Here is a 57,671-nt window from a genome sequence, read left to right as displayed (position 1 = left end):
GAGACGGTGCGGGTGGTCTACGACCCCGCCGTCGTCGGCGCGGGCGGCGAGGCCCTGCTGCGCACCTTCTGGGAGAACCACGACTCGACCCGCCTCAACCGGCACGGCAACGACATCGGCACCCAGTACCGCTCGGCGGTGTGGACGACGACGCCCGCGCAGGCGGCCGCGGCCCGCCGGATCCGCGACCTGTTCCAGGGCGAGCTGACCCGCATGGGCCTGGGAACCTGCGTGACGACGATCGGGCCGGCCGACGAGCTGTACGCCGACTTCGGCGGGCCGTTCTACCTGGCGGAGGACTACCACCAGGGCTACCTGCACAAGAACCCGGGCGGCTACTGCAACCACGGCCCCAACGGGGTGACCTGCCCGGTGGGCGTGGCGGACCTGCCCGCCCAGACCGACGTCCTGCCCCCGGAGGCGGCTCCCGGGGCCTGAGGCCGGGGAGGCCGCAATGACCGCCCACGTTCGAGCCCGCGCCCGAGGAGACCCCGATGTCCGGACCGAGGAGGCCCGATGCGGCTCCGAGGAGCGAGCCCGCGCCCGAGCACACCCCCGAGGAGACCCCAATGAGCAAACCCGACGCGACCGCCCCGCAGGCCGGTGGCGGGAAGGACGCCGCTGACGAGGAGAGCGCGCTGCGCTGGCAGGCCGCCGACGAGCTCCTCACCGTGCTGGCGGTGAGCCCGACGGCGTACCGGAACCTGGTCGAGGTGCGCCGCGCGTTCGAGCGCGCCGAGGCGCTGGGCGTGCTCTCCTCCTTCTCCGAGACGTCCGACGACGGGGAGGATTCCGAGGGCGAAGTCGGCGGGGCCGGATTCGCAGAGCCCCGCCCGGACCGGCCGCTCCAGCAGGAGAGCGTCAGCGGCGGGGCCGGGTCCGCCGCCGGGGATGCGCCGGTCGAGGCCCCGTCCGAGGCGCCCGCCGAGGGGCCGCGGGTACCCGAGATGTCGCCTGAGGAGCGCGCCGAGGTCAACGACGTCGTCGACGCCATGGCGACCTCGGCCCTGCCGCTCGCCGCGGAGGTCCTCGAACGCCTCGACGCGGAGAGGATCCGCCCGGAGCTGGTGGGGCTGTCGCGCCCGGGGCTGGATTCGGCCCTGGCCATGCTCGGGGAGGCCCACCGGGAGAGTTCGTGGCGCGAGCTGCCAAACGAGGAGTTCTTCGGGCGTGCCTCGGAACTGTTCTCATCGGTGGAGCCGCTGATCAGGACTCCCCCACTCGCGCCCGAGCGGGGCGAGACGGGGCGCATCGTCGCCGTTCTGCGCCGCATGCCCAAGCAGACCGTCACCCGGGTCACCCGGGTGTGGAATCCGCTCCTGCTGCGGATCATGATCTCCGTCGGCCTGCGCGCGCTGCGCAGGGCGAATTGAAGGCGAATTGAAAAGAGTGACACTCACCGAGATTATTGATCCCCCCTCATTGGAAACGGCGTCTCTCTCATCAGAAGTGGCGCCTCGACGGCCCGGATTCTTCTGGCGGAAAGATTCTCGCCGCGTCGTGTTTCCACGCATGCGCGCACACCGGAATTGGTCGTTGCACAGAGGGCGGTTCCTCGAAAATCAGTCCAGACGTCCGCAGAATCCCGTAGAATGATCTTCCCGGGCGCGCGGAATATCCGACGACGGTCTTATCCGAGGCCGCCGGAATGGCCGGGGGTCGGGGTCGTCCTGGTCGGGCGCGGGGCGGTCTCGGCAGACTCGGTCGGGTGCGGAAGGCCCTCGGCGGAGTCGGTCGGGGTCGGACCGGCTGGTGCTGGAGGTGCTGCTGTGGCTGGTGGGGCGGTATAGTGAACGGGGTGTCATGTTGCACGTTTGCAGTAAGGCGTTTCAACGCCGACCTTTCCGCATGACTTCGTCAGAAGTTGGCGCGCGGAGGGCTCGAAGGGCCGTCGGTGGCGCTTGGCGTGATTCCGCCACTATGTGCTACTCTGGGCCCGGTGCTGGCCGGTCCGGAGGGGTGCTCCCGGGGCCGGTGGCGCTCCGGGCCCTCGAAGTGGCGTCATACCGCCGCTCCCGAGGGCAGGGGTCAGGGAGCACCACGCACCTGTAGGTGCATTGAGACACGATTCCTCCTAAGGAATCTTTTTCGCTCAAAGCAGTCAGGGAGCACCACGCACCTGTAGGTGCATTGAGACCAACCGCCTTTTTGGCGGCAGTCCCCCAGGAGCCGGGTCAGGGAGCACCACGCACCTGTAGGTGCATTGAGACTCACTCCTCCTCGTCGTCGAGGATGTCCTCGTCGTGTCAGGGAGCACCACGCACCTGCAGGTGCATTGAGACCAGCCTGACGCGCTGGGTGAACCCTTGTAGCTAAAGTCAGGGAGCACCACGCACCTGCAGGTGCATTGAGACGCTGGTAAAAGCCTGCAAGGCGAGCTATTTTCGGCGGTCAGGGAGCACCACGCACCTGTAGGCGCATTGAGACGGCATCAATTTGATGGGCTGACCCTTCTTTGGAGTGTCTGGGAACACCATGCACCTGTAGGTGCATTGAGCCTTTCTCTCCGGGAACGGCGGTGCGGAGGCCGGGATGAGTGTGGTGGGGGGTGACGACCTCCCGCGGGGCTTGGACGGGCCGGGCTCCTGGCGGGCTCCCTCTCGGGCGAGTCGAATTCTTCTCGGTCCGTGCGGGGGTGTTGCACATCGGAGAGGAGCGTCCCCACGAACCGATTCCGGGTTTTCCGCGCGATTCCGGGATTTTCCTAGAACGTCGGTTTTCAGCGGATGGGTTCCCATGTGCAGAGGGGCCCGCTCTGCACATGGGAGGATTTCAACAACGTTGAGCACTGAGGCGTTTCCGCATGATTCCGCCGATCCCCCGCCGACCGACCCCGATCGAATGTGCAGCACCACCCGGGTCGCCTCGATACCGCACATCCGAGCCTGGCGGCACCGCCCCAACACCCCGGACCCGACCCCGACATCGCCTCGCCCCCTCGCGCCGTTCCCGGCCAGCCCCGGGATCTTTCCGGTGAGAAAGACTCACTGATACGCATGGGACGTGTGGGACCGCCCCGGGCAGGAGCGTGTCCAAATCTGCCACAAAGGAGCTGCGGGACATCATTGACCGCGAGCTGAAGCCTGGAATATCAACGTTCTTCTTCCAGCAGCCCGGCTGTCCCGGTCAGCTCGGCCGGACCGACCGGCCAATCGGCCAACCGGCCCGGCCGCCCCTCACACACCCCGCGCACTCTCCCCCGCGCTCCCCTCACTCCCCTCACGCCCCCAGGGCCAGGCGCGCAGCCACGCCCACCATGACGCAGCCGACGACCGCGTCCACCGCCCGCCACGTCCTCGGGTTCGACAGCGGCCCCGACAGCGCCCGAGCCCCGAGCCCCAGCCCCGTGAACCACACGATGGAGGTCGCGCACGCGCCCGCCGCCGCCCACCAGCGGGTCGGGCCGAAGTTGTTCGTCACCGTGCCGAGCATGAGCACGGTGTCGAGGTAGACGTGCGGGTTGAGCCAGGTCAGCCCCAGCGTCGTGGCCGCCACCGAGGCGGCCGGGCGCGCCGTCGCCTCCCCCAGCGCCCCGGGCCGCAGCGCCGAGCGGAACGAGGACAGGGCGAAGGCGAACAGGTAGGCCACTCCGCCCCAGCGCAGCGCCTCCAGCGCCCAGGGGGCCGCGCCGGCCAGCACGCCGATCGAGCCGGTGCCGGTGGCGATGAGGATCAGGTCGCTCAGCGCGCAGATGGCGATGACGAGCCCGATGTGCTCGCGCCGCACGCCCTGGCGCAGCACCCAGGCGTTCTGGGGGCCGATGGCGACGATGAATCCGAACCCTGTGCCGAAGCCGGTCAGGGCGGAGGCCGGGCCCGCCAGGGCGGTTGCGAACGCTGTTGTCATCACGATCGCGAGCCTAGGGTCGCCCCGGTGTGAAGCCCAGCGCATTATTCTTCAATATGTGAAGCAGCCCTTCATGCACCCCGACCAACTCGCCACCCTGGAGGCCATCGCCGAGACCGGCACCTTCGAGGCCGCCGCCGCGCGCCTGGGCATCTCGCCCTCCGCGGCGAGCCAGCGCATCCGCGCCCTGGAGTCGGCGCTCGGACGGATCCTCGTGCAGCGCACGACGCCCTGCGCCATGACCGACGACGGCGCCGTCGTCCTGCGCTACGCCCGGGCGCAGGCCCTCCTGGCCCGGGAGATGGCCGCCGAACTCGCCCCGGCGTCCGGGGCGGCGCCCGCCGCAGGCGCGGGCGGGGCCGGCGCCGTCGAGCTGACCGTGGCGGTCAACGTCGACTCCCTGGACACCTGGTTCACGGGGGTCCTGCGCCGGGCCGCCGGCTGGCCCTGCCGGCTGCGCCTGTACGCGGTCGACGAGACCCGCACCGAGGAGCTGCTGCGCTCGGGCCGGGTCATGGCCGCGATCTCCGCGGCCCCCACCCGGGTGGCCGGCTGCCGGGTGGAGCGGCTGGGCGCGATGACCTACGCGCCCGTCGTCGCCGCCTCGCTCCTCACCGGCCCGGGGACGGGCTCGGTCGCCGAGCTGCCGATGCTGCGATTCGACGCCGACGACGACCTGCAGGACCTCGCCCTGCGCGCGGCGGGGCTGCCCGTCCCGCCGCCCCGGGCGCACGTGCCGACGACGTCGGGCTTCCTGGCGGCGATCGAGGCGGGCCTGGGCTGGGGCGTGTTCCCCCAGGACCGCCTGGCGGGCCACCCGGACCTGGTGCCCGTGCCCGGCCTGGCGACGGTGGAGCGCGAGCTGTTCTGGCACCGCTGGTCGATCGCATCGGCGAGCCTGGACCGGCTCACCGATGCGGTGCGCGAGAGCTTCGGGTCGGGCCGTCAGCCCTCCCGCGGCTCCCGCACGTCCCGCGCCTCCCGCGACTCGGCCTGATCCACGATGTAGACGGCGGTGCTCAAAGTGAGGTCGGGGCGCGCCGCGCGGACGGCCCGGATCCTCTCCAGCTTGCCCAGGGGCCGGTCGGCGCGGGCGTCGACGACCTCGTGGAGCCAGCGCGTGGACTGCTCCTCGTCGGCGAACCCGGCCTGGCGCAGCGCCGCCCGGGGGTCGCGGCGGCCACGGCCGGCACTGCGGGCGAGTCGGGCCCAGAAGGATGTCCTCATGATCTTCTCCGGTTCTCTCGGTGGGACGGGGCGGGGTTCAGCGGCGCGGGGCGCGCAGGACGTGCAGGCGCCAGCGCGTTCCCAGCCAGGGGATGACCGTGTACACGGCGGGGACGCCCGCGGCGATCACCGCGAGGGCGGTGAGCCACCGGGGCGGGTCGGTCAGGGCGCAGACCAGGGCGACGACGGCGAGGACCGCCAGGCACGCCGCCGCCCAGCGCCCGAGACGCCCCGCCTGGGCCGCGAGCGCCTCGGCCTCGGCGCCCGGGTCGGTGTGGATCGGCCGGGTGCCGGGGGCGGCCTTGAAGATCTGCATGTTCGCCACGCCGAGGACCCGGTGCCAGCCGGCCGCCTCGAAGAGCGCGAGGTAGTCCTCGTCGGCCCGGTCGGTGTAGTCGACGGCGAAGACCGCCTGCTCGGGCTCGGCGGGCTCGAAGAGCCACAGGCCCGGCGCGCTGATGCCGCTCAGGCGCTGGCCGCGGGCGGCCATGCCGGCGAAGAGCTCCAGGTCCTTCTCGGGGGACACGGCCATTCCGTGCCCCATGCGTCGGGTGGTCATGATTCCTCCAGGATTTCTTCGGACAGGGCTATGAGTCGGCGTCGGCGTTCGATATTGCGCCGCAGGGAGGCGGTTCCGGCCTCGGTGCGGCGATAGGGGCGGCGGGGCCCGGCGTCGTCGACCTCCTCGATGAGGCCGACGGCGAGGAGCTTCCTGAGGGTCGTGTACAAGGTGGCGGGCCCCATGGCGAGGTCGGGGCCGCCGCGCTCGTCGAGGAGGGCCATGACGGCGTAGCCGTGCCTGGGGCGGCCCAGGGCGGCGAGGACCTGGACGGCCGGGTCGGGCAGGTCCCCGGTGGCGTATCCGGAGGCGCGGCTCATGGCGCCTCTCCCCTGTCTGTTGTATCCATACTGGATATATTAATGAATGACATACGGCTCCGCAAGGGGCGGTGGCGGATCCGCGACGGCGATGTGCCAGGATCGGACCCATGAGCGACTACGGGCAGCGGTCGGAGGACCGGAATCAGGGGTACGGGCGCGGCGATCGCGCGGGCCGGGGCGGCGGGCCCCGCCGGTACGACGGCGCCAGCCGGGAGGATCGCGGCGACCGCGGCTACCGGGAAGGCCGGGGCGACCGGGGCTACCGCGACCGCGACTACCGCGATCGGGGCGACCGCGGCTACCGGGACGACCGGGGCCACCGGGGCGGCGGGCCGCGCGGGCACGACGACCGGGGCTATCGCGGCGACCGCGATCGTGACTACCGGGGCCGGGGCGAGCGCGACTACCGCGGTGGATCGGGATCCGACCGCCGCGGCGGGCCCCGCGGGTACGACACCCGCGACGACCGTGGCGATCACCGCGGCGGTCCCCGCCGGTACGACGACTACCGGGACCGGTCCCACGACGGTCGCGGCCGCGACGACTACCGCGGGGAGCGCCGCCGCTACAACGACGAGCCGCGCGACGGTCTGCTGGCCGACCTCGTCGACCACCTCCACGCCCTGGACGGTCGCTCCTACGCCGCCTACAAGGCGATCGTCGGCCGCTATGCCGCGCCCGAGGGGTGGGTCCTGCACGTCGACCGCGTCCAGCCCGACCCCTACGCCCCGCCCACCCGCATCCACGTGGACGTGCCCGCCGACCTGCCGGGCCTGGAGGTCCTGGCCGAGCGCGCCCTGCTGGAGACGGCGGACCGGCGCCTGGCCGTCGGCGACTTCCTCACCCGCGAGCTGCGCGCGGGCTTCGGGGGCACGGCCCTGTCCATCGCCGCCCCGGGCCAGGAGATCCTCGAGCGCTCCTCGGTCCTGCTCGTCCCCGCCGACGCGCCCGACGGCGGCTACGACGACGACCCGGCCGAGGCCGGCGGCCCGGGCGGCGCCCGCGCCGGCGAGATCGGCGACCCGGGCGAGGCCGACGACCCGGGCGAGGCAGGCGTCGCGCCCGCGGGCACGGCCGCCGGCGACCCCGACGCCCCGGGGAGCCTTGACGCCGACGCCCCGGGGGCCGGCGGCGCCGTCGGCCCGCTCCCCGCATCGGCGTCGGACTGGACCATTGAGATCCGCGCCCGCATGGCCCTGCCCGCCCGGGGCCGGTCCATCCAGGGGCACGAGGCCTCCCGCATCATCAGCCGGGACCTGACCCGCGAGATGGCCGCCGCCCTCGACCTGACCGGCGAGCGGGCCGAGCGCCTCGTGGCGCACGTGGCCGCACTGGAGGACCACCGGGCGCTGAGCGAGATCGTGCGCGAGCGGGGCTGGGTCTCCTTCCTGGCCGACGGCTCCCTGCTCCCCCGCCGCTCGGGCGTCTCCGACGAGCCCATGCGCGCCGGCGCCGTGGCGCTGCGGGCCCCCGACTCCCTGGCCGCCACCGTCGAGCTGCCGCACGCGGGGCGGGTGCGCGGCACCGTCGTGGGACCGGGCGTGACCCTCGTCGTGGGCGGCGGCTACCACGGCAAGTCGACGCTGCTCAACGCGATCGAGCGGGGCGTCTACCCGCACGTGCCCGGCGACGGGCGCGAGCTGGTCGCCACCGCCCCCGACGCCGTCAAGGTGCGCGCGGCCGACGGCCGGGCGGTGACCGGCGTCGAGCTGACGCCCTTCATCGCGCACCTGCCCGGAGGCCGGGACACGGGCGCCTTCGCCACGCAGAACGCCTCGGGCTCGACCTCCCAGGCGGCTTCGCTCATGGAGTCGATCGAGGCGGGGGCGAGCGCGATCCTGCTCGACGAGGACACCTCGGCGACCAACCTGCTCATCCGCGACGCCCGCATGCGGACCCTCGTGGCCGCCGAGCGCGAGCCGATCACGCCGCTGGTGGACCGGGTGGGCGCGCTGGCCGCGGACCTGGGGGTGTCCACGGTGCTGGTCATGGGCGGGTCGGGCGACTACCTCGACGTGGCCGACCGCGTCCTGCTCATGGACTCCTACGTCCTGCACGACGCCACCGAGTCCGCCCGCGCCGTGGCCGCCGCCCAGCCCCGCGAGGCCACGGCGCTGGCGGGCTTCGGCGAGCCGACGTCGCGCGTGCCGCTGCCCGCGCCGGCGCGCACCCGGCGCGGGCCGGTGCGCACGCGCGCGCACGGGACGACGGGGCTGACCCTGGACCGCGAGGACGTCGACGTCTCCGACGTGGCCGGGATCGTGGACCCCGGCCAGGCCGAGGCGATCGCCTGGGCGCTGCGGGCGCTGCTGGAGCAGCGCTTCGACGGGGAGTCGACGCTGCGCACCTGCCTGACCGACCTGGAGGCGCTGCTCGACGACGAGGGGCTGGACGCGCTGCAGGACGTCGGCGCCCGCCCCGCCTTCCTGGTCCGGCCGCGGATGGTCGACGTCGCGGCGGCGGTCAACCGGTACCGGAGGCTGGAGCTGGCCTGACGCCGCGGCCGGCCGGGGCGCCGCCGGGCGGATCGGTCCGGCCCGCGGCGGCGGGGCGGACCACCGTCCACACGACGAAGCCGGCCGTGGACTCCTGTCCGGCCCGCAGCGGCGGCGGGGCGGGCCGGCAGTGGCGGCGGGCCGGCTTCGCCGTCGGCCCGCCCGATCCGCCGCGGCTCAGCGCAGGGCGGCCAGGGCCCCGTCCTGGGCGACGAGGGCCTCGACCAGGGCGGTGGCCTCGCCGTCGTGGAAGGCGGCGGGGGCGAAGACGCCGCCCGAGAAGTCGGTGGCCAGGTGCAGGTTGACCTGGGGACCGACGACGCCGGTGGTGAAGTTGACGAGGATGGCGCGCAGGTGCTCGATCGGGCGGTGGCCGGCGGAGTAGGAGTAGCCGACGAGGCCGACGGCCCTGTTCGCCAGCACCGAGGGCGCGATGAAGTCGATGGCGTTCTTCAGGGCGCCGGGCACGGAGTGGTTGTACTCGGGGGTGACGAAGATGAAGGCGTCGAAGCCGGCGAGGGCCTTGTTCCAGGCGACGGCGGCCGGGTCCTTGGCGGGGGCCATCATCGGGGGGACCTCCTCGGCGAAGACCGGCAGGTCGAAGTCGGCCAGCTCGAGGACCCGGGCGTCGACGCCGTCGACCTCGTTGGCCTTCTCGGCGATCCACCGGGCGACGGCGGAGCCGGCGCGGCCGGGGCGGACGGAGCCGGTGATAACGGCGATGGTGGTCATGGGCGCTCCTCGCAAGAGATAAGTTTATCGGTGAACCACCCTAGGCCTAAAGACCCATGCACACCAGTGACCGTACCATGACTTGCGGCACCCGCCCCGATTCCGCCGCCCTCCCGCCGCTCCCCGCCCGCCCTCGGCGTCGTGCGCGCCCGGGAAGCCGCGACGACGGGCGGCGACGGCCTGCGGGACGCGGGAAATGGCGCTCCGGGAGGATCGTTCCGCCCCGCGCCTGGTGACCGCCTCGACGAAACCGCGGAATCATGCGGAAGTCACTGAGCGCATCCGCGGTGCCGCCCCGAACGATCCTCCCAGAGCGCCAGAATTGGAGCCGAAGGGGCGTTGCGACCGGCTCGCAGCCCCGAACCGGCGCCCGGCGGGCGGGCGTCAGTCGGCGAGGAAGAAGCGGGCCGAGGGGTCGTCAGTCTCCTCGCGGTAGGCGTAGCCCAGGCGGTCCATGTGCTCGGTCAGCGTCGAGTCGTCCGGGCCGCCGACCTCGAAGGCGGTGAGGATCCGCCCGTAGTCGGCGCCGTCGGTGCGGTAGTGGAAGAGCGTGATGTTCCAGCGCGTCCCCAGGATCTCCAGGAACCGCATGAGGGCCCCGGGCGACTCGGGGAACTCGAAGGAGAACAGCCGCTCCGTCAGCCCCGCGGGCGCCCGCCCGCCGACCATGGAGCGCACGTGCACCTTGGCGAGCTCGTCGTCGGTCAGGTCGATGACGCCGTAGCCGGCCGCCTCCAGGTCAGCGACGATCTCGGCGCGCTCCCGGCGCCCGCGCGTGAGCCGGACGCCCACGAAGATGCGCGCCGGCGCGCCGGACGGCCCCGCGGCGGCCAGCCGGTAGTTGAACTCGGTGACCGACCGCCCGCCGAGCACCGAGGCGAAGCGCAGGAACTCTCCCTGGACCTCGGGGATCGTCACCCCCAGGATCGCCTCGCGCTGCTCGCCGAGCTCGCTGCGCTCGCAGATGTAGCGCAGCTGGTGGAAATTGAGGTTCGCGCCGCTCAGCACGCAGGCGAGCCGCTCCCCGACGATTTTGTGCTCGGCCGCATAGATCTTCAGGCCCGCCAGCGCCAGCGCGCCGGAGGGCTCGGGCACGGCGCGCACGTCCTCGAAGATGTCGCGCACGGCGGCGGAGACCTGGTCGGAGGAGACGGTGACGACGTCGTCGAGCAGCGCCGAGCACAGGCGGAAGGTCTCCCGCCCCACGCGGCGCACGGCCACGCCCTCGGCGAAGAGCCCCACGCGCTCCAGGGTGACGGGCCCCCCGGCGGCCAGCGCCGCGCTCAGGCAGGCGGACTCCTCGTGCTCGACGCCGATGACCCGCACCTGCGGCATGAGGGCCTTGACGAGGACGGCGATGCCCGCGGCGAGCCCCCCGCCGCCCACGGGGACGAAGAGACGGTCGAGCTCGGCGTCCTGCTGGACGATCTCCAGGCCGATGGTGCCCTGGCCGGCGATGACGCGCGGGTCGTCGAAGGGGGCGATGAAGGTGCGGCCCTCGGTCTGGGCGATGCGCTGGGCCTCGGCCTTGGCGGCGTCGAAATTGTCCCCGAGGAGCAGGACCCGCCCGCCCAGGTCGCGCACGGCGTCGACCTTGATGCGCGGGGTGACGGTGGGCATGACGATGGTGGCGTCGACGCCCAGCAGCGTGGCGGAGCGGGCGACGCCCTGGGCGTGGTTGCCGGCGGAGGCGGTGATGACGCCGCGGGCGCGCTCGGCCTCGCCCAGGGCGCGCATGGCGTTGTAGGCGCCGCGGATCTTGAAGGAGTGGACCGTCTGGAGGTCCTCGCGCTTGACGGCGACGGCGCAGCCCAGGCGCGCCGACAGCGTCCGCATGGGCTGGAGCGGGGTGTGCTCGGCGGCCTCGTAGACGGGGGCGCGCAGGATCTCGCGCAGGTAGCGGGCCGAGTCCCAGGGGGTCTCGGCGGGGGTCTCGGCGGGGACGTCGGCGGTCCGGGCGACGGGGTCGTTCACGGCGCTCAGGGTAGTCGGGCGCCGCGGGGCGCCGGGGAATGACGCGGAGCCAACCGGGCGGGGCCGTGCGGACCGGCGTCCGGTCCGCCCCGGCCGGGCGCCGTCGTCGCGCCGTCGTCAGCCGAGCCGATCGACCAGCCAGTCGGCCATGGCGGTGACGACCTGCGGGTCGACGTGGTTGGGGGTGTTGTAGTCGAGCGGGCCGCTGGTCCCGCTCACGGGCATGAACAGGTGGTTGAGTCCGTCGAACAGCCGGTAGTCGGCCTGCTTGCCGTCCAGGACGGGGCGCCAGGCCGGGTAGTCCTTGTCCGGGTAGACCTGGGCGTCGGCGCCGCCCTGCAGCACCAGCACGGGCACGCCGATGGCCGCCACGTCATCGGGCAGGCGCGCGTGCATCTGGTTGAGGCTCACGATGTAACTCGCGGGCATGCCCAGGATCGGCTCGCCGTTGGGGTCGGTCAGGGCCTTGGCGGCGGCGAGGGCGGCGCTCTGGGTCGCCCGGGCGGAGGCCTTCTCGTCGTCGCCCGCGTCGGAGGACTGGATCTGCGCATCGGCCTGGTCGGTCATGATGTCGAACAGGTCGCGCGGGCTGCCCGCCAGGCTGATGCCCGCCGCCACCTCCGGGTGGCGCGCCAGGATCGTGGGCAGGAGCATGCCTCCCAGGCTGTGCCCGGCGACGACCACCGAGTACCCCGCGGCCTCGCTGCTCGGCAGCATCCGCAGGGCCGCGTCGAGGTCGTCGAGCACCTCGGACTCCAGGGTCCAGGCCCCGGCGTCGGCGCCGGGATCCTGGTTGTAGCGCTTGTTGTAGCGCAGCGAGCTGATGCCGGCCTGCGCCAGCCCGTCGGCGATGTCGCGCATGGGCTTGTTGGCGCCGACGGTCTCGTCCATGTCGTTGGGGCCGGATCCGGACACGAGCACGACGACGATCCGCCGATCCTGCACGTCCGGCTCGGGCGTCACGAGGGTGCCGTTGAGCTGGTGCGGGCCGACGGCGACCGGGTGGTCGACGCTGTGCGGGCCGGTGGGCTCGGGCGCCGTCGTGGCCCCGGGCGTCCCCGTGGCCCCGGACGTCCCCGTGGCCCCGGACGTCGCCGTGGCCCCGGACGTCGCCGTGGCGGCGGCGATGTCGTCGGCGCTGGCGTCGCGCAGGTAGAGGCCGCCGACCTTGCGGTCCGAGGAGAAGCTGAACTGCACGGCCACGCTGCCGCCGGCGTGCCGGGCGACCACGGTGGTGACGCCGTAGCCCTGGGCGCTGTTGACCGAGGCGCCCGTAATCGATTCGAAGGCGCCCTTGGCGTCCACGGTCGTGTGCCAGGTCTCGGCGAGCTTCTCCTCGGACAGGGAGGAGCGCATGGTGTCGTCGAAGGCGCCGACCACCGCCGCGAAATCTCCCTGCTCCATGTCGTTGACCAGGGCGGTGCCCTGCTCCTTGAGCTCCTCGGTCGAGGCCGTCACCCAGTCCCCCGTGCCGCCGGCCCCGGGGGACGGGGCGCCGCACCCCGCCAGCAGCAGGCACAGCGCTCCCGCGCACGCCACGATCTTCCTGATCCCCATCGTTGGGCTCCCTCCGTGTCCCGGGGCGGCGTCGCGGCACGATCCGCTCCGACCGATCGCCGGTCCTCCGCCGTCGTTCGTATCGCTGCCAGCAGCATAATCATGCGGACGCGGCACGGGGCGAGCCGGCCCCGCCGTTCTCCGCGGAGTTCTCCGCGAGCGCGCAGGTTTCCAGTCGAACGCGCGCCTCCCGCCTGCGCGTTCGACTGGAAACCTGCGCGCTCGCGAAAGTCGGGGTCAGCCCGGCGGGGCGGAGGGCGGTCAGTAGCGGGGGAGCCTGTCCAGGTCGCGCACGGCGCCCAGGTCGGCGCTGGTGGCGAGCATGGCGTAGGCGCGCAGCGCCGCGCTCACCTTGCGCGGGCGCTGAACGTGCGGGGACCAGGCGGCCTGCCCGCGCGCCTCCTCCTCGGCGCGGCGCCGGGCGATCTCGGCGTCGTCGACCATGAGCTCGATGCGCCGGGCGGGAATGTCGATCTCGATGCGGTCGCCGTCGCGCACCAGGCCGATGAGCCCGCCCGCCGCCGCCTCGGGCGAGACGTGCCCGATGCTCAGCCCCGAGGTGCCCCCCGAGAAGCGCCCGTCGGTCAGCAGCGCGCACTCCTTGCCCAGGTGCATGGACTTGATGTACGTGGTCGGGTAGAGCATCTCCTGCATGCCCGGGCCGCCGCGCGGGCCCTCGTGATTGATGACGACGACGTCACCGGATTTCACCCGCCTGCCCAGGATCCCGGCCACGGCGTCCTCCTGGGACTCGAAGACGACCGCGGGCCCGGCGAAGGCCAGGATGGAGGCGTCCACCCCGGCGGTCTTGACGATGCAGCCCTTCTCCGCGATGTTGCCGAACAGGACCGCCAGGCCGCCGTCGGCGGAGTAGGCGTGGGCGACGTCGCGGATGCAGCCGGATGCGCGGTCGGTGTCCAGGCAGTCCCAGCGCGACGCCTGGGAGAACATGACGGTGGTGCGCACCCCGGCGGGGGCGGCGAGGTAGCGGGTGCGCACGGCCCGGGAGACGCCGGAGCCGGGCGCGCCGTCGGGGCCGGGGCGGGCGATGTCGTGGGCGGCCAGGGTCCGGTCCAGGGTGGAGCGCAGGACGTTGCCCACGGACGTGTCGATGAGGCCGGCGCGGTCGAGCTCGCCGAGGATGCCCATGATCCCGCCGGCCCGATGGACGTCCTCCACGTGGTGCACGGCGGTCGACGGCGCCACCTTGCACAGGTGCGGGACCCGGCGCGAGAGGCGGTCGATGTCCGCCATGTGGAAGTCGACCCCGCCCTCCTGGGCCGCGGCCAGCAGGTGCAGAACCGTGTTGGTGGACCCGCCCATGGCGATGTCCAGGCTCATGGCGTTGGCGAAGGCCGCCTTGGTGGCGATGGAGCGCGGCAGGACGGAGGCGTCGTCGTCCTCGTAGTAGGCCCGGGTGATCTCGACGATCTGGCGGCCCGCCTCCTTGAACAGCTCGCCGCGGTCGGCGTGGGTGGCCAGCAGGGTGCCGTTCATGGGCAGCGCCAGCCCGAGCGCCTCGGTGAGGCAGTTCATGGAGTTGGCGGTGAACATGCCCGAGCACGAGCCGCAGGTGGGGCAGGCCAGGCGCTCGATGGCGCTGATGGTCTCGTCGGCCACCGTGGGGTCGGCGGCGTCCATCATGGCGTCGATGAGATCGAGCTTGCGGGTGGCGCCGTCGGCCGTGACCAGCTTGCCCGACTCCATGGGCCCGCCGGAGATGAAGATCGTGGGGATGTTCAGGCGCAGGGAGGCCATGAGCATGCCGGGGGTGATCTTGTCGCAATTGGAGATGCACACCAGGGCGTCGGCGCAGTGGGCGGAGACCATGTACTCCACGGAGTCGGCGATGAGGTCGCGGCTGGGCAGGGAGTAGAGCATGCCGTCGTGGCCCATGGCGATGCCGTCGTCGACGGCGATGGTGTTGAACTCCTTGGCGATGCCCCCGGCGGCCTCGATCTGCCCGGCCACGAGGCGCCCCACGTCGCGCAGGCCCACGTGCCCGGGCACGAACTGGGTGAAGGAATTGGCGATGGCGATGATCGGCTTGCCGAAGTCGGAGTCCTTGACGCCCGTGGCGCGCCACAGGGCCCGGGCGCCGGCCATATTGCGGCCGGAGGTGGATGTGGCGCTGCGGTAGACGGGCATGGGGGCTCCTCGGACGGACCAGGTGATGGGTGCCAGATTAGTGGTCACCCTGTCATCTCAGCGGATGCGACCGGCCAGTGGACCGGCGCTTTATCCCGGGATGGCGCCGGTCCGACGGCGGCGGCGCGGTCGGGGGCCGGGGCGGCGGCGCCCGGGGCGGGGCGGTGAATTAGCGCACGTCGCGCTTCCGCTCCCGCGTCCGGGGCCGCCGGCCGGACCGTCAGAGGCGCTCGCCCCGGGCCGCTCAGGCGCGGCAGGCGGCGCCGGCGCGGGCGCGGGGGTCGAGCCGGTCGTGGCCCATGTCCTCGGACTCCCCCGGCTCGGTGATCTCCAGCTCGGCCCCGGTCAGCAGCGCCGCCCGCAGCGAGTCGAGGTGGATCGGGTCGCCGCCCGGGCGCCGGCCGGTAGACTCGCCGGCGACTCCCGGCGCCCACGACCAAGGAGGTCCCCGTGAACCGCTCCGCCCCCAGCGCCGTCGAGATCGCCCGCGCGGTCCGGCGGGGCCGGATGAGCGCCCGGCGGTCCGTGGAGGACGCGCTGGCGCGCATCGCCGCCATCGACCCGGACCTCAACGCATTCACCGTCGTGCGCCGGCGGGCCGCACTGCGCGAGGCCGAGCAGATCGACCGGGCGGGAGCGGCCCTCGCCGGACCCCTGGCCGGCGTGCCCGTGGCCGTCAAGGAGGAGTACGACGTCGCCGGCGAGGTGACGACCCTGGGCGGCAGGGGCAACACCGCCCCGGCGGACGCCGACTGCGCCGTCGTGCAGCGGCTGCGCGCCGCCGGGGCCGTCATAGTCGGACGCACGAACATGTCCGAGTTCGGCCAGTTCCCCGCGACGCAGTCCGCCCTGCACGGCGCGTGCCTCAACCCCTGGGACCCCTCGCGCTCCCCGGGCGGCTCGTCCGGCGGCTCCGCCGTCGCCGTGGCCACGGGCATGGTCCCCGTCGCCATGGGGTCCGACGGCGGAGGATCCCTGCGCATCCCGGCCTCCGCCTGCGGCGTCGTCGGGCTCAAGCCCGCGCGCGGCCGGGTGAGCTCCGCGCCGCTGGACGAGCACTGGCTGGGCCTGGCCGGATTCGGGGCGATCACCCGCAGCGCGCGGGATATGGCGCTGGTCATGGACGTCATCAGCGGGAACACGGCGGGCGACAAGTGGCGGACGGCCCCGCCGACGCGGCCCTTCGCCGAGTCGGCGGAGGGCGGGACGGGCGCCCTGCGCGTACTCGCGGCGAGCAATCCCGTCATGCCCGGCGCCGGGGTGGCCGCCCCGGTCGGCGCCGCGATGCGGGACTTCGTCCAGCGCCTGCGCGCCCTGGGCCACGACGTGCGCGGGGCGCGGGTCGCCTGGCCGACGCCCACCGCCGCCTTCCTCGCCCTGTACTTCGCGGGCGTCCACCGGGAGGCCGCGCAGGTCGCCCACCCGGAGCGGCTCGAGCCGCGCACGCGCGCGTCCGTGCGCATCGGCGCCGCCCTGCCCGCGCCCGTCGTGCGCGCCGCCCGGCGGCGCGCGCAGCGGATCCGCGCAGGCGTCGAGGCGGCCTTCCGGAGCGCGGATCTGCTCCTGCTGCCGACCATGATCGACGTTCCCGGCGGGGCCCACGACCTGCGCGGGAAGGGGTGGACGGCGGCGATGCTCGCCTCGACGCCGGTCGTGTCCAACACGGCGATCTTCAACGTCTCCGGGCACCCGGCCATGTCCGTCCACGCCGGCTTCTCACCCGAGGGGCTGCCGATCGGCGCCCAGCTGGTGGCGCGCACGGGCCGCGAGGACCTGCTCCTGACCGTGGCCGGCCAGCTCGAGGACGACGGCGGGCTGTGCCCGCCCTGGCCGGGGCGCTGAGCGTGAGCGCCCTCGTCGCCGCACTGGCGCTCGCGGGCGCGGGCGTCCTCGCGCTCAAGCGCACCCGCCGCGCCTGACCCGCCGGGCCCATCACCGCTCGTTGGCCGCCGTCGGCACCGCCCGCCGGCCGCCGCCACCCACCAGCCGCCGTCGGACCCGGCCGCCGCACCGCCCGGTGACGTGAGTCATGCCATTCGGGCCGGCGTCGCCCGGCCCCCCCGCATTGGTTAGGCTGACCTTACTCTCTTTCCCATTCCCGTATCCCGAAACGAGGCTCCCCCATGAGTCACCGCCACCCACTCGCCGCGCTCGCGACCGCCGCGATCGCCGTCGGAGGCGTCCTGCTGCCCCCCGCCGCGATCGCCGCCGACCAGCCGCCCCTGGAGTGCGCCAGCCCGGGGTTCCAGTGCGGCGGCCCGGGCCGCTTCGGCACCCTCGTGGCCTCCTACACGCCCGACCAGCCCGCCCCCGAGGCGGTCTGGGGCGACCCGCGGGTCGACCTTCTGGATTCCCCGGCCGACGTCGTGGACGTGGAGCCGGGCAGCACGGTCACCAGGAACTACCGGATCACGATCCCCTCGCAGGCCTCCCCGGGCTCGCCGCACCGGGCCTCACTGCTCATTGAGAACACCGACGGCGTGTTCGCCAGTTCCGCGGACATGCGCCTGCGCATCACCGACGCCGCGGGGACCGAGCTGCCCGACGGGACGTGCGCCCCCGAGGAGCAGAAGCTGAACCCGGGCGAGCAGATGGTCGTCACCTGCACGATCCCCGAGGGCGGTGCGCTGCTCACGGCCTTCCGCCGGGGGGACTTCGGCGGGGAGAACCTGGCCGCCTGGAGGCTCGACTCCCAGGCCCAGCCCGACCCGCAGGCCCCGGGGGCGCCCGACGTCGCACCCGTGATCACCGTCGACGGCCAGGCCGTGACCGGGACGGTGGACGGCGACGGGACCTGGACGGCCGACGTCGTCGTCACCCGCCAGGCCCCCGACTCCAATGGCGCGCAGGCCGCCTACGCCCCGGACGTCGCCGTGGACGGCGCGCCGGTGACGGCGCAGCCCTTCCGCGTCACCACCAAGGTCGCCGCCAAGCCGACTCCCACGCCCACCGCGCCCGCCGAGCCGACGGCCACGGCGAGTGCGACGCCCGCGCCCGCCGAGCCGACCCCCACGGCGAGTGCGACGCCCGCGCCCGCCGATCCGGCCGCGCCCACGGCGTCCGCCGCCGTTTCGGATCCCGGCCGGAAGGGGCCCGGGGCCGGGGGCTCGCGCCTGGCCGGCACCGGGGCGCAGACCGTCGGCGTCCTCGTCGCCGCGCTGGCGCTCGCGGGCGCGGGCGTCCTCGCGCTCAAGCGCACCCGCCGCGCCTGACCCGCCGCGGCGAGCCCCGCGGACACACCAACCCTCATGAATTCCGGGTGGCCCCGCACACGAGTGCGGGGCCACCCGGGACGCTCCTGTACTGTGGCCGCGCCACCGCGCGCCCGATCTCACATGACGCCGAGGATCTCCGTGACGAAGACGAGGGTGTCGCCGCCCTTGATGCCCGCCTGCGGCACGCCCCGCTCGCCGTAGCCGAGCTCGGAGGGGATGGACAGTAGGACGCGGCTGCCCACGCGCTGGCCGACGAGGCCGTCGTCCCAGCCGCGGATGACCGCTCCCACGCCGATCTGGAAGTCCAGCGGCCGGCCGCGGTCGTAGGAGTTGTCGAAGACGCGCCCGTTCCAGCACTGGCCGAGGTAGTGGCAGACGATGTGGTCGCCGGCCTCGACGACCGGGCCGTCGCCGGCGTCGAGAACCTGGACCTGCAGCCCCTCGGGGGCCCCGCCCTCGGGGAAGGCGAGCACGGGCTTGGCGCCCTTGGCGCCCTCGACGGTGGGCATATGCATGTTGATCATGGGGGCGAGCCTATCGGCTGCGCCCGGAGGCGCCGAACCCGCGCGCCGGGCCGTGGCGCCGACGCGGTCGAGCCGGGCTCCGGACGCCCCGGCCCCGCGTCAGCCCTGGCGCAGCCGACCATCCCGCCCCACAGGGGACGACGCGGCGAGGACGGCCCGCCGCCGGTTGCGCGTTCTCAAGCGCGAACGCGGTCGTGTTCCGCACAACGGGAGATGCAAGCCATCAGCTGGGCTGGCACCGGACGGGTTTGGCGTGGGGGCGGACAGGCCAGCGGGCACCGCTGCGCACGGGATCATCGCCCCACTCGCCACGCCTGTCCCATTCGCCCTGTCCGTCTCACTGCGAGCGGAGGTGATCCAGCAGCGTGCGGTCCGGCACCTCAAAAAGGTGGCTGGCGCGCATCTTTCACCCTCCGTCCCGCACCCCCGTCCCGAAGTGGCGCAATGAACCTTTTTCGCCGAAAGGATCCCGGGGTGGGCCGGGAGCGGTGCGATGGTGCGGGAGGGCGGGTGTGTGGCGGGTGCGGGTACGCGGTGTGGGGGTGGGGAGGGCGGGCCCGGATGTGCAGTATCGGGCGGGCGGGGGCGGTGTTGCACATTCGACCGGGGCCGGCTGGCGGCGGATTGGCGGAATCATGCGGAAACGCCCTGGCGCTCAACGCCGTTGAGATCCTCCCATGTGCAGAGCGGGCCGCTCTGCACATGGGAACTCGTCCGCTAAAAACCGACATTCTAGAAGAACCCCGGAATCATGCGGAAAACTCGGAGTCGACCCGCGGGGGCGACCCTCTCCAATGTGCAACACCCCCGCACGGGCCGGGAAGAACTCCTCGAGGCAGGCCCCGCTCCCGTCAGATGAAGCAGTACCCCCGCAACCGGCCCGGGAAGAACCCGACCCGCCCGGCAGCGGCCCTCCGCCAGAACCCCGCCGGGAGCCCGAGCCCCGCGGGAGACCGCCCCCAGCCTTCGACTCCGGGGCGCCCGGCTGACCTTCCGCATCCGGCCTGACCCCGGTCATCGGGCACCTCGGGACGGACGGGCGCCGGCCCGTCATCATCGTGACCGATCCCCCGCACGGGAATGGACGTGTCACACTCGTCACCTGCCATTTGCAGTCACCGCCCTACCCCCGGCCCCGGGCAGGGGCGGGGTCGGAGCGAATGAGAGGAGTCCCCATGCCCACAACCCGCACGATCACCGTTGATCCCGCGGTCGGCACCTGCCACATCTCACTCTCCGACCGGCCTGTGGCGAGCACGGAGGAGTTCTCCGACGACGTCCTCGTGGATCTTGACGAGTTCGGGGTCGTCATCGGGATCGAGGTCTTCGATCTCGACGCCGAACTGCCGCTGACCGACCTGTGCCGACGGCTGCACATCCACAAGGATGATGAACCGCACCTCGCCAGACTCCTGCCGACGCTGCGGTACTCGCTGCGGTTCACACTGGCCTCGTCCCCCGATCCGACGATCCGGGCCCGCACGGCGACGGTGGACCGCTCGCCCTCGTCCCAGGCGGCCTGAGGAACGTTGAGCCGGGCCCCGGCTGCTCCGGCCCCGAGTCGGCTCGTGACCGACCCCCCGTCCCGCAGACGGGGCGGATATCGATCAGTATTACACTCGTCACATGGAAACCATTGACGGCGTGCCCGTCACGGACGAGATGATCCAGGCTTGGGCCGATGAGGCGGAGCGCGGATACGACGTCGAGGTGCTGCGGGCGCATGGTCGCCGCCCCACGGGGGACGACGCGGCGAGGATCGTCCCGGTCCGCATGGATGAGGACCTCGTCGCGGCGGTGGATCGGCGCGCCGTCAGGGACGGCACCAGTCGGTCGGAGATCATCCGCTCGGCCGTCCGCGCCTTCGTCGCGTGAAGGTCCACCGCTCGGCGCTCAAGCACGGCGTGAGCACCGAGGACGCCCTTCACGCCGTCGAGCACCGGATCTACGAGAGTCAGCCAGACGACGACATGCCGGCCAAGCAATTCCTCATGGGATTCGACCGCTGTGGGCGGCTCCTGGAGGTCGTCGTCCTCACCTTCGACAGCGGCAACCGACTGGTCATCCACGCCATGAAGGCGCGCCGCCACCTCCTCGACCTGATCGACTGACGTATCACTCGACGGCGAGGACGGCCCGCCGCCGGTTGCGCGTTCTCGAGCGCGAACGCGGTCGGGGAACGCGCAACGGGAGATGCGCGCCGGGCCGGGCGCCGACGTGATCGAGCCGGGCTCCGGACGCTCCGGCCCCGCGCTAGGCGCGGCGGACCGCCCCGTCCCGCGGGCGGCGGAGCGGGGCGGTGGCGGGCCGGTTGACGGCGGTGACGCGGGCGACTCCGCGTTCGTCGCCGGCTCGGGCGCGCCGGCGCGTCCGGCGACGGCCGACGGCGCGTCGGCCGCGGCCCGGACGGCGGCGCGTCAGTTGTCGCGCAGGATGGCCAGGATGCGCAGGAACTCGACGTAGAGCCACACGATGGTCACGACCAGGCCGAAGGCGCCCGCCCAGGCGTACTTGGTGGGCAGGCCGCGCTCGACGCCGCGCTGGATGGCCTCGAAGTCCATGGCGAGGCTGAAGGAGGCCATGGCCACGGCCAGCGCGCCGATGATCAGGCCCAGCGGGATGCCCATGATCTCCACGCCGCGCAGGCCCCAGGGGTCGTCGACCACGCCGGTGACCATGAGCAGGAAGTTGACGACGCTGAACAGCAGGTAGCCGCCCATGGCCACCACCAGGATGCGCGCGGCCCTGCCCGTCACGCGGAAGCCGGCGAACTTGTAGGCGCACAGCATGACGGTGAAGGTGGCCAGGGTCGCCAGGACCGCCTGGACCACGATGCCGGGGTAGAGGAGCTCCATGACGCCGGAGATCGCCCCGAGCATGGCGCCCTCGAACAGGGCGTAGAGCATGATGAGCACGGGGCTGGGCTCCCTCTTGAAGGAGTTGACCAGGCCCAGGACCAGGGCGCCGATGGCGCCGCCGATCATGACCGGGTAGCCCAGGGCCATGGTGTCCGGGTTGGACACGAGGTTCCAGGACAGGGCCCCGACGACCAGGATCATGGCGAAGATGCCGGCGGTGCGGATGATGACGTCGTCGTAGGTCATCCGCCCGCGATCGACGTTGGTGGCGCTGGGGGCGCCGTACTGGGCCTCGAGCTGGGACAGCTGCTGGGGCGAGACGCTCTGGGGGCCGGCCTGGCCGTAGGCGGGCGGGGCCTGGCCGTAAGACGACTGGCCGTAGGCGGCGGGGGCCTGGCCGTAACCGGGCTGCTGCCCGCCCGTGCGCCCGTGGCCGGGCTGGTAGCCGGGCATGGTGGGGTAGCCGTTGGGCGTCACCGTCTGGGCCGGGGCCGCGGGGCCGCGGCCGTTGAAGGCGGCGCTGCGGGAGAAGAACGGATTACTCATCTGTGAACATGTCCTCTCGATCTCGGGGACGGGTGCGCTCCGGCGCTGCCCGGGGCGCGCTGCGGTATCACCGCAAAGCCTGCCACATGCAACAGGCCGGCACTTCCCCGCATTCCCGCCGGCGGCCCCGCTCGCCGCATCTCCTCCCCGAGGAGGAAGCGCCTCCGCCTGGGGGTCCGCCGGGCCCGGCCGCAGGTTTCATCTTCGGGGCCGATGGGCTCCGCCGCCCGCCTCCCTAACCTGAGTCCATCACGCAGCGCCGGCCCTCATCGGCCGCAGTCGCCACCACCACCCAGGAATGAGCTGAACCCCGATGATCGAAGCATCCGGTCTCACCAAGCGCTACGGCGCCAAGACCGCCGTCGACCGCATCTCCTTCACCATCGAGCCGGGCACCGTCACCGGCTTCCTCGGCCCCAACGGCGCCGGCAAGTCCACCACCATGCGCCTGATCATGGGCCTGGACAAGCCCACCGAGGGCAGCGTCAAGATCAACGGCCGCTCCTACCAGGACCTGGCCGCCCCCCTGTGCGAGGTCGGCGCCCTCCTGGACGCCAAGGGCCTGCACGGCTCGCGCACCGCCCGGGCGCACCTGACCCAGCTCGCCGTCTCCAACGGCATCCCCACCCGCCGCGTCGACGAGGTCCTCGACATCACCGGCCTGACGCCCGTGGCCAAGAAGCGCGTCAAGGGCTTCAGCCTGGGCATGGGGCAGCGCCTGGGCATCGCCGCCGCCCTGCTGGGCGACCCGAAGACCCTCATCTTCGACGAGCCCGTCAACGGCCTGGACCCCGAGGGCGTCAAGTGGGTCCGCGAGACCTGCCGGCGCCTGGCCCGCGAGGGCCGCACCGTCTTCATCTCCTCCCACCTCATGAGCGAGATGGCCCAGACCGCCGACCACCTCATTGTCATCGGACGCGGCCGCATCCTCACCTCCGGCCCCGTCGACGAGGTCATCGCCTCCGTCACCTCCGACGTCGTGCGCGTCACCAGCCCCGCCGCCGCCTCCCTGGCCCAGGCCCTCCAGGGCGCCGGCATCGCCGTCGACCTCAAGGACGCCACCACCCTGACGACGACGGAGGCCCCCGCCGCCCGCATCGGCGAGATCGCGGCCGCGAACGGCGTCGTCCTGCACGAGCTGACCACCATCCGCGCCAGCCTCGAGGACGCCTACCTCCAGCTGACCGGCCACGAGGTCGAGTACACCACCGGGCCGGGCGGCCGCCCCGCCCCCGTCCCGGCCCGGCAGAGCGCCTGAGCCGCCGCCGCAGGCCCGCTGCAACCAGTCGTCACAGAGATGTCATAGAGAAGAGCACGTCATGAACGCCGCAACCGCCGTCGCCGCCCCCGCCGTCCAGCACGCCCCGTCCACGGAGTCATCCGTGGAATCCTCCCGCGCCGCGGCCCGCTCCGTCACCGCCTCCGCCCGTCAGACCCTCGTCCGCGCCGTCCGCTCCGAGTGGATCAAGCTGCGCACCCTGCGCTCGACCTGGGTGACCGCCGTCATCACCCTGGTCATGACCACCGGGATCGGCGCCCTGGCGACCGTCATCACGTCCAAGCCCGAGTACTTCGGCTCGGGCAGCTGGAAGATGGCGATCCTCGGCGCCCCCTTCGGACAGATCGTCGTCGCGGTCCTCGGGGCGCTGGTCATCACCGGCGAGTACTCCTCCGGGCAGATCCGCTCCTCCCTGGCCGCCGTGCCCCGCCGCTCGCGCCTGTTCTGGGCCAAGGCGATGGTCATGACCGTGTGGTCCTTCGCCCTGGGGGCGCTCTCCATCCTGCTGATCTGGGCCCTGTCCACTCCTCTCATCGGCGAGCGCGCCGCATCCCTGACCAACCACAAGTTCCTCGGCTACGTGTGGGGCACCGGCCTGGCCTACGCCGGCATCGGCCTCATGGCCCTGGGCCTGGGCTTCCTCCTGCGCTCGACCGCCGGCGCCATCACCGTCGTGTCCAGCCTCCTGTTCATCCTCAACCTCCCGCTGAGCATCGCCTCCAACTTCTGGAGCTGGGCGGGCAAGGCCCTCTACCTCACCCCGTCCGTGACCGTCTCCGCCGTCATCGACCCCTTCAGCGTGCAGTCCAGCTGGGCCGAGGGCTCCACCGCCCCGTGGATCGGCCATTCCGCCGCCGTCGCCGTCTTCGCCGCCTGGGTCCTGGTCCCGCTGCTCGCAGGCTGGCTCGCATTCACCAGCCGCGACGCCTGAGCCCGCGGGTCGGCCGGAACAACAGGCAGGGACACGGCCGGCCCGCTGCCCGCCGACGGCGCCCCGAGCACACCGCCCGGGGCGTCGTCGGCCCCTCCGATCCCGCCGCCCCGCCCCGCCTCACCCCCGATCAAGGAGCGGAATTATGAGCATCCCGCCCACTGCGTCACGCCTCCTGCGCTGGCAGGACCGGCACCCGGTGCTGACCGACAGCGCGGTGGCGCTCCTCCTGCTCGTCATCGTCTGCGTCACGGGCTTCTCGCAGACGTCGCCCTTCCCGCTGCGGTTCTGGGCCCCGGCCTCGCTGGCCGCCATGGTGCCGGCCACCGCGGGCCTGTGCCTGCGGCGCCGCCGCCCGATGATCGCCTGGGCCGCCGTCGTCATCTCCCCGGCCCTGGAGATGCTCGGGGCCTCGCTCCTGTCCGACCTCGAGACCCCCGCCCTCCCCCAGCTGCTCGACCTCTACATGATCTTCGGAGCGCCGCTGTGCCTGGTCGCCGTGGCCATGCGCCACCGCGCCCGCTGGGCCTTCGCCGCCGCATTCGTCTCCGCGGCGCCCACCGTCCTGGCCGAGCACCGGGTCGGGTACACCTTCTACGAGTACCTGGTGTTCGAGTACATCGTTCTCACCCTCTTCAGCGTCATCGGGGTCCTGGTCGGGCTCCTGCTCAAGGTGCAGAAGGCCCAGCTCCAGGAGTTCGAGACGCGCTCGACCCGCCTGGCCCTGGCCCGCGAGCAGTCGGCCATGCTGGCGGCCGCCAACGAGCGCAGCCGGATCGCCCGCGAGATGCACGACGTCGTCGCCCACTCCCTGGCCGTCATGATCACCATGTCCGACGGCGCCGCCGCGGCCATCGACCGCAACCCGCAGATGGCCAAGGAGGCCCTCAAGGTCCTCGCGGAGACCGGGCGCACCGCCCTGGCCGACACGCGGCGCCTGGTCGGGGTGCTGCGCGACGACCCGGGCGCCAGCTCGGACCCCTCGCTGCGGGCGGCCGGCCCGGACCGGGCGGCGGGCGGGGGGGCCGGTGGGCCCGCCGAGGGCCCGGACGGGATCGCCGGCGGCCCGGACGGGGAATCGGACGGGCCGGCCGGGGGGTCCGGTCATCCCGGCCATCCGGGCGGGCCCGCCGCCCCGCCGACGGCGCCCGCGCGAGCGCCGCTGCCGCGCCGTCGTCGGCCCCGATCCGCGGGCTCGCCCGGCACGGGCGGGTCGATCCCGGTGGTGCGGGACCTGCCGGTGCCCGAATTCGCCCCCCCGGGCACGGTGGCCCCGGCCGAGCCCAGCGAGCAGATCGCCGACCTGCGCCGTCGCGCCACCGACGCCGCCGCGGACCGCAGCACCGGTCAGATCCCCACGGCGCCCGCCCCCGAGCAGGCCGACCTGGCGGTGCTCGTCACCCGGTTCCAGAGCGCGGGCGTGCCGGTGAAGTACTCCTGGATCGGCCGCGAGCTGCCCGACGACAAGGGGCTCCAACTCACCCTGTTCCGCATCGCCCAGGAGGCGATGACCAATATCCTGCGCTACGCGCCCACGACGAAGAGGGTCGAGGTCACCGTCTCCCGGCACGCGGGCACCGCCGTGCTCACCGTGGACAACGACGCCGCGCCCGGCTCCAGGCCCATGCACGGCTCGGGCAAGGGGCTGATCGGCATGCGCGAGCGCGCCGCCGTCTATGGTGGGACCGTGGACGCCGGGCCGACGTCCACCGGATGGCGCGTGCGCGCCGTGCTGCGCTGGGACGAGGACGACGACGAAGGGACATCCCCATGGCAGATGCCGCTGTGAGCCGGGGCAGGACGACCACCGGGGGCGGGGCGGCGCCCGGACCCGTGACGGTGGTCCTGGCCGACGACCAGGCCCTCATGCGCATGGGGTTCCGCATGGTGCTCGACGCCGAGGAGGGCATCGAGGTGGTCGGGGAGGCCTCCGACGGCGCCTCGGCGCTGGCCCAGGCGCGGGCGCTGCAGCCCGACGTCATCCTCATGGACGTGCGCATGCCCGGCATGAACGGGATCGAGGCGACCGCCGCGATCACGGCGCAGTGCCCCGGCACCAAGATCCTCATCCTGACCACCTTCGACCTCGACGAGTACGCCTTCGCGGGCCTGCGCGCCGGGGCCAGCGGCTTCCTGCTCAAGGACACGCGCCCGGCGGAGCTGGCCGAGGCGATCCGCACGGTCGCCGGGGGCGAGGCGGTGGTCTCCCCGCGCATCACGCGGCGGATGCTGGAGATGTTCGCCTCGCACCTGCCCGAGGGCGGCGCGGGGCAGGCGCAGGAGGACCCGCGGATCGCCTCGCTGACGCCGCGCGAGCGCGAGATCCTCATCCTCATGGCCCAGGGCATGTCGAACGCGGAGATCGCCGCCGACCTGGTCGTGTCCTCCACGACGGTCAAGACGCACGTGGGCAATGTGCTGACCAAGCTCAATGTGCGCGATCGCGTCCAGGCCGTCGTCGTCGCCTACGAGACCGGGCTCATGGCCTGATCAGCGGGGTCAGGCGGGGTCAGGCGGAGTGGAGGCGCTGCTGGGCGGCCTCGAAGCCGAGTTCGACCACCGCCTCGACGGCGTCGGCCGCCTGCTCCAGGGTCACCCCCAGCTCCCCGCGCTCGCGCGCCGGGAAGTCGGACAGCACGAAGTCGGCCGGATCCTGCCTGCCCGGCGGGCGCCCGATGCCCACGCGCAGCCGCGCGTAGTCCCTCGTGCCCAGGGCCCGGCCGATGGAGCGCAGGCCGTTGTGCCCGCCCTCGCCCCCGCCGCGCTTGAGGCGCAGCGCGTGCGCGGGCAGGTCGAGGTCGTCGTGGATGACGAGCAGGCGCGCCGTCGGATCGACCCGGTAGAAGCCGACCAGGGCCTTGACCGGCCCGCCGGACAGGTTCATGTAGGACGCGGGCTCGGCCAGGATGACGCGCGGCCCCGGCGCGCCCCCGGGCATGACGCCCAGGCGCGCCTCGGCGAGGCGCGCGCGCGTCCTGTGCCCGCCCAGGCGGGCCCCGGCGCGCCCGGCCAGGACGTCGATCACCATGCGCCCGACGTTGTGCCGGTTGCGGGCGTAGCGGGGCTCGGGGTTCCCCAGCCCGACAATGAGCCAGGGGTCGCTCACGCCGGGCCCCTTCGCGAACGCCCCGGGGGCGGGGTCGCCGGGCTCACTCCGCCTCGGCGGCGGCCGGGGCCTCGGCGGCGGCGGCCTCGTCCTCGGGGGCCTCGGCCACGGCGGCCTCGGCGGCCACATTGACGACGTCGGTCTCGGCGTCGGTCACGGCCTCGACGCCGGAGGGCAGGGACAGGTCGGCCACGTGGATGGCGGTGCCGGCCCCGACGCCGGTGATGTCGACCTCGATGGCCTCGGGGATCGCCGTCACGGAGGCGGAGACGAGCAGGTGGGCGAGCTCGATCATGTGGATGGTGCCGGGCTCGGGCTCGCCGACGACGGTGACGGGGATCTCGACCTCGACGCGCTCGTTGCGGTTGACCAGGAGGAAGTCGACGTGCTGGACGCCCGGGCGGATCGGGTGGCGCTGGACCTCCTTGGTCAGCACGAGCAGGGTCTCGCCCTCGATGTCGAGCTCGATGAGGGCGTTCTCGTTGGAGCGCAGGGCGAGGCGGGTGGCGTGCTCGTCCAGGACGACGTGGCGGGGCTCCGAGCCGTGGCCGTAGACGACGGCGGGGACGAGCCCGTCGCGGCGGGCCTGGCGGGAGGCCCCCTTGCCGAGGCGGGTGCGGTTGGTGCCCTTGAGCGTGGTGGCCTTGTTCGCCATGAGGATCTCCTTGTCTTGGGCGGGGCGCGGACCCCGCGGGTGGTGGTCCGGCGCGCCGACGCGCGGCGCCGCGGGCACCACCACGTCGATCACGGATGCGCGCCGGGCGCGCGTCCCTCGCCGGGGCAACGCGGCCACTGTACGCGAGGCGCCCGGGTCCGACGAGGCCGGCTCCGGTGACGCCGCCCACCTCAAGCCGTTCGGAGCGATCCCGACGGCGGGTCCGGGCGATTCCCCGGCCGGACCGGCCGGCCCCGGCGGATTCAGGCGATCCCTCCGCGACTACGGCCGATTCCGCGGGAGGGGCGGGAGGAGGTCGAGGACGGCGCGGACCCGGTCGATGGGCAGCTGGCCGGGCGCCGACGGCGCGCCACCCGCGGTGGCGAAGGTCAGGGCCGACCCGAACACCGCCCCGCTCAGCCGGCTCACCGCGCCGAGCGGCCCCATGGACATGGTCGCCACCGCGACGTCCAGCTCCTCGCCCGCCCGCGCCGTCACGCCCAGCAGCCGCGCCACGTCCCGGGGGCCGCTCGGCATGACGGCGAGCTTGGCGACGTCCGCCCCCGCGTCCGCCATGGCGCGCAGCCGCGCGAGCATGGCCTCGTCGGCGGGCGTGGCGCGCAAGTCGTGGTGGGAGACGACGACGTCGAGGCCCGCCCCGTGGGCCCGGGCCACCAGCCCGGCCGCGCCCCCGCGCGCCTGCTCGACGTCGAGCGCGGCCGGCCGCCGGGCCGCCTCGAGACCGGCGAGGTCCTCGATGAGGCGGCGGAGCAGGTCGCAGTAGGCGTCGTCGTCGAGCCCCGCTCCCCCGCCCTCGGCGGCGGTGCGCACGGTCAGGAGCACCGGCGCGCCGCCCGCCGCGTCCACGACGCCGGCCGCGAGCCCGACCGCATCCCCGAGCGGGTCGGGGCCGGCGAGCAGGTCGGCCCGCAGCTCGACGACGTCGGCCCCGGCGGCGGCGGCGGCGCGCGCGTGCGCCAGGCAGGTCGCGGCGTCGGCCCCCGTGGTGGCGACGGCGACGGCGACGCGCCCGTCGGCCGGCAGCAGCCGGCTCACCGCGGCCCGCCCGCCGGGCCCCCGACCGGCCGCACCAGGGACAGGGCGATGCCGTCGAGGATGTCGTGCAGGCTCGTGACGGTGCAAGTGAGCCGGTGCCCGCGCGCCGCGGTGGCCTCCACCACCCGGGCGATGACCTCGGACCACACGAGGGCGCCGGCGGCGATGACGTCGCGGCGCCCGGGCCGCAAATACCCCCACGACTCCCGCTCGGCGGCCGTGGAGTGCACGATCGCCTCGCAGGAGGCCAGGGCCGTCCCGACGTCGAGGCGGGCGCCGTCGATCGCCTCCGGCTCGAAGGACTCCAGGCCCAGGGCGTGGGCGGTGACGGTGGTGATCGTGCCGGCCAGCCCCACCAGCTCGCGGGTCGCCCCCAGGTCGACGACGGCGCCAGCGCGGTCCAGCAGGGCGCGCACGTGATCGCGGGCGGCGGCCTCGGCGGCCGGGGTGACGCCGTCGGCCAGGTAGCGCTCGGTCACGCGCACGGACCCGGTGTTCATGGAGTAGGCGGTGGCGGGGGCGTCGACGCCCAGGACGAGCTCGGTGGAGCCGCCCCCCAGATCCGTCACGAGGCGCCGCGTCCCGCCGGCGCCGGGACGGATATCGGCCTCGGGCCCGGCGGCATCGCCGAGTCCGGTGGGGCCGACGGCGCCGGTCTCGGGCCCGGCGGCGGCGGCCTCGGGCCCGGCGGCGGCGTGTCCGGCGTCGGCGCCGGGGAACGCCCCTCCGCCGTCGGCCCCCAGCAGCGAACCGGCGAAGGACAGCCGCGCCTCCTCCTGGCCGGAGACGACCTCCGGCTCGACGCCGAGCAACTCGCGCACGCCCTCGACGAAGACGGCGCGGTTGGAGGCGTCCCGGGTGGCCGAGGTGGCCACGAAGCGCACGGACTGCGCCCCGAGCTCGCGGCACCGGTCCGCGTAGTCCCCGACGACGGCCAGGGTGCGCTCCAGCGCCGCCTCGTCGAGCCGGCCCGTGCGGTCCACGCCCTGCCCCAGGCGCACGATCTCATTGAGGCGCACCAGCGGGACCAGGCGCACGGCGCCGCCGGAGGACGCCCGGGCGTCGGCGATGAGCAGACGGATCGTATTGGTGCCGCAGTCGATGGCGGCCACGCGTGTCATACCGGGATCCTCTCACACGGGATCCTCGCCGCGGCGCGCGAACCCGCGCCGCGGCGGCCGCCGGGGTCGCGGCCGCCCCTGCCCGGGACGCCGGCGCCCGCACGGCTCAGCAGGAGCAGCGCCGGTCGTCCCACAGGCCGCGCTCCCTGAGCGCCGCCAGGGTGAGGTCGCCGATCGGGTTGACGCCCGGACCGGCCGCGAGCGCGTGGCCGAGCAGGGCGTGCAGGCACTTGACGCGCGCGGGCATGCCGCCGGCGGAGACTCCGTCGATCTCCTGCGGCGCGCCGAGCTCGGCGCGCCGGGCGAGGTAGTCCTCGTGGGCGCGCGCGTAGGCGGCGGCGAGGGCGGGGTCCGCGCGCAGCCGGGCGTTGAAGTCCTCCATGAGGTGCTCGGCCTCCAGGGTGGAGCAGCCCCTCACGGCGGCCGGGTGGGTGAGGTAGTAGGTGGTCGGGAAGGGCGAGCCGTCGGGCAGGCGGGGGGCGGTGCGCACCACCGTGGGCCGCCCGCACGCGCAGCGGGCGGCGATGGCGACGACGCCGCGCGGTTCGCGGCCGAGCTGGGCGCGCAGGGCCTCCAGGTCCTCGGCGCGAACGCCGGCCTCGGGCGCCGCCGCCGTCACGGCGCGCCCCCGGCCTCTTGCACCGACTCCTGGAGGGTCTCGTACCAGGGCCGGGCCCGGGCGCCGTCGGCCTTGGCGCGGGCGTGCTCGGCCTCGTCCTCGAACTGCTCGGCGCCGACGACGACGTAGGTGGTCTCCCCCGGCATGACGTAGGACAGGCGCTCGCGGGCCTGGGAGCGCACGTAGTCGTCGTCCTGCCACTGGGCGAGCTCGGCCTCCAGGGTGGCGGAGGTGGCGCGGGCCCGGTCCAGCTCCTTGACGATGGCGTCGTACTGGGCCTGCTGGGACAGGTAGCCGCGCAGGGACGGGAAGGTGACGACGAACGCCCCCAGGAGGACGACGGCGAGGATGAGGACCCGGGCGGGGACCGCGACGCCCTCGGGGCCGCCCACCCGCAGCACCGTCTGCTGGTAGGCGGCGGCCGACTCCGGGTCGGAGGGGGATGCGGGGCCCGGGGCGGTCGCGGCGGGCTCCTTCGTCGTGTTCGTCGTCGTTCGTTCGCCGCTGCGCGGGCGCACGGCGGTGCGGGCGGCGGCCCGCCCGCCGGTGCGCGACCCGGGGCGGGTGCCCGGTCGGGCTGGGGAGGGGCGGCGCGGCGTCATGCAGGCGATGATGGCCCAAGGACCTGGGAGGCGGCTCCATGCCTCGCTGCCGCGTTGCTCACCCGCCCGCTGTCGCCGAGACCGGCGGATATGACATGCGATTCGATGCGCTGCGGGGCGCCCGCCGCGCGCGGAGGCCGGCCCGCCACCATCGCGGGTGGCGGGCCGGCTTCGCTGAGGGCGCCGAGGACTCGGTCGCCGTCGTCGGCGCTCACCGGTCGGCCCGGGCCGTCGCGGACGACGGCGACCGGGCCGACCGGGGCGGGTCCGCGTTTCGCGGGCCCGGGCGGGCTCAGCCCTTGAAGCGCGGGAAGGCGGCGCGGCCGGCGTAGACGGCGTCCTCGCCCAGGGCGTCCTCGATGCGCAGCAGCTGGTTGTACTTGTTGATGCGCTCGCCGCGGGCCGGGGCGCCGGTCTTGATCTGGCCGGAGTTGGTGGCCACGGCCAGGTCGGCGATGGTGACGTCCTCGGTCTCGCCGGAGCGGTGGGAGGTCATGGTCTTGTAGCCGGCGCGGTGCGCCATCTCGACGGCCTCGAGGGTCTCGGTGAGCGAGCCGATCTGGTTGACCTTGACCAGCAGGGCGTTGGCGGCGCCCATCGCGATGCCCTTGGCCAGGCGCTCGGGGTTGGTGACGAAGAAGTCGTCGCCGACGATCTGGACCTTGTCGCCGATCTCCTCGGTCAGGGCCTTCCAGTGGTCCCACTCGTCCTCGCTCAGCGGGTCCTCGATGGACACGATCGGGAAGTCCTTGATGAGCTGCTCGTAGTACTTGACCATGTAGTCGTTGTCGCGGGCCTCGCCCTCGAACTTGTAGGTCTTGGTGTCGGCGTCGAAGAACTCGCTGGAGGCGACGTCCATGGCCAGGCCGACGTCCTCGCCGGGCTTGTAGCCGGCCTTCTCGATGGCCTCGACGATGAGCTCGAGGGCCTCGCGGTTGGAGTCGAGGTTGGGGGCGAAGCCGCCCTCGTCGCCCAGGCCGGTGGACAGGCCGCGCTCCTTGACGACCGCCTTGAGCGAGTGGTAGACCTCGGCGCCCATGCGCAGGGCCTCGCGGAAGCTCTTGGCGCCGATGGGGGCGATCATGAACTCCTGGATGTCCACGTTGGAGTCCGCGTGGGAGCCGCCGTTCATGATGTTCATCATGGGCACGGGCAGGACGTGGGCGTTGGGGCCGCCGATGTACTGGTACAGGTCGAGTCCGGCGGACTCGGCGGAGGCCTGGGCGGCGGCCAGCGAGACGCCGAGGATGGCGTTGGCGCCGAGCTTGCCCTTGTTGGGGGTGCCGTCGAGGCCGATCATGAGGCGGTCGAGGCCGCGCTGGTCGGAGGCGTCGAAGCCGATGACCTCGGGGGCGATAATGTCGTTGACGTTGGCGACGGCCTTCTCGACGCCCTTGCCGCCGTAACGGGACTTGTCCCCGTCGCGCAGCTCGACCGCCTCGAAGGCGCCGGTGGAGGCGCCGGAGGGGACGGCGGCGCGGGCGGAGGAGCCGTCTTCCAGCAGGATCTCGACCTCGAGGGTGGGGTTGCCGCGGGAGTCGAGGATCTCGCGGGCGTGAACGTTCTCGATGAGGGCCACTTTGGGTGCTCCTTGCTGATCTCGTGATGAGGACGGTCACAAGACTACCGGCCGACGGCGTCGGGCACGAGGATATGAGTCCCGGGCATTCCGGTGTTCACGCCCGGCGTGACGGCGCCGCCCTCCCGCCGCCGCCCGTCGTCGGCGGCCGCGACCGGCGCGCCGCGCACGACGCGGCCGCCCGCCGCCGCCCGTCGTCGTGGGCACGACGGCGCGCCCGCGGAGATCAGCCCGCGCCGAGGGCGGCGGTGCGGTCCTGGATCACCCAGGGGCCCGGCTCCTCGTAGCGCGGGGAGTGGGTGAGGGTGAGGCCGGCATCGATGGCGGCCAGGTCGGCGGCGAGGCCGACCCGCGCCTGCTCGCCGAGGCTCTGGAGCCCGCCCACGATCCCGTAGCTGCGCGCGATCAGGATGGCGTCGTCCGAGTAGGTCTCGGCCTGCACGCCCGAATTGCGCAGGATCGTCTTGGCCTGCTCATCGGAGACGGTCACGCCGTACTTCTCCCCCACCTCGATGTACATGGGAGCCAGGGCGAGCATCTGGAGGAGATCGGCCGGGTTCTCCCGGGTGACGGCGAGCTCCTCCGTCACGGCGGCGAACCTGGTCTCCGAGACGTCGAGCGTGTGGGTGGTCCCGTCGAGTCCGGTGTAGTGGCCGAACACGGCCCGCCCCGGGTGGGCCGAGCAGCCCGTCAGGGCCAGGCCCGCGACGAGGACGGCGCAGGCGGCGAGGAGGCGCGCACGGCGCGGAGGACGTGGGGTCACGACGGGCTCCTTGGGACGACTCGCGGTTTGCGGCCATGCTAGCCCTCCGCCCGCCCGCGCACGACCGCCGCCAGCACCCGGGAGGCCCCGGCCGCCTCACCGTCGTCGCACCCGCCCGGCCGTTCACGGCGCCGCTTCGAGCGGATGCATCGAATCGCAAGCGGTTTCCGCCGGTCTCGCATGTCGTTTCCGCCGGTTCCGGCGAAAGGGGGAGGGGTCAGCGGCGACGGCGGTAGGCGGTGGCCTCCGTCTCGTAGGCGGGATCGCCCTCGACGACGGCGCGCAGGAGCACCTCGGCCCAGCGCAGCAGCGCCTCGCCCTCCACCGGCCCGGCGCCCATGCGGGCGGCCCCGGGCGCGGGCACCACGATCGTGCGGGTCGCCGGCTTGAGCGTGGTCCCCGGGTACAGGCGCGTCAGGCGCAGGCGCCCCGACTCGGCCAGCTCCACCGGGGCAAGGCGCACCGACTTGCCCTGGGCGACGATCTCGCGCACCCCCAGGCGGGCCGCCAGCGCCCGCAGCCGCGCCAGGGCCGCCAGGCGCCGGACCGGCTCGGGCACGGCCCCGTAGCGGTCGGCGAGCTCGTCGAGCACGTCGTCGACGTCGGCATCCGAGCGCGCGGCGGCGAACTTCGTGTAGGCCTCCAGGCGCAGGCGCTCGTGGGGCACGTACTCCTCGGGGATGGTGGCGTCCACGGGCAGTTCGATGCGCAGGTCCTCGTCGATCTCCGCCCCGGCCCCGCCGTCCCCGCCCCCGTCCCCGACCTTGAGGGCCCTCTTGTAGGCGGTCACGGCCTCGGCGACCATGCGCACGTACAGATCGAAGCCGACCCCGGCGATGTGCCCGGACTGCTCCCCGCCCAGCAGGTTGCCGGCGCCGCGGATCTCCAGGTCCTTCATGGCCACCTGCATGCCCGCCCCCAGGTCGGTGTTGGCGGCAATGGTGCGCAGCCGCTCCAGGGCGGTCTCGGTCAGGGGCCTGTCGGCGGGGTGGAGGAAGTAGGCGTAGGCGCGCTCGCGCCCGCGGCCCACGCGCCCGCGCAGCTGGTGGAGCTGGCTCAGCCCCATGCGGTCGGCCCGGTCGACGATGAGGGTGTTGGCGTCCGTCACGTCCAGGCCGGTCTCGACGATCGTGGTGCACACCAGCACGTCGATCTCCCTGCGCCAGAAGTCGTCGATGACCCTCTCCAGGCGGGACTCGCCCATCTGCCCGTGGGCGACGGCGACCCTCGCCTCGGGCACCGTCTCGGCCAGGCGGGAGGCGACGGCGTCGATGTCCTCCACCCGGTTGTGGACGTAGAACACCTGGCCCTCGCGCAGCAGCTCGCGCCGGACGGCGGCGCGGACCTGCCCCTCCTCGTAGGCGCCCACGTAGGTGAGGATGGGGTGGCGGTCCTCGGGCGGGGTGGCCAGGGTGGACATCTCGCGCAGGCCGGTCACCGCCATCTCCAGGGTGCGCGGGATGGGGGTGGCCGACATGGCCAGGACGTCGACGTCGGTGCGCAGGGCCTTGAGGGTCTCCTTGTGCTCCACCCCGAAGCGCTGCTCCTCGTCGATGATGACCAGCCCCAGGTCCTTGAAGCGCACCCGCCCGGTGATCAGGCGGTGCGTGCCGATGACCACGTCGACGCTCCCGTCGGCCAGGCCCGCCAGGACCTCGGCGGAGGCAGCGGCGTCCTGGAAGCGGGAGAGCTGGGCCACCCGCACGGGGAAGCCGGCGTAGCGCTCGGTGAAGGTCTCGGTGTGCTGGCTCACGAGCAGGGTGGTGGGCGCGAGGACGGCGACCTGCTTGCCGTCGGCCACGGCCTTGAAGGCGGCGCGCACGGCGATCTCGGTCTTGCCGTAGCCGACGTCGCCGCAGATGAGCCGGTCCATGGGCCGGGGCTTCTCCATGTCCGCCTTGACCTCGTCGATGGTGGCCAGCTGGTCGGGGGTCTCGGTGTAGGGGAAGGACTCCTCCAGCTCGGACTGCCAGGGGGTGTCGGGGCCGAAGGCGTGCCCGGTGGCGGCGGCGCGGGCGGCGTAGAGGCGCACGAGCTCCCCGGCGATCTCCCGCACGGCCCGCCGGGCCCGGGACTTGGTCCTGGCCCAGTCCGCCCCGCCCATCCGGTTCAGGGCGGGGGCGTCGCCGCCGACGTACTTGGACACCTGGTCCAGGGCGTCGGTGGGCACCAGGAGCCGATCGCCGGGCTGGCCGCGCCTGGAGGGGGCGTACTCGATGACGACGTACTCGCGACTGGCGGCGCTGCGCCCGCCGCCGACCTTCCGGCGCAGGAGCTCGACGAAGCGCCCCACGCCGTGCTGGGCGTGGACGACGAGGTCGCCGGGGCGCAGCGAGAGCGGGTCGACGCTGCGGCGGGCGCGGCGGGCGGGCAGGGCCTTGCGCTCGCGGGGGCCGGCGCCGGCGCGCCCGGTCAGGTCGGACTCGGCGATGAGGGCCAGGCGCAGCCCCTCGGCGACGAAGCCGTGGCCGGTCCCGGCCCGGGTGACGCGCACGACGCCGTCGCCCGGGCCGCGCCCGGAGCCGGCGGCGCCGTCGGCGTCGGCGGAGTCGGTGTCCCCGGCGGCGTCGGCGGGAGCGGTCCAGTCGGCATCGCGGCCCAGGTCGGCGGGCTCGTCCAGGTGGGTGACGATGCGGGCGGGCACGCCGCCGTCGGACAGCAGGGAGGCCATGCGCCGCGCGGGGCCGGGCCCGTCGGTGGCGACGACGACGCTCCAGCCCCCGCGGGCCAGGGCCCCCAGGTCGGCGACGGCCTCGTCGAGCCGACCGGCGTAGCCGCGCGGGTCCCGCAGGGGCAGCTCGAGCGCGTCCGGACCGGCCTTGAGGGAGGTGAGGGACCACCAGCCGCGGTTCGTGGACAGGGCCAGGGCGCGGGCCTGCCCCAGGGGGGCGAAGGCGGCGGCGGACAGGTCCACGGGGGCCCGGCCCCCGGAGGCGGCCGAGGTCCAGGCGGCGGCGAGGAACTCGGCGGTCGTGGCCACGAGGTCCTCGGCGCGCCGGCGCAGGCGCTCGGGCTCCAGGGCCACGACGAGGCGATCGCCGACCAGGTCGAGCAGCGGCACCATGCGCCCGGCCAGGACGGGGGCGAGGGACTCCATGCCCTCCACCGCGATGCCGTCGGCGATCTTGTCCAGCATGTCGGCGGCGCCGGGGATGGAGTCGGTCAGGGCCCGGGCCCGGGCGCGCACGGCGTCGGTGAGCAGCAGCTCGCGGCAGGCGGTGGCGGTGACGGCGCCGACCTCCTCGATGGTGCGCTGGTCGGCGACGGCGAAGGAGGAGACGGACTCGATCTCGTCGCCGAAGAAGTCCACGCGCACCGGGCGGGCCAGGGTGGGCGGGAAGACGTCGAGGATGCCGCCGCGCACGGCGAACTCGCCGCGGTTCTCCACCATGTCGACCCTCGTGTAGGCGGCGTCGGCCAGGCGGGCGGTGGTGGCCTCGAGCCCGACGTCGAGCCCGGCGTCGAGGCGGATGGGCTCGAGCTCGCCCAGGCCCTCGATGACGGGGGCGAGCAGGGCCCGCACGGGGGTGATGAGAATGCGGATGGGGCCGCGGGAGGGGTCGGCGGGGCGCCCGGGACCGGCGTCGCCGTCCTCGGGGTGGGCCAGACGCCGCATGACCGCCAGGCGCGCGGCCACCGTGTCGGCGCGCGGGGAGAGCCGCTCGTGCGGGAGGGTCTCCCAGGCCGGGAAGACGGCGATGTCGGTGCCGGGCGCGTAGCAGGTCAGGGCGGCGGACAGGGCCTCGGCCTCGCGGGTGGTGGCGGTGACGACGAGGAGCGGGGTGCCGCCGGCCGCCCCGGCGCCGGGGGCGGTGGCTGCGGGGGTCGGGTCGGTCCGGTCCGCGGCGGCCGGGGTCTCCCGGCCCGCGGCGTCCCGGTCCGGGGCGGGCCGGGCCGGGGTCTCCCGGGCCGCGGCGCCGACGGCGCGGGCGACGCCCTCCTCCCCGTAGGCCATGGCCGCCAGGACGGCGGGCCGGGCCCCGGCGGCGACGACGGCGCTGCGGTCGGTGCGCCGGCGGCGGCCGGCGTCGGCGACGAGGCCGGCGATGACGGGGTCGGTGAGCAGCGGGGGCAGGAGGGCGGTCAGGCGCACGCTGCGGAGTGTAGAGCCTCGCCGCGCCGGCCCCGCCGGGCCGGTGCCGGCCGGCCTCCCGCGCGCCCGGCGACGGCGTCGGGACCGGCCCCCGCGCGCCCGACGCGGGCGCCCGCCCCTCGCGCGCCCCGATAACGGCGGTCGCGCCGGCCGCGGCGGGTCCTCCCGCCACGACCGGCACGACCGCCGGCGATCCGCGTCGCCTCTTAGGACCCCGTCCGCTCAGGCCCGGGTGCTACGACGACGGCGCAGCATCAGCGCGCCTCCGCCCAGGAGGGCGCCGCCGGCCACCAGCAGCGGCACCAGGACGCTCGCGCCCGTCGAGGCCAGCGAGGAGTTGCCGGGCTTGGGGCTCGGGCTGGACGGCGCCGGGTTGGGGTTGGACGCCGCCGGGCTCGGCGACGACGTCGTCGGGCTGGGCACCGCCGGGTTGGGGTTCGGGTTGGGGTTGGGGTTCGGGTTGGGGTTGGGGTTCGGGTTCGGCTCCGGGTTCGGCGGCACCGGCGTGAGCGTCGCCGTATTGGTCAGCGTGACCGCGGTGGCCTTCTGGTTCTCGACGGTGAAGGTGTCGGTCTTCTCCTTATCCTGCTCCCCGCCGACGGTGAAGACCGGCTCGCCCCAGGTGTATCCCTCCGCCGCCGGGGAGGCGCTGGCCGGGTCCTCGCTCAGCGTGATCGTGGTCCCCGCGGGGAAGGTCCCCGGATAGGCGACCGCCTTGCCGAGCTCGACCTTCATGGTCGTGGAACCGGTCTTGTTGTCCGGGTTCAGCGTCCCCGGCGCCTGCCACCCCGTGTAGGTGCTGGCCTTCTCGGGCAGGACGTAGTTGACCGTGACATCGAAGGCCGTTCCCGTGGGGACCTTGTTGGCCGCGTCGCCGTCGGCCTGCTTGAGGACGTCGAACCCGCCGAAGCCGGCGGCCATCTCGACGGAGACGTTGAAGGTCGACGTGTAGGTCTGGCTGTTGCTGGCCTCCTCGCCATTGGGGATGGAGACCTTGTTCTCGTAGCTGAAGCCCCGCTCGGGCGTGCCCGTCTCGAAGGCGGACTGGTAGTAGATGCGGTAGTTGGCGCCCGGCTTGAAGGGGCCGGTGACCGAGATCGTGGCGGTGTTGCCCTCGATCGCGGGCGTGATGGTGAACTTGCTGTCGTTGAGGCCCCCGTTGCCATCGGCCAGGGTGACGCCCTTGTCGGGGAAGTCCCCGTTGGCCTGACCCCAGTACTGCAGCTGCCAGCTCGCCGGGTCCGTGACGAACGTCGAGCCCGTGCCGAGGGTGTCGGTGAAGACGATGGTGCTGTTCGTCTGGCCGTCCACCGTCACGCCCTCGAGCTGCTTGGCGATGTAGTCCGCCCCGAAGTCGATCTCCCAGTAGATGTTCCTGGAGTTCTCGCCGATGACCGACCCGACCTTGCTCATGTGCCACTCGACGGGGTCGTGGGGCCGGATGCCGCCGGTCCCGGGCAGGTCCACGTCGACGGCGTTGCCGTTGACGGTCATCTGCGTCGTCTCAGAGGTGGTCTGGCCGATGACCAGCAGCAGCGCGCTGGTGGTCCCCTTGAAGCTGGTGAAGCCGGCGGCCTTGAGCTCGTCGATCTTGTCGTTGAAGGTGCAGGTCGCCGTCGTCTTATCCAGGGTGCACGTGCCGACCTCGGTGACCTGGCCGTTGTAGGTGACCGCCATCGACGCGGTCTGGGGCTCCACGAGGTTGGTGAAGTAGTCGCCCAGGCCGATGCTGAAGCTGTCCCCCGACGTGGGGTTCGCGCCGGTGGCGTCCCATGTGAAGGACAGCTTGGCGATGTCCTTGACCTTGACGGGGCCCTCGAGGTCCGCGCCGGTCTTGTCGGACTTGGTCAGGGTGAGGTCGGTGACCTTGATGCCCGCATTGACGTCGGCGCGCGCCGGGGCGCTCAGACCCGGCAGGACGAGGGCGAGCGAGGCGAGGGCGGTCAGGAGCGCGAGCAGAACGACATCCACCCGCCTTCGCGTCCTCATTCCGGCGATCCGCCCGACGGGCGGCGTGAATTCACGCATCAGCACTCCTAGGGAAGAGAGTATGAGCTCCGTGATCGGTGTTAGACGGAGACTTGGGACAGTGCGCCCGCGCGCAGCCCGTTCAGGGCATCGGGGGCCCAACCAGGGTAGAGGCCCGTCGATAGAAAATTGTGACCGATAGACGATCGCGACCTAATCGTGATCTGGCTGTGACAATTCGAGTGACCGACCTCCCACGAATGGGGCGGCCGCCCCCGTATCGGGGAGCGGCCGCCCCACTTGCCGCGGTTCGGCGCGTCAGGCGGCGGACCGCGATCCCGGTTCCCGTGTCACGACGGCGTCACGCCCCTCACGCCTCGAACAGGCGGGCGACGCTTCCGTCGTCGAAAACCGCCTTGATCGCGCGCGCCAGGAGCGGGGCGATGGGCAGAACCGTCAGGCGCTCGAAGCGCTTGGCCGCCGGGATCGGCAGGGTGTCGGTGACGACGATCTCCTTGGCCCCGCAGGTCGACAGGCGCTCGACCGCCGGACCGGTGAGCACGCCGTGCGTGGCGGCCACGATGACCTCCTTGGCCCCGGCGGTCATCACCACCCGGACGGCCTTGGCGATGGTCCCGCCCGTGTCGATCATGTCGTCGACCAGAATGCAGGAGCGGTCCTTGACGTCGCCGACGACGCGGTTGGCCACCGACTCGTTGGGGCGGGTGACGTCCCGGGTCTTGTGGACGAAGGCCAGCGGCGTGCCCCCCAGGGCGTTGGCCCAGCGCTCGGCCACGCGAATACGGCCGGCGTCCGGGGAGACGACGGCCGCGCGGGAGGCGTCGATGCGCCCGCGGATGTAGTCCACCAGCACCGGCTGGGCCCACAGGTGGTCCCAGGGCCCGTCGAAGAAGCCCTGCTCCTGGCTGGAGTGCAGGTCCACGCTCATGAGCCGGTCCGCGCCGGCCGTCTTGTACAGGTCGGCCACCAGCCGGGCGCTGATCGGCTCGCGCCCCAGGTGCTTCTTGTCCTGGCGGGCGTAGGGGAAGAAGGGGGCGACCACGCTGATCCGCTTGGCCGAGGCGCGCTTGAGGGCGTCGACCATGATGAGCTGCTCCATGACCCAGTCGTTGACCCGGTCCCCGTGGGACTGGACGACGAAGACGTCGCAGCCGCGCACCGACTCGTTGAAACGGACATAGGTCTCGCCGTTGGAGAAGTCGTAGGCCGTGGAGGACAGCACCTCGGTGCCGAGCTCGCGGGCGACGGCGGCGGCCAGCGCCGGGTGCGCGCGCCCGGAGACGATGACCAGCCGCTTCTCCCCGCTGGTGATGATGCCCGTCATGAACTCGTTCCCCTCTCAAGGGCCCTGGGGCCCCGGTTGGTGCGCGCGGCCCGGACGGTCACGCCTCGGTGCTATTCCGCTCTCAGACCCCGCGGGCCGGAGCGTCGCCGTCGAGCAGGCTGAAGGGCGCCACGCGGGCGCCCGCCGGGATGTCGACGTCGGTCAGGATGGAGTAGGCGCCCACGCGCGTGCCCTCGCCCACCCGGGTGCGCCCGCGCAGCAGTGCCCCCGGCTCGAGCTCCACGTCGCGGGCCAGCTCGACGGTCACGTCGACCCAGGTGGAGGACGGGTCGGTCACGCTGACGCCCTCGACCATCCACCGCCTCAGGACGCGGCGGTTGAGCTCGGCGCCGAGAGCGGCGAGCTGGACCCGGTCGTTGCAGCCCTCGACGAGCCAGTGGTCGGAGACGACCAGCGCGGAGGCGGACAGCCCCTGACTGTGAGCGCGGGCGACGACGTCAGTGAGATAGATCTCACCCTGGTCGTTGTCCGTGCCCAGGGTTGCCAGGGCGTCGCGCAGGTGCGCGGCGTCGAAGACGTAGACGCCGGCGTTGATCTCGCGCACCGCCCGCTGCTCGGGCGTGGCGTCGCGGTGCTCGACGACCCCGGCGACCGCGAGCGCGTCCGGCCCGCCCGCGCGGATGACGCGGCCGTAGCCGGTGGGGTCGTCCAGCTCGGCGGTGAGCAGGGTGACGGCGTCGCCCCTCTCGCGGTGCTGGGCGACGAGCGCCTCCAGGGTGGCCGTGTCCAGCAGGGGCACGTCCCCGCTGGTGACGACGACGGGGCCGGTCAGCTCGGCGGGCAGGGCGGCCAGGGCGCAGGCCACGGCGCGGCCGGTCCCGGGGATCTCGTCCTGGTCGGCGGGCACGGCGTCGGGGGCGACCTGGGCCAGGTGGGCGACGACGGCGGCGCGCTCGTGGCGGACCACGACGACCAGGTGCTCGGGGCGCAGGCCCCGCGCGGCCGTCACCGCGTGGTCCAGGAGGCTGCGCCCGCCGATGCGGTGGAGCACCTTCGGGGTGGTCGAACGCATCCGGGTTCCCTTGCCTGCGGCCATGACGATGACGGCGGCGGGGGTCGTGGAAGCCACAAGTCCTCTTCTCGCTGATGCTCACGGTGCGCGGACCCGGGGCCCGCGGCCTCATCCTATGTCCCCGGTGCGCGCCGAACGCGGTAGGCGGGGCGAGCGCCGTGTCACGAAGCGGTCGCGGCGGCCGTCGGGCGCGGCGTCGGCCGGTCCGCTCCGCCCCCAGGGTTCGAACCCGGGCCTCAAGGCTCCAAAGGCCTGCGTGCTGCCACTACACCAGGGCGGAACGCCGCGGCCGGGCCTCACCGGCCCCGCGGCTGCGGGCCAGTGTCTCACACGGCCCGTCCATCCACGGGAACCCGGCCGGCCCGCCCGCGCCCTCCTGCGGGCCCGTGCGGCGCGGCATGATTGTGCCCATGGCGAGCAAGGCGAGCAAGCGGACCCGGATGAGCGCGAGTGAACGGCGCGAGCAGCTCATCGACGTCGCCCGGCGCCTGTTCGCCGAGAAGGGCTTCGAGGGCACCTCCATCGAGGAGATCGCCAGCCGGGCCAAGGTCTCCAAGCCGGTGGTCTACGAGCACTTCGGCGGCAAGGAGGGGCTCTACGCCGTCATCGTCGATCGCGAGCTCACCGCCATCTCCTCGACCATCACCGCCTCGCTGCGCTCCTCGGGCTCCCCGTCGATCATCCTCGAGCGCGCCGCCCTGGCGCTGCTGACCTACATCGAGGACTCCCCCGACGGCTTCCGCCTGCTGTCCTCATCCACCGACCGGGCCGCGCGCACCTACTCGACGCTCCTGGCGGACGTGGCCATCCAGGTCTCGGGCATTCTCGCCTCCCAGTTCTCCGACCACGGGATCGATCCGCGCACCGCCCCGCTGTACGCCCAGATGCTCGTGGGGATCGTCTCCTCGCCGGCGTGGTGGTGGCTGGAGAATCGGGCCATGAGCAAGGAGGAGGCCGCCGCCCACATGGTCAACCTCGCCTGGAACGGCCTGCGGGCCATGGAGCCCAAGCCCGAGCTGCGCGACGGCGGGCCGGACCGGTAGCGGGGGCCGCCCGGGATTCCCCGACCCTGCCCCACAAGGCCGCCTGGGCCGTCCCGGTAGCGGGGGCCGCCCCTTTTCACCCACCGCTACGCCCTTTCCCCGTACAGTGAGCCTTTCTCGGTGGAGAAGCTCCGGGGTGGGACCGGCGCCGCCTCGCCCCGGACGCCGGGACGCGCACTTCGCCCTCGAGAACGACGGTCGGACCACCGTGGTCCAACCGCACGCAAGTGGTCCAAGGAGAACACCGCCATGCGCCCACTGAATAACCTCCGCGGCGACTCACCCCGAGGGGCCACTGGCGGCGCTGTTTGTCCAAATCTGTTGCAAAGGCCCGAATCCCGCTGGGACGCCGGAGGAGAATCGTTGATATTCCGCGCTTCTGCTCGCCGTCGATCCCGGCCCGGAGCGCCTTTGCAACAGATCTGGACACGCCCCCGCCCCGGACCGCCCCAGGAGCCCCACCCGCACCACACCGCGCCCGCCCATCCGCACCATCATGACGATCCCGACCCACGAGCCCGCCGCTCCCGGCGAGAAAGGCTCGGTGAAGGATGAAAAGAGCGTAGTGGACGCCGTCACGGGGGGGGCGGACCGGCGCCGTCAGGCCTCCTCCAGGGCCTGGGCGGCCTCCAGCCAGGCGGTCTCGAGCTCCTCGTGCTCGGCCCGGGCGGCCACGAGGTCGCGCCCGAGCCGGGCCAGCTCGCCCGCGCGCGAGGGGTCCGCCGAGACCGCCTCCAGACGGGCGTGCAGGGCCTCGACGGCCGCGGCCGCCCGGTCCATGCGCCGCTCGATCCGGGCGAGCTCCTTGGCGGCCCGTCGACGGCGGGCCGCGGGGGCGTCCCCCTCGCCCTTCCCGGAGCGCGCCCCGTCCGGGGCGGCGGGGGCCGCGGCGGCCTCGCGCCGCATGGCCAGGTACTGCTCGACGCCGCCGGGCAGGTCGCGCAGCGACCCGTCGCCGGGCAGGGCCACCTGGTGGTCCGTGACCCGCTCGAGCAGGTAGCGGTCGTGGGAGACGACGACGAGGGTGCCGGGGAAGGAGTCGAGGATGTCCTCGACGGCGGCCAGGGTGTCGGTGTCCAGGTCGTTGGTGGGCTCGTCCAGGAGCAGCACATTGGGCTCGGTCATGAGCAGGCGCAGCAGCTGGAGGCGGCGCCTCTCCCCGCCGCTGATCTCGCCCACCCGGGTCCAGGCGCGCCGGCGGGTGAAGCCCAGGCGCTCGACGAGCTGGGCGGCGGTCAGGTCCTTGCCGCCGACGCGCACGTGTTCTCCGACCATGGCGACGGCCTCGACGACGCGCTTGTCCGCCAGGGCGTCGAGCTCGTGGGTGGACTGGGACAGGGCGGCGACCCGGACGGTCGCACCCCGCACGACGCGCCCCTCGTCGGGTTCCTGGACGCCCTCGAGCAGGCGCAGCAGGGTGGTCTTGCCGGCCCCGTTGACGCCGACGACGCCGACGCGCTCGCCGGGGGCCAGCCGCCAGGTCACCCGGCGCAGCACATCCCGCTCCCCCGCGCCGCCGGCCTCGGGGTAGCGCACCGTGACGCCCTCCAGGTCGAGGACCTTCTTGCCCAGGCGCGCCGTCGCCATGGCCGTGAGTCGGACGGCGTCGCGCGGGGGCGGGACGTCGGCGATGAGGGCCTCGGCGGCCTCGATGCGGAAGCGGGGCTTGGAGGTGCGCGCGGGCGCCCCGCGGCGCAGCCAGGCCAGCTCCTTGCGCAGGAGGTTCTCGCGCTTGGCGGCGGCGACGGCGGCCTGGCGGGCCCGTTCGGCGCGGGCCAGCACGTAGGCGGCGTAACCGCCGTCGTAGGTCTCGATGCGTCCGGGCGTCTGCGCCCGCCCGCCGCCCGGGTCGACGCCGGGGACGACCTCCCACACATTGGTGCAGATGGCGTCGAGGAACCAGCGGTCGTGGGTGACGACGACCAGCGCCCCGGCGGAGCGCCGGGAGGCGAAGCGGGCGTTCAGATGCCGGGCGAGCCAGTCCACGCCCTCGACGTCGAGGTGGTTGGTGGGCTCGTCGAGCAGGAGGACGTCGGCCGGGGAGGTCAGGACGGCGGCCAGGGCCACCCGGCGGCGCTGGCCGCCCGACAGCGCGGCGACATCGGCCCCCGGGTCGATATCGGCCAGGAGCCCGGCGTGGATGTCGCGCACCGCGGGGTCGGAGGCCCACTCGTGCTCGGGGGCCCCGCCGTGGACGGCGCGGCGCACGGTGGTGGCGCCGGGCAGGTCGTCGGCCTGGCGCAGCATCGCCACCCGGGTGCCGCCGGCGCGGGTGACGCGGCCGCCGTCGACCTCGCGCGCGCCGGCCAGGGCCGCCAGCAGCGTGGACTTGCCCGCCCCGTTGGGCCCCAGGACGCCCACGCGCAGCCCGTCCTCGATGCCCAGGGTCACGTCGTCGAGCAGGAGGCGCGGGCCCACCGCGATGCGGATGGACTCCAGCCCGATGCGGTGCGCCATCAGCCCACCGCCCTGGCCCCGGCGACGGGGGCGTCGGCGCGCACGGTCCCGGAGACCAGGCCGGAGGCCGTCAGGGTCCGGCACACGCGCATGGCGGTGGCGGCCTCCGGCACGAGCGCGGCCACGGTGGGCCCCGAGCCGGAGACGATGGCGCGCAGCGCCCCGGCCCGCTCCGCCAGGGCGATGACCTCGGCGAGGGCGGGGCGCAGGTCGACGGCGGCGGCCTGCAGGTCGTTGTGCAGGGCGGGCGCCAGTGCGCCGGGGTCGCCCGTGCGCAGGGCGGTCGTGAGCGCGTCGGGGACCTCGCGGGTGACGGGCGCGCGCCCGGCGGCGGCCGCCAGCTCGTCGAAGCGGGCGAAGACCACGGGGGTGGACAGGCCCTCGTGGGCCAGCGCGAAGACCCACTGGTAGGTGCCCCGCGTCATGAGTGGGCTGAGGTCGTCCCCCCGGCCGTGCCCGACGGCGGTGGCGCCCAGCAGCGGGAAGGGCACGTCCGCCCCGAGCCGGGCGGCCAGGCCGGTCAGCTCTGCGAGGTTCAGGCCGGTCCCCCACAACTGGTTGCAGGCGACGAGGGCGGCCGCGGCGTCGGCCGACCCGCCGGCCATGCCGCCGGCGACGGGAACGCGCTTGCGCAGGAGGAGGTCGACGCCCTCGCGCACGCCGGTGGTCCGCGCCAGCAGGAGGGCGGCCCGGACCGCCAGGTTGCGCTCGTCGACGGGCAGGCCCGGCGGGCCGCCCTCGATGGTGAGGGTGACCCGCCCGCGGGCGGCGACGGCCTGGCGGCGGGCGGTGACGGTCTCGATGAGGCGGACCGCCTGGAAAACGGTGGTCAGCGGGTGGTAGCCGTCCGCCCCCCGGGCCCCGCAGGACAGGAAGAGGTTGACCTTGCCGGGCGCCTCGACCCGCACCGAGGTGGCCGACCCGGAGCGCGAGGGCGGCGTCGGGCCGCTGGGGACGGCGCGCAGGTGGCTCACGGGGTCTCCTCGGGCGTGCTCTCGGCGGGGCGGGGGAACAGGCGCTCGGCGAGGCGGGCGAAGGCGGCGACGTCGAGCGCCTCGCCGCGCAGGCCCGGGTCGATGCCGGCGGCGCGGATCGCGGCCTCGGCGGCCCCGGGGCCCGCCGTCAGGGGGGCCAGGGCCCGGCGCAGGGTCTTGCGCCGCTGGGCGAAGGCGGCGTCGACGACGGCGAAGACCTCCTGGCGGGCGGCCGCGGTGGCGGGCGGGTCGCGCCGGACGAGTTCGACGAGGGCCGAGTCGACGTTGGGCGCGGGCCAGAAGACGGTCCGCCCGATGGTGATCGTGCGCCTGGCCGAGGCGTACCAGGCGGCCTTGACGCTGGGGACGCCGTAGGCCCTGGTCCCGGGGGCCGCGGCGAGGCGGTCGGCGACCTCGGCCTGCACCATGACGGTGGCCGAGCGCAGGGCGGGCAGGGCGGCGAGCAGAGTGAGCAGGACCGGGACGGCCACGTTGTAGGGCAGGTTCGCCACGAGGCGGGTCGGGCAGGGGCCGGCGCCCAGGGCGTGCGGCCCGTCGATGGTCAGGGCGTCGGCGGTCACGACGCGCAGGCGGGCGGCGGCGTCCGGCAGGCGGGCGGCGGCGGTGACGGGCAGGGCGCGCGCGAGCCGCGGGTCGATCTCCACGGCGGTGACGCGGGCCCCGGCCTCCAGGAGCGCCAGGGTGAGCGAGCCCAGGCCCGGGCCGATCTCGAGGACCTCCTCGCCCGGCCGCACCCCGGCGCGGCGGACGATGCGGCGCACCGTGCCGGCGTCGTGGACGAAGTTCTGCCCCCGGGCCTTGGCGGGGCGGATGCCCAGGGCCCGGACGAGTCCGCGCACGTCCGTCGGGCCGAGCAGGCCGCGGGCGGGGGCGTCGCGCCGCCCGCCGTGGACGGCGGAGGTCTCAGACATAACAACAGCGTAGCGGGCAGAGCGCATGCCACGGGCAGTCCCGCCCGCATCGAGGGGCGTCGGTGGCGAGGAGCATGATCGCTGGTCTGATTTCAAGGACGTGCGGCCTCACCGGCTCGAACCGTATCGGGCATGAGAAGACGCGGCCCCCGCCGTCGGCCGGCCCGGACGGACCGGCGCGGCAAGGACCGCCGCGTACTCCGGCGGTGGGCCGCCCCGTCGGAGCGGGGCCGCCGCAACGGGCGGATCATGGCGGTGGCGGACGGGCCGCGGCGCTCGCCTTGCGACCCGGACCGGCCGATCAGCCGGCCGCACCCGCCGATCAGTACCAGCCGGTCGCCTCCGAGTGCGCCCAGGCGGAGCAGGGCGAGCCGTAGCGGCCGGAGATGTAGCCGAGGCCCCAGACGATCTGGGTGGTGGGGTTGGTGCGCCAGTCCGCACCGACCGAGCCCATCTTCGACCCGGGCAGGGACTGGGGGATGCCGTAGGCGCCGGAGGAGGCGTTCTCGGCCTGATAGTTCCAGCTGGACTCGCGGTTCCACAGGCTGACCAGGCAGGAGAACTGGTCGTCCCCCCAGCCGTAGGAGCCCATCATGGACCTGGCGACGGCCTGGGCGGAGGCGGCGTCGGTTCCGGCGGCGGCGGTCTCCGCCGCGGGGGCCGACGACGCGGCGGCGGCGGGCGCGGCCGACGCCGTCGCGTCACCGGTGCCCACGAGCACAACCTCATCGACCCGCTGGGTGACCACCACGCTGGAGACGGCCTCGCGGGAGACCTCCTGGCCGTCGCGCATGGTCACCTGATAGGTGACGCGGGAGACCCCGTCGACGCCGGCGGTCTTGACCTGGGTCTGCCCCTGCGGCAGCGAGTCGGTCTCCTCCTGGGTGGAGGTGTGCGCATCGGTCACGTCCTCGGTGACCGTGGTCATCGAGGACTGATCGCCCTCGACCGGCAGCTCCGGCGATTCGTCGGCCGCCGGGGCGGAGTCGTCGACGTCCGGAGCGGAGTTGTCGGCGAGGTCCTGAAGACGCGCCTGGCTCTCGGTCATCGGCCGGGCATCCGGGCCCGTGGCCTGGACCGCCGCGTAGGCGCCGCCGGATACGGCCAGCGCCAGGGCGGCCGCGACACCGCCCGCGCGGTACATCGTCGGCGAGATGACGCTGCGCGGCGCCTTCTCCGCCCGCCGGCGCCCACGTGCAGGGCTGGCGGAGGAAGTCAAGCCCTTCTGAACGAGCGCCCCGAGCCCGACCGCCGTCGTGCGCAGGGAACTGCTTTGAGAGTGTCGACCCACTGATCCTGTCCTCACGGTAGTAGTGTTCACTGACGCTAGCGGACCATCGGCGTCTGTGCAATACGTGCAGTCACACAAGCACGGAAAAGCCGCCGAATACCGCTCCGGCACGACGGAAGACCCTACCACATCCCATAGACTGTGTTATTGCTCACAGCTAAGAGCGAACACATCCGCTCCTCGTCGACGCCGCGCAGCCGCGCCAGGAAGCGCACGGTGACCCCCATGAGGTAGGAGGCGTTGGGGCGCCCCCGCCAGGGCCTGGGCGGGAGGTAGGGGGCGTCGGTCTCCACCAGCAGCAGCTCGGCGGGCAGGGACGCCACCGCCCGGCGCAGCTCCTCGTTCGCGGGGTAGGTCACCGGTCCCGCCACCGAGGCGTACCAGCCGTGCTCGGCGCACGCGGCCGCCAGCCCGGCCCCGCCGGAGAAGCAGTGGAAGACGGTCCGCTCCGGGGCGCCGTCGGCCTCCAGGACGGCCACGCAGTCCTCGTGGGCGTCCCGGTCGTGGATCTGCAGCGGCAGCCCCAGCTCCTTGGCCAGCGCGATGTGCGCCCGGAAGGCCTCCCTCTGGACGGCCCGGCCGCGCTCGCCAGCGCGGAAGTAGTCCAGGCCGGTCTCCCCGACGGCGACCACGAGGCCCCGGTGGGCGCGCACCAGGCCCTCCAGGCGGGACATGGCCCCGTCCAGCGGCTCGGCGTGATGGGGCTCCGACAGCGGCTCCAGGCCGTCGGGGCCCACCTCGCGCACCCCGGCGTGCGCCACCGCCTCATTGGGGTGGATCGCCGCGGCGACCCGCACGCCCGCGAGGTCGCGGGCCAGATCGAGGGAGCCCTCCCAGGCGGCGGTCTCGCAGGCCGAGGTGATCATGCGGGTGACGCCGACGGCGGCGGCGCGCCGCACCAGCTCGGCGGCGTCGGGGGCGGCGCCGGCCGGAGCGGCGCCGGGGGCATCGCCGTTCGGAGCGGGGGCGGCGGCGTCATCGGGGGCGGGGCCGGATGGGCCGTCCACCGGCAGGTGGGTGTGGTTGTCGGTCACGGGTCCGGCCAGGGGGGCGACGGCGTCGGCCGGCGGCCAGGACCTGTCGCGATGCTTGCGGCTCATGGCGCTCCTCGAAGCTCATCCGCACCGCCCGAAGGCGGCGCCGCGGCGGTGTCAGGCGCCGGTGACGTCGTCGGGGACGGCGTCGGCGTAGCGGGCCAGCTCGGCCTCGACGATGGACTCGTCGAGCTTGACGAAGACGGGGGCGGGCTTGGCGATGGGGGTGCCGACGACGACCTCGTGGCGCCGCCAGGCGGGGGCGGTGGTGTAGTCGCCGGTGATGATGGGGTAGCCGGTGCGGCCGGCGAAGGCCTCGGGCAGGACCTGCGGGTCGAGCTCGGCGACCTCCTCGATCCGGGGCATGGGCGCGATCCGCCCGTCCCCGCCCATGACGCGGTCGACGTCGTTGGCGGCGTGGGGGAGGAAGGGCGAGAGCATGAGGTTGAGGTCCGCCACGGCCTGGGCGAGGGTGTGCAGGACCGCGGCCAGGCGGGGGCGCTGCCCCTCGCCCTTGAGCTTGAAGGGCTCGGTGTCCGCCACGTACTTATTGGCCTCCCCGACCAGGCGCATGGCCTCGGCCAGGGCGGCCTTCTGGCGGTGGCGGCGCAGGAGGCCGCCGACGACGTCGAACCCCTCCCCGATGGAGTCCAGCAGGGCCCGGTCCACCTCCTGGAGCTCGCCGGGCTCGGGGACGGCGCCGAAGCGCTTGTGGATCATGGCGGCGGTGCGGTTGACGAGATTGCCCCAGCCGGCCACGAGCTCGCCGTTGGTGCGGCGCACGAACTCGGCCCACGTGAAGTCGGCGTCGGCGCTCTCCGGGCCGGCGGCGCAGATGAAGTAGCGCAGGGCGTCGGCCTGGTAGCGGGACAGGAAGTCGCGCACGTAGATGACGATGCCGTGGGAGGAGGAGAACTTCCGGCCCTCCATGGTGAGGAACTCGCTGGAGACGACCTCGGTGGGCAGGTCGAGGACGCCGAGCTCGCCGGGGCCGACGCCGGGCAGGCCCGCGCGGGACCCCTGGCCGTTGTAGCCCAGGAGCTCGGCGGGCCAGATCTGGGAGTGGAAGACGATATTGTCCTTGCCCATGAAGTAGTAGGACAGGGCCTGCGGGTCGTTCCACCAGGCCCGCCAGGCCTGCGGGTCGCCGGTGCGCCGGGCCCACTCGATGGAGGCCGACAGGTAGCCGATGACGGCGTCGAACCACACGTAGAGGCGCTTGGTGGGCTGGTCCTCCCAGCCGGGCACGGGAATGCCCCAGTCGATGTCGCGCGTCATGGCGCGCGGGCGGATCTCCTGGAGGATGTTCTTGGAGAAGCGGATGACATTGGGGCGCCACGTGCCCGAGGCCTCGCGCTCGTCGAGCCAGGCCCCCAGGGCGTCGGCGAGGGCCGGCAGGTCGAGGAAGTAGTGGACCGACTCGACGAACTCGGGGGTCTCGCCGTTGATGCGCGAACGGGGGGCGATGAGATCGGTGGGGTCGAGCTGGTTGCCGCAGGTGTCGCACTGGTCGCCGCGGGCGCCGGGAGCGCCGCACAGGGGACAGGTTCCCTCGATGTAGCGGTCGGGCAGGGTGCGGCCGGTCGAGGGGCTGATGGCGGAGCGGGTGACCCGCTCGATCATGTAGCCGTTGTCCCGCACCGTGCGGAACATCTCCTGCACCACGCGGTAGTGGTTGCCTGCGGTGGTGCGGGTGAACAGGTCGTAGGACAGGCCCAGGGCCACCAGATCCTCGACGATGAGCCGGTTATTGCGGTCGGCCAGCTCGCGGGCGCTCACGCCCTCCTCATCGGCGGCGACAAGGATCGGAGTGCCGTGCTCGTCCGTGCCCGAGACCATGAGGACGTCGTGGCCCGCCATGCGCATGTAGCGGGAGAAGACGTCGGAGGGCACGCCGAAGCCGGCGACGTGGCCGATGTGGCGGGGGCCGTTGGCGTAGGGCCAGGCGACCGCGGAGAGGATGTGGCTCATGGCGCTAAGCCTATCCGCTCCCGCGGACACGGCCACGACGGCGTCCTGCCGTATCCTGGATCGACCGGTACGACGACGCCCGCGTCCCGCATCGGCCAGGTCGTCCTCCGGACTTCCGGACCGCCCCTATGCACAGAGGATCACGCATGTCCCAGGTACCCCCGTCCAATGACTCGCCCTACGGCTCCCAGCCGTACGGCCAGGGCTCGCCCTACTCCGGCTCCAGTGCGCCGTCGGCGCCCTATGCCCAGGGCGGGCCGGATCCCTATGCCCAGGGCGGGCCGGATCCCTATGCCCAGGGCGGGCCGGGGTCCTACGCCGGCCCTCAGAGCGCGGCGGCACCCGCCTACGGGGGCGATAACCCGTACAACGAGTCCTTCTCCTACACGGGTTCACCGGTCCCGGCTCCCAAGGGCAAGAAGGGGCCGGTCATCCTCCTGAGCATCGCGCTGGTGATGGTTCTCGGGGCCGTGGCCGTCTTCATCGGCTCAGTGGTGATGGTGGCGAATATCTCCGGCACGCTGACGCCCGTCAAACCCAATGGCGAGGTGACGGCGGATCTCAAGGGCTCCAGCATCTACGCCCTGTACAGCGATGGGGACCCCTCCTGCACCGTCACCGCCCCGAACGGCTCCGACGTGGCGGTCCTGGATGTGAGCGCCTCCAACACGAAGGTCGACGGCCACACGATGGTCGCCACCTTCTCCCCCGAGCAGGACGGGAAGCACACCATCAACTGCACCACCCCGGGATCCGAGGACGTCAGCATCGGGCAGGCCCTGGACAGCGATGGCATCGTCAACGGCGTGCTGGGCATGGGCGTCGCCATCATCCTGGCCGCTGTGGGCGTCCCCATGCTCATCGGCGCCATTATCTGGCTGGTCGTGCGCCTCTCGTACAACAGGAAGGCCCGCCAGGCGCAGGCGGCCATGGGCGGCGGCTACCCGGGAGGCCGGCAGCAGTACTGAACCCCTGTGCATAACGGATAACGGATAAGAGGATCACGCAATGTCCCAGGTACCCCCGTCCAACGATTCGCCCTACGGCTCCCAGCCGTACGGCCAGGGCCCGCTCTACGCCGGCCCCGGCGCGCCGTCGGCGCCCTACGCCCAGGGCGGGCCGGACCCCTACTTCGGCCAGCAGAATGCGATGACACCCGCCTACGGCGGCAATAACCCGTACGACGAGTCCCTCTCCTACGCGGGCGCTGGCGTGCCGGTCCCGGCCCCCAAGGGCAAGAAGGGGCCGGTCATCCTCCTGAGCATCGCGCTGGTGATGGTTCTCGGGGCGCTGGCCATCTTCATCGCCTCAGTGGTGGTGGTCATAGACATCTCCCGCACGCTGACGCTCATCAAGCCCAACGGCGAGGTGGCGGCGGACCTGAAAAGCACCAGCGACTACGCCCTGTACAGCGAGGGCGATCCCTCCTGCACCGTCACTGCCCCGAACGGCTCCGACGTGTCAATCGCCAAGCTGGACGACTCGACGGTGAGACTCGACGGTCACAGGATGGTCGCCACCTTCTCCTCCGGCCAGGACGGGAAGCACACCATCAGCTGCACCACCCCGGGATCCGAGAAGGTCTACCTCGGGCAGGCCGTGCACGGCGAGGGCGTCGTCGGCGGGGCCCTGGGGCTCGTCGGCATCGTCCTCCTGAGCATCGTGGGTCTTCCCCTGCTCATCGGCGCCATTATCTGGCTGGTCGTGCGCCTCTCGTACGACAGGAAGGCCCACGAGGCGCAGGTCGCCATGGGCGGCGGCTACCCGGGAGACCAGCAGTGGCAGCAGTACTGATCCGACCCGCGGGCGCGGCCCCGCGCTACTGATCGCGCAGCTCCAGGGCCGCCCGGTAGACCTCGTTGGGACGAAGGCCGGCGGCCCGGGCGGCGACGCCCGCCGCCGTCTTGAGCCTCATCCCCTCCCCCGCCAGGGCGAGGGCCTCGCGGGCGGCGCCGGCGGGATCGGCGTCGGCGCGATCGGCCCCCGCCACGACGAGGACGATCTCCCCGAGCGCTCCGCCGTCGGTCAGCGCGGCGAGCTCGCCCAGGGTGGCGCGGCGAACGTCCTCGTGGGTCTTGGTCAGCTCCCGGCACAGCGCGGCGCGGCGCCCGGCGCCGAAGGCCCCGACCATATCGGTCAGGGTGTCGTGGACGCGGCGCGGGGACTCGAAGAAGATCAGGGTGCGCGGCTCCCGCGCCAGGGAGCGCAGGACGCGCCCGCGCTCCCCGGGGCGGCGGGGCGGGAAGCCCTCGAAGCAGAAGCGGTCGGTGGCCAGTCCGGACAGCGCCAGGGCCGTCAGGACCGCGGAGGGGCCGGGCACGACCGTGACGGGCACGCCCGCCCCGTCGGCGGCGACGACGAGGCGGTAGCCCGGGTCGGAGACCGAGGGCATGCCGGCGTCGGAGACAACGAGGACGCGGGCGCCGTCCCGGGCCGCCGAGACGAGCTGGGAGGCCCGGTCGCGCTCATTGTGCTCGTGGAAGGACACGAGGCGGGCGCCGACGCGGACGCCCGCGCGCTGGGCGAGGGCGCGCAGACGGCGGGTGTCCTCGGCGGCGATGAGGTCGGCGGCGGCCAGGGCATGACGCAGGCGATCTGTGACGTCTCCCATATTGCCGATCGGCGTGGCGGCCAGCGTAATAGCGCCGGGACGCAGGGCAGGAGGGTCGGCGGAAGGGCCGGCGCCGTCGTCGGACTGCGGGCAGGACGTGGCGTCACTCATGGGCTCAGTATGGTCACGGATTTAGACTCACCGCCGTGAGCCACTCCCGTGACGCCCTGCCCAGCCTCTCCGACAACGTGTCGGCCCCGCCGACCGAGACGGAGCCGCCCGTCAATCCGGACGGGGCATCGCCCTCGGTCACGACGACGGATTCCAACGGGGTCGCCGAAACCGAGCCCTCCGCCGAGGACGCCGGGATCGAGGAGGTCGAAACCGGAAGCGCGCCGGACGAGACCGCCGGGACCGCCGGGCCCACGGACGATGCGGCACCGGCCCCCATTCCCATGGGGGTGGACTACGGCCTTATGCCCGACCCCGTCGCACCGCCGTCCGAGTGGGGCAATGCGGTCGGCGTCACGACGGAATCTGCGACGATGCAGTTCCTCGCCCGCCCGTCCGGAGCCGGGGCCTCACTCTCCCCGATCTCGTCGCGGATGCAGGACCGGCTGCGCCGTCGGCTCGGGTTGAAACCGAAGGACTGGGTCCTGGAGCGGTCCGTGCGCATTAACGGCTGGATCGCCACCGGAATCGTGACGCTCATCGCGGCCCTGACCCGACTGATCGGCCTGGGGCATCCCGACCGGCTCATGTTCGACGAGATCTACTACGTCAAGGACGCCTACGCCCTGTGGCACAACGGATACGAGTCGGTCTGGTCCCACAATGCCGACGAGCTCTTCTCCGAGGGCAACTTCTCAGCGCTGACCCGCGAGCCCGCTTACGTCGTCCACCCGCAGCTGGGCAAGTGGCTCATCGGCCTGGGAATGGAGATCTTCGGCCCGGGAACGCCCTTCGGCTGGCGCTTCATCCCGGCGGTCGCCGGCATCCTCACCGTATTCCTGCTGGCGCGACTGACCATGCGGCTGACGCACTCACCGCTCCTGGCGGGCCTAGCGGGATTCCTCCTGGCCATCGACGGCACCGGGATCACGGAGTCGCGCATCGGCCTGCTCGACATCTTCATCGGCTTCTTCGCACTCCTGTCCGTTTACTGCCTGGTGCACGACCGCGAGTGGTTCCGCACTCGCCTGGCGGGCGGACTGGACGGCGCGCACGTCGGTTCCTGGGCGCCCCTGCCGCTTGTGCGGCCCTGGCTCCTGGCGACCGGCGTGTGCCTGGGCCTGACCTGCTCGATCAAGTGGTCGGGCGTATACCTCCTGGCCGCCGTCGGGATCCTCACCGTCGTGTGGGACCTGACGGCGCTGCACCGCATCCGGGCGCGCAGCTGGTTCCTCGACGGGATCCTGCACCGCGGTATCCTCGACTTCCTCCACCTCGTCCCCGTCGCCCTGGTGGTCTACGTGCTCGGGTGGTGGTCGTGGTTCACCCACGCCCGCTCATTCGACCGCAACTGGGCGGCCACTCAGCGCCTCAACGGCGATCTCGTGCGCGGTTGGCTGCCCGACAGCCTCAACAGTCTGCTCGAGTACCACCTGTCGATGTACAACTTCCACACCCACCTCGAGGAGTTTCACCCCTACATGTCCAAGCCCATTCAGTGGCTGGTGCAGTGGCGGCCGACCTCCTTCTACTGGGCCGACGAGCGCGAGCTCGCCGGCGCCCGCTGCGGGACCGGCAAATGCGTCCAGGCCATTACGTCGATCGGGAACATCCCCGTGTGGTGGTCGGCCATTATCGGGCTCGTCTTCTGCGTGCTGGTGCTGGCCCTCCGCAACAGGGACTGGCGGGTCTGGGCGGCCCTCATCGGGTACGTCGGCCTGTACCTGCCGTGGTTCATCTACAGCAACCGCACCATCTTCAACTTCTACACGGTGGCCTTCGCGCCTTTCGTGGTGCTCGCACTCACCCTGTGGCTCGGTGCGATCTCCGGGCTCCTTGAGCCCGTGCCCGGTTCCCGTCTGGCGGTGGCGGAGGATGTCGCCCTGGCCTCCGGAAGGATTGGCGAGGGCCGACCGTATCCACGCGGATTCGTGGCGCGGCTGCTGGGATTCGGCGGGAGGCGGCCGATGCGTCGCGGTCTGCCGGCCGAGTGGACGGGGGTACCGGCGTGGCGCATGCGCGCCGAGGGCCTGTGGGTTCTCGCCGTCGGCGTCGTTGCCGCCACGATCTTCGCCGTGCTGTGGTGGCCTATCTGGACCGGCCAGGCGGTCTCCTACGATTTCTGGCACTGGCACATGCTGCTGCCGTCCTGGGTCTGAACCGCGGAGGCCGGGCGGGGGGCGTCCCCGAGCGGCTGGGGCCGCGGCGGAGACTGCGGGGGTGTGCCCCTGTGCGGTGTGTCAAGCGGCGTTGTGCTGCTGGCTGCGGGTCGTAAGGGCCGCGTCGCGGATCATGGCGTGCAGGGCGCGGCGGGGGTCCAGGGCGAGCAGGGCCTGGTTGTGACGTTCTCCCTGTGAAGAGGGTGGGCTCGCACCAGGGTGCACCAGGGTCTCGACCCGGGCGGCGACGTCGTCCCGCTGGGAGCGCGGGGCGATGCCACCCAGAATCCACCATCACGGGTGAGTCGGCCCGCTTGGGAGCGCGGGGCGGCGAGTTGGCGGGCCGGGTGGGGCGGACGGTGTCGGCCGCGGCGGTGCCGGCGACCATCGCAGTCTGCTTGGTGAGGGCCTGGATGATGCGGTTGGTCCGGGCGGCGTGGCGCCGGGCGGCGTGCTTCTTGAGGCCAGCGTCGATGCGGGCCCTGCCGGCCTTCCTCAGCGCGGCGGGGACGGTTCCGGCGCCCCGTCCCCGCTTCGTCTCGGTAGTGCGTCTCGCGTGGTGGGATGGCGTCTCGCATGTTGTGACGCGCCCCGGCTCGCGAGCACGTCACTCAACCCGCGAGCACGTACCTCTGGCAGACGTTCTCGCGGGTCAAGTGACGTGCTCGGCGGTTACCCGGCGATCTCGCGGACCGCGGCGCCCGGCGCCGCTGCGCCCCGGACGCCGAGACGTGCACTTCGCACTCGAGAACGAGGGTCGGACCGCCGTGGTCCAGCGCAACGCAAGTGGTCCGCGCAGGAGAGCGCCACCATGAGCTTCGTTGTGTTGTAAGGGTGTGGGCCCGCGTGGGGGTGGGCGCCTGGTTGGGGCGCCGGCCCCGCGCGGGCCGGTGGTGTGTGTTCCGGTGGTGTCCTACTCTTCCGCTCCCTGGTG

At 73.6% G+C, this 57,671-nt stretch carries 46 protein-coding genes, 1 tRNA gene and 1 CRISPR repeat array (1 of these 48 running past the window's edge); of the genes, 17 read left to right on the top strand and 30 right to left on the bottom strand.

The window, feature by feature from the left end; all coding sequences use genetic code 11:
* Positions 1–438: the 3' portion of a peptide-methionine (S)-S-oxide reductase MsrA gene (gene msrA / locus G446_RS0105150; protein ID WP_026409344.1), read on the top strand. 285 nt of this gene lie to the left of the window's left edge; only the last 438 of its 723 coding nucleotides appear in the window; its start codon lies off the left edge, out of view; the stop codon is at positions 436–438.
* A 131-nt stretch (positions 439–569) separates the two neighbouring features.
* Positions 570–1,373 carry a hypothetical protein gene (locus G446_RS0105145; RefSeq protein WP_026409343.1) on the top strand — a complete coding sequence of 268 codons (804 nt, stop codon included), beginning with the start codon at positions 570–572 and terminating at the stop codon, positions 1,371–1,373.
* Positions 1,374–2,027: 654 nt separating this feature from the next.
* A CRISPR array of direct repeats spans positions 2,028–2,499; the repeat unit is 37 nt; unit sequence GTCAGGGAGCACCACGCACCTGTAGGTGCATTGAGAC.
* Between the two features lie 720 nt (positions 2,500–3,219).
* On the opposite strand, the gene G446_RS0105140 is transcribed toward G446_RS0105145, so the two are convergent.
* Complete coding sequence (locus G446_RS0105140) at positions 3,220–3,846, bottom strand: LysE/ArgO family amino acid transporter (RefSeq protein WP_051285669.1); 627 nt, start codon at positions 3,844–3,846, stop codon at positions 3,220–3,222.
* Between the two features lie 58 nt (positions 3,847–3,904).
* Here G446_RS0105140 and G446_RS0105135 point away from each other — a divergent pair, with 58 nt between their 5' ends.
* Positions 3,905–4,843: an ArgP/LysG family DNA-binding transcriptional regulator gene (locus tag G446_RS0105135; RefSeq protein ID WP_245574588.1), complete on the top strand. Its 939-nt coding sequence runs from the start codon at positions 3,905–3,907 to the stop codon at positions 4,841–4,843.
* Here the strand turns inward: G446_RS0105135 and G446_RS0105130 are convergent.
* The 3 genes from G446_RS0105130 to G446_RS0105120 are packed head-to-tail and all read right to left on the bottom strand — an operon-like array spanning position 4,792 to position 5,952.
* A complete protein-coding gene (locus G446_RS0105130; protein ID WP_026409340.1) occupies positions 4,792–5,073 on the bottom strand; it encodes a hypothetical protein in 282 nt (93 codons plus the stop codon). The genes G446_RS0105135 and G446_RS0105130 overlap by 52 nt on opposite strands.
* 37 nt (positions 5,074–5,110) lie before the next feature.
* The gene (locus G446_RS16080) at positions 5,111–5,632 is read right to left on the bottom strand and encodes a DUF2812 domain-containing protein (protein WP_084779005.1); all 522 of its coding nucleotides are present in this window, start codon (positions 5,630–5,632) and stop codon (positions 5,111–5,113) included.
* Positions 5,629–5,952, bottom strand: a complete 324-nt coding sequence (locus tag G446_RS0105120; RefSeq protein ID WP_026409339.1) for a PadR family transcriptional regulator — start codon at positions 5,950–5,952, stop codon at positions 5,629–5,631. Before G446_RS0105120 ends, G446_RS16080 begins: the two co-directional genes overlap by 4 nt.
* Positions 5,953–6,062: 110 nt before the next feature.
* Between G446_RS0105120 and G446_RS16075 the strand changes: the two genes are divergently transcribed.
* Complete coding sequence (locus tag G446_RS16075) at positions 6,063–8,450, top strand: ABC-ATPase domain-containing protein (RefSeq protein ID WP_245574587.1); 2,388 nt, start codon at positions 6,063–6,065, stop codon at positions 8,448–8,450.
* A gap of 177 nt (positions 8,451–8,627) precedes the next feature.
* Here the strand turns inward: G446_RS16075 and G446_RS0105110 are convergent, their stop codons facing one another.
* The 4 genes from G446_RS0105110 to ilvD all read right to left on the bottom strand — a co-directional run bounded on the left by G446_RS0105110 (position 8,628) and on the right by ilvD (position 14,861).
* A complete protein-coding gene (locus tag G446_RS0105110; RefSeq protein WP_026409338.1) occupies positions 8,628–9,182 on the bottom strand; it encodes an NADPH-dependent FMN reductase in 555 nt (184 codons plus the stop codon).
* A 384-nt stretch (positions 9,183–9,566) separates the two neighbouring features.
* Entirely contained in the window at positions 9,567–11,156 is a 1,590-nt protein-coding gene (gene ilvA, locus G446_RS0105105; protein WP_034469225.1) for a threonine ammonia-lyase, biosynthetic, read from the bottom strand.
* 117 nt (positions 11,157–11,273) lie between these two features.
* Positions 11,274–12,713 (bottom strand): DUF3887 domain-containing protein, encoded by a 1,440-nt coding sequence (locus tag G446_RS0105100; RefSeq protein WP_026409336.1) that lies wholly within the window; start codon positions 12,711–12,713, stop codon positions 11,274–11,276.
* Between the two features lie 261 nt (positions 12,714–12,974).
* Positions 12,975–14,861, bottom strand: a complete 1,887-nt coding sequence (ilvD, locus tag G446_RS0105095) for a dihydroxy-acid dehydratase (protein ID WP_026409335.1) — start codon at positions 14,859–14,861, stop codon at positions 12,975–12,977.
* A 450-nt stretch (positions 14,862–15,311) separates the two neighbouring features.
* Here ilvD and G446_RS16070 point away from each other — a divergent pair, with 450 nt between their 5' ends.
* Together G446_RS16070 and G446_RS0105080 are read left to right on the top strand one after the other, a co-directional pair.
* A complete protein-coding gene (locus G446_RS16070) occupies positions 15,312–16,703 on the top strand; it encodes an amidase (protein WP_051285667.1) in 1,392 nt (463 codons plus the stop codon).
* A 281-nt stretch (positions 16,704–16,984) separates the two neighbouring features.
* Positions 16,985–18,073 carry a hypothetical protein gene (locus G446_RS0105080; RefSeq protein WP_026409334.1) on the top strand — a complete coding sequence of 363 codons (1,089 nt, stop codon included), beginning with the start codon at positions 16,985–16,987 and terminating at the stop codon, positions 18,071–18,073.
* Positions 18,074–18,192: 119 nt separating this feature from the next.
* Here the strand turns inward: G446_RS0105080 and G446_RS0105075 are convergent, their stop codons facing one another.
* Positions 18,193–18,600 (bottom strand): FKBP-type peptidyl-prolyl cis-trans isomerase, encoded by a 408-nt coding sequence (locus tag G446_RS0105075; RefSeq protein ID WP_026409333.1) that lies wholly within the window; start codon positions 18,598–18,600, stop codon positions 18,193–18,195.
* 1,175 nt (positions 18,601–19,775) lie between these two features.
* On the opposite strand from G446_RS0105075, the gene G446_RS0105070 reads away from it, so the two are divergent.
* From G446_RS0105070 to G446_RS0105060, 3 genes are all read left to right on the top strand, one after another.
* Positions 19,776–20,123, top strand: a complete 348-nt coding sequence (locus G446_RS0105070; protein ID WP_034469222.1) for a DUF2283 domain-containing protein — start codon at positions 19,776–19,778, stop codon at positions 20,121–20,123.
* Between the two features lie 103 nt (positions 20,124–20,226).
* Positions 20,227–20,475, top strand: a complete 249-nt coding sequence (locus G446_RS0105065) for a ribbon-helix-helix domain-containing protein (protein ID WP_026409331.1) — start codon at positions 20,227–20,229, stop codon at positions 20,473–20,475.
* Entirely contained in the window at positions 20,472–20,711 is a 240-nt protein-coding gene (locus G446_RS0105060; RefSeq protein WP_026409330.1) for a BrnT family toxin, read from the top strand. The genes G446_RS0105065 and G446_RS0105060 overlap by 4 nt, the downstream gene beginning before the upstream one ends.
* A 306-nt stretch (positions 20,712–21,017) precedes the next feature.
* On the opposite strand, the gene G446_RS0105055 is transcribed toward G446_RS0105060, so the two are convergent.
* Positions 21,018–22,004: a Bax inhibitor-1/YccA family protein gene (locus G446_RS0105055; protein WP_026409329.1), complete on the bottom strand. Its 987-nt coding sequence runs from the start codon at positions 22,002–22,004 to the stop codon at positions 21,018–21,020.
* A gap of 313 nt (positions 22,005–22,317) precedes the next feature.
* Here G446_RS0105055 and G446_RS0105050 point away from each other — a divergent pair, with 313 nt between their 5' ends.
* From G446_RS0105050 to G446_RS0105035, 4 genes are all read left to right on the top strand, one after another.
* A complete protein-coding gene (locus G446_RS0105050; protein ID WP_026409328.1) occupies positions 22,318–23,262 on the top strand; it encodes an ABC transporter ATP-binding protein in 945 nt (314 codons plus the stop codon).
* Positions 23,263–23,323: 61 nt separating this feature from the next.
* Positions 23,324–24,214: an ABC transporter permease gene (locus G446_RS0105045; protein ID WP_026409327.1), complete on the top strand. Its 891-nt coding sequence runs from the start codon at positions 23,324–23,326 to the stop codon at positions 24,212–24,214.
* A 145-nt stretch (positions 24,215–24,359) separates the two neighbouring features.
* Positions 24,360–26,003: a sensor histidine kinase gene (locus G446_RS0105040; RefSeq protein ID WP_034469218.1), complete on the top strand. Its 1,644-nt coding sequence runs from the start codon at positions 24,360–24,362 to the stop codon at positions 26,001–26,003.
* Entirely contained in the window at positions 25,985–26,704 is a 720-nt protein-coding gene (locus G446_RS0105035) for a response regulator (protein ID WP_026409325.1), read from the top strand. The genes G446_RS0105040 and G446_RS0105035 overlap by 19 nt, the downstream gene beginning before the upstream one ends.
* A gap of 19 nt (positions 26,705–26,723) precedes the next feature.
* On the opposite strand, the gene pth is transcribed toward G446_RS0105035, so the two are convergent.
* The 13 genes from pth to G446_RS0104960 form a co-directional block, all read right to left on the bottom strand.
* Positions 26,724–27,320 (bottom strand): aminoacyl-tRNA hydrolase, encoded by a 597-nt coding sequence (gene pth / locus G446_RS0105030; RefSeq protein WP_026409324.1) that lies wholly within the window; start codon positions 27,318–27,320, stop codon positions 26,724–26,726.
* A 43-nt stretch (positions 27,321–27,363) separates the two neighbouring features.
* On the bottom strand, positions 27,364–27,975 hold the full coding sequence (locus G446_RS0105025; RefSeq protein WP_026409323.1) for a 50S ribosomal protein L25/general stress protein Ctc: 612 nt from the start codon (positions 27,973–27,975) through the stop codon (positions 27,364–27,366).
* 282 nt (positions 27,976–28,257) lie between these two features.
* Positions 28,258–29,031, bottom strand: a complete 774-nt coding sequence (gene aroD, locus G446_RS16065) for a type I 3-dehydroquinate dehydratase (RefSeq protein WP_034469215.1) — start codon at positions 29,029–29,031, stop codon at positions 28,258–28,260.
* Positions 29,028–30,152, bottom strand: coding sequence for a Ppx/GppA phosphatase family protein (locus tag G446_RS0105015; RefSeq protein ID WP_026409322.1), 1,125 nt, complete (start codon positions 30,150–30,152; stop codon positions 29,028–29,030). Before G446_RS0105015 ends, aroD begins: the two co-directional genes overlap by 4 nt.
* A gap of 106 nt (positions 30,153–30,258) precedes the next feature.
* Complete coding sequence (locus G446_RS0105010; RefSeq protein ID WP_026409321.1) at positions 30,259–30,771, bottom strand: DUF501 domain-containing protein; 513 nt, start codon at positions 30,769–30,771, stop codon at positions 30,259–30,261.
* Entirely contained in the window at positions 30,768–31,373 is a 606-nt protein-coding gene (locus G446_RS16060) for an FtsB family cell division protein (protein WP_051285666.1), read from the bottom strand. The genes G446_RS0105010 and G446_RS16060 overlap by 4 nt, the downstream gene beginning before the upstream one ends.
* Positions 31,374–31,665: 292 nt before the next feature.
* Positions 31,666–32,952, bottom strand: a complete 1,287-nt coding sequence (gene eno, locus G446_RS0104995) for a phosphopyruvate hydratase (protein ID WP_026409319.1) — start codon at positions 32,950–32,952, stop codon at positions 31,666–31,668.
* A 226-nt stretch (positions 32,953–33,178) separates the two neighbouring features.
* A complete protein-coding gene (locus G446_RS18635) occupies positions 33,179–33,715 on the bottom strand; it encodes a hypothetical protein (RefSeq protein ID WP_026409318.1) in 537 nt (178 codons plus the stop codon).
* Positions 33,716–33,932: 217 nt separating this feature from the next.
* Positions 33,933–37,808 (bottom strand): transcription-repair coupling factor, encoded by a 3,876-nt coding sequence (gene mfd / locus G446_RS0104980; protein ID WP_026409317.1) that lies wholly within the window; start codon positions 37,806–37,808, stop codon positions 33,933–33,935.
* 222 nt (positions 37,809–38,030) lie between these two features.
* A complete protein-coding gene (locus G446_RS0104975) occupies positions 38,031–39,779 on the bottom strand; it encodes a DUF7926 domain-containing protein (protein WP_051285665.1) in 1,749 nt (582 codons plus the stop codon).
* Positions 39,780–40,146: 367 nt separating this feature from the next.
* A complete protein-coding gene (locus G446_RS0104970; RefSeq protein WP_026409315.1) occupies positions 40,147–41,121 on the bottom strand; it encodes a ribose-phosphate diphosphokinase in 975 nt (324 codons plus the stop codon).
* An 82-nt stretch (positions 41,122–41,203) separates the two neighbouring features.
* Positions 41,204–42,211, bottom strand: a complete 1,008-nt coding sequence (locus G446_RS0104965; RefSeq protein WP_026409314.1) for a bifunctional UDP-N-acetylglucosamine diphosphorylase/glucosamine-1-phosphate N-acetyltransferase GlmU — start codon at positions 42,209–42,211, stop codon at positions 41,204–41,206.
* Positions 42,212–42,362: 151 nt separating this feature from the next.
* A tRNA-Gln gene (locus tag G446_RS0104960) sits at positions 42,363–42,434 on the bottom strand.
* Positions 42,435–42,564: 130 nt separating this feature from the next.
* Between G446_RS0104960 and G446_RS0104955 the strand changes: the two genes are divergently transcribed.
* Positions 42,565–43,197, top strand: coding sequence for a TetR/AcrR family transcriptional regulator (locus G446_RS0104955; RefSeq protein WP_026409313.1), 633 nt, complete (start codon positions 42,565–42,567; stop codon positions 43,195–43,197).
* A 600-nt stretch (positions 43,198–43,797) separates the two neighbouring features.
* Here the strand turns inward: G446_RS0104955 and G446_RS0104950 are convergent.
* The 6 genes from G446_RS0104950 to metG form a co-directional block, all read right to left on the bottom strand.
* Complete coding sequence (locus G446_RS0104950) at positions 43,798–45,654, bottom strand: ABC-F family ATP-binding cassette domain-containing protein (protein WP_026409312.1); 1,857 nt, start codon at positions 45,652–45,654, stop codon at positions 43,798–43,800.
* A complete protein-coding gene (locus tag G446_RS0104945) occupies positions 45,654–46,628 on the bottom strand; it encodes a 4-(cytidine 5'-diphospho)-2-C-methyl-D-erythritol kinase (protein WP_026409311.1) in 975 nt (324 codons plus the stop codon). Before G446_RS0104945 ends, G446_RS0104950 begins: the two co-directional genes overlap by 1 nt.
* Positions 46,625–47,560, bottom strand: a complete 936-nt coding sequence (rsmA, locus tag G446_RS16050; protein WP_034469211.1) for a 16S rRNA (adenine(1518)-N(6)/adenine(1519)-N(6))-dimethyltransferase RsmA — start codon at positions 47,558–47,560, stop codon at positions 46,625–46,627. Before rsmA ends, G446_RS0104945 begins: the two co-directional genes overlap by 4 nt.
* Before the next feature lie 322 nt (positions 47,561–47,882).
* Complete coding sequence (locus G446_RS0104935; RefSeq protein WP_342664145.1) at positions 47,883–48,779, bottom strand: aggregation-promoting factor C-terminal-like domain-containing protein; 897 nt, start codon at positions 48,777–48,779, stop codon at positions 47,883–47,885.
* A 194-nt stretch (positions 48,780–48,973) separates the two neighbouring features.
* A complete protein-coding gene (locus G446_RS0104930; protein ID WP_026409309.1) occupies positions 48,974–49,951 on the bottom strand; it encodes a TatD family hydrolase in 978 nt (325 codons plus the stop codon).
* Between the two features lie 51 nt (positions 49,952–50,002).
* Complete coding sequence (metG, locus tag G446_RS0104925) at positions 50,003–51,856, bottom strand: methionine--tRNA ligase (RefSeq protein ID WP_026409308.1); 1,854 nt, start codon at positions 51,854–51,856, stop codon at positions 50,003–50,005.
* Between the two features lie 146 nt (positions 51,857–52,002).
* Between metG and G446_RS0104920 the strand changes: the two genes are divergently transcribed.
* Positions 52,003–52,824, top strand: coding sequence for a hypothetical protein (locus tag G446_RS0104920; protein ID WP_026409307.1), 822 nt, complete (start codon positions 52,003–52,005; stop codon positions 52,822–52,824).
* 40 nt (positions 52,825–52,864) lie between these two features.
* Complete coding sequence (locus G446_RS0104915) at positions 52,865–53,650, top strand: hypothetical protein (protein ID WP_026409306.1); 786 nt, start codon at positions 52,865–52,867, stop codon at positions 53,648–53,650.
* Positions 53,651–53,675: 25 nt separating this feature from the next.
* On the opposite strand, the gene rsmI is transcribed toward G446_RS0104915, so the two are convergent.
* The gene (rsmI, locus tag G446_RS0104910; RefSeq protein ID WP_026409305.1) at positions 53,676–54,578 is read right to left on the bottom strand and encodes a 16S rRNA (cytidine(1402)-2'-O)-methyltransferase; all 903 of its coding nucleotides are present in this window, start codon (positions 54,576–54,578) and stop codon (positions 53,676–53,678) included.
* A 35-nt stretch (positions 54,579–54,613) separates the two neighbouring features.
* Here rsmI and G446_RS0104905 point away from each other — a divergent pair, with 35 nt between their 5' ends.
* On the top strand, positions 54,614–56,737 hold the full coding sequence (locus G446_RS0104905) for a phospholipid carrier-dependent glycosyltransferase (protein WP_425393870.1): 2,124 nt from the start codon (positions 54,614–54,616) through the stop codon (positions 56,735–56,737).
* The last annotated feature ends 934 nt before the right edge of the window (positions 56,738–57,671 follow it).

Source organism: Actinomyces dentalis DSM 19115 (assembly GCF_000429225.1).
Classification (GTDB): Bacteria; Actinomycetota; Actinomycetes; order Actinomycetales; family Actinomycetaceae; genus Actinomyces; species Actinomyces dentalis.
This window is presented reverse-complemented; position numbering and strand designations above follow the sequence as displayed.

Coding starts and splice junctions, on each gene's coding strand:
- G446_RS0105015 (WP_026409322.1), bottom strand. CDS start 30,152: ATGACACGCGTGGCCGCCATCGACTGCGGCACCAATACGATCCGTCTG.
- metG (WP_026409308.1), bottom strand. CDS start 51,856: ATGAGCCACATCCTCTCCGCGGTCGCCTGGCCCTACGCCAACGGCCCC.
- G446_RS0105065 (WP_026409331.1), top strand. CDS start 20,227: ATGGAAACCATTGACGGCGTGCCCGTCACGGACGAGATGATCCAGGCT.
- G446_RS0104930 (WP_026409309.1), bottom strand. CDS start 49,951: ATGAGCCGCAAGCATCGCGACAGGTCCTGGCCGCCGGCCGACGCCGTC.
- G446_RS0105130 (WP_026409340.1), bottom strand. CDS start 5,073: ATGAGGACATCCTTCTGGGCCCGACTCGCCCGCAGTGCCGGCCGTGGC.
- rsmI (WP_026409305.1), bottom strand. CDS start 54,578: ATGAGTGACGCCACGTCCTGCCCGCAGTCCGACGACGGCGCCGGCCCT.
- G446_RS0105075 (WP_026409333.1), bottom strand. CDS start 18,600: ATGATCAACATGCATATGCCCACCGTCGAGGGCGCCAAGGGCGCCAAG.
- G446_RS0104915 (WP_026409306.1), top strand. CDS start 52,865: ATGTCCCAGGTACCCCCGTCCAACGATTCGCCCTACGGCTCCCAGCCG.
- G446_RS16080 (WP_084779005.1), bottom strand. CDS start 5,632: ATGACCACCCGACGCATGGGGCACGGAATGGCCGTGTCCCCCGAGAAG.
- rsmA (WP_034469211.1), bottom strand. CDS start 47,560: ATGTCTGAGACCTCCGCCGTCCACGGCGGGCGGCGCGACGCCCCCGCC.
- G446_RS0105145 (WP_026409343.1), top strand. CDS start 570: ATGAGCAAACCCGACGCGACCGCCCCGCAGGCCGGTGGCGGGAAGGAC.
- G446_RS0105035 (WP_026409325.1), top strand. CDS start 25,985: ATGGCAGATGCCGCTGTGAGCCGGGGCAGGACGACCACCGGGGGCGGG.
- G446_RS0105070 (WP_034469222.1), top strand. CDS start 19,776: ATGCCCACAACCCGCACGATCACCGTTGATCCCGCGGTCGGCACCTGC.
- G446_RS0104955 (WP_026409313.1), top strand. CDS start 42,565: ATGGCGAGCAAGGCGAGCAAGCGGACCCGGATGAGCGCGAGTGAACGG.
- G446_RS0104950 (WP_026409312.1), bottom strand. CDS start 45,654: ATGGCGCACCGCATCGGGCTGGAGTCCATCCGCATCGCGGTGGGCCCG.
- G446_RS0105110 (WP_026409338.1), bottom strand. CDS start 9,182: ATGACCACCATCGCCGTTATCACCGGCTCCGTCCGCCCCGGCCGCGCC.
- G446_RS0105080 (WP_026409334.1), top strand. CDS start 16,985: ATGAGTCACCGCCACCCACTCGCCGCGCTCGCGACCGCCGCGATCGCC.
- G446_RS0105040 (WP_034469218.1), top strand. CDS start 24,360: ATGAGCATCCCGCCCACTGCGTCACGCCTCCTGCGCTGGCAGGACCGG.
- G446_RS0105100 (WP_026409336.1), bottom strand. CDS start 12,713: ATGGGGATCAGGAAGATCGTGGCGTGCGCGGGAGCGCTGTGCCTGCTG.
- ilvD (WP_026409335.1), bottom strand. CDS start 14,861: ATGCCCGTCTACCGCAGCGCCACATCCACCTCCGGCCGCAATATGGCC.
- G446_RS0104920 (WP_026409307.1), top strand. CDS start 52,003: ATGTCCCAGGTACCCCCGTCCAATGACTCGCCCTACGGCTCCCAGCCG.
- G446_RS0104970 (WP_026409315.1), bottom strand. CDS start 41,121: ATGACGGGCATCATCACCAGCGGGGAGAAGCGGCTGGTCATCGTCTCC.
- G446_RS0105050 (WP_026409328.1), top strand. CDS start 22,318: ATGATCGAAGCATCCGGTCTCACCAAGCGCTACGGCGCCAAGACCGCC.
- G446_RS0105120 (WP_026409339.1), bottom strand. CDS start 5,952: ATGAGCCGCGCCTCCGGATACGCCACCGGGGACCTGCCCGACCCGGCC.
- G446_RS0105025 (WP_026409323.1), bottom strand. CDS start 27,975: ATGGCGAACAAGGCCACCACGCTCAAGGGCACCAACCGCACCCGCCTC.
- G446_RS16075 (WP_245574587.1), top strand. CDS start 6,063: ATGAGCGACTACGGGCAGCGGTCGGAGGACCGGAATCAGGGGTACGGG.
- G446_RS0105140 (WP_051285669.1), bottom strand. CDS start 3,846: ATGACAACAGCGTTCGCAACCGCCCTGGCGGGCCCGGCCTCCGCCCTG.
- G446_RS0105045 (WP_026409327.1), top strand. CDS start 23,324: ATGAACGCCGCAACCGCCGTCGCCGCCCCCGCCGTCCAGCACGCCCCG.
- G446_RS16060 (WP_051285666.1), bottom strand. CDS start 31,373: ATGACGCCGCGCCGCCCCTCCCCAGCCCGACCGGGCACCCGCCCCGGG.
- G446_RS0105055 (WP_026409329.1), bottom strand. CDS start 22,004: ATGAGTAATCCGTTCTTCTCCCGCAGCGCCGCCTTCAACGGCCGCGGC.